This window comes from Streptomyces sp. NPDC001568 (genome assembly GCF_042893755.1).
Classification (GTDB): domain Bacteria; phylum Actinomycetota; class Actinomycetes; order Streptomycetales; family Streptomycetaceae; genus Streptomyces.
This window is the reverse complement of sequence record NZ_JBIAVF010000014.1, coordinates 1-57,671: the sequence shown is the minus strand read 5'-3', so window position 1 is coordinate 57,671 and position 57,671 is coordinate 1. Positions and strand designations below refer to the sequence as shown.

The following is a 57,671-nucleotide window of genomic DNA, read 5'->3' as shown; positions in this document are numbered from 1 at the left end:
TCGTCCGACTCGTCCGCCTTGTTCGTCGCATCCGTGTCGTTGGGTGTTTTGGTTGGGCGCCTGGTTTGTGTCGTCGAGTGGCAGACGCACTCCGTGGGCCACCACGGACGGTAGGGGCGGCTTATGTCCGGCCACGGACGGTCGTCGGACGCTTGACCGAGCGACGAGGCACGGCGAACCGGCGCGTATCCCCGCCTCCCTGCACTCCAGGTTGATGTCGTCGTCCTGACGGGCGGGTAGGGGGCCTTTGGTCGTCTGTCGGGTGTGGAGAGGGGCTGTGACGTGCCCGCATGCCCTGCCGGCCGACGCCCGTCCCCTCGTCTCGTCCCTGACGGACCCGCTCCTGCCTCTTGGTCCCCCATGCCGTTCCTCGGGGGCTTCCCGACAGTCTTTGGCATTTCGTTTCGGGCCGGTCGGTCAAGGGTGGCCGAAGGCCATCGCGAAGCGACGCGACCGCAGGGAGCGCCCTTGAGGGACCGGACCGAAACGGAAGGACAGTGGACTGGCGGGAAGCCCCCGGACCCATTCCGACCCCGACCCGGGGCGCACCGACCACCCCCGACCCCGACCCACCGCCGTCACCCCGACCCGCCCCAGGGTGCCCCGCCCACCCCCACGCCCGACCCGTCGTCGTCAGCCCTTCGCCGCCGCCCCCGCCACCCCCGCCACCCGCCTCCGGTGGCGGGCCACGCGTTCGCGGTTGCCGCACAGTTCGCTGGAGCACCAGCGGCGGCGGTGGCCCCGGGAGGTGTCCAGGTAGACCCGGGCGCAGCCGTCGCCCTCGCAGGCGCGGAGCAGGGCCATGTCGCCGGGGTCCGTGAGGAGTTCGACGGCGTCCCGGGCCACTGCGGCCAGCAGGCCGGCGCATTCGACGCCCCCGCACAGCTCCCGTACGAGGTGTCCCTCGCGGTCCCGGACGGCACACAGGCCCGGGGGTGGGCCGGCCGCCGCCGCGTTGACCCGGGCGAGGGCGTCCTCGGCGGGGCGTCGTCCGGCGAGTTCGGCGCGGACGAGGCGGTCGACGTCGTCGCGCAGCCCGCGGAACGCGGCGACCCAGTCGGGGCCCAGCCCTCCCAGCGGGGTCCGGTCGGGCACCAGGCCGGCGCCGACGAGCCACAGGCGCAGCTCGTCGCCGTCGCGGAGGCCTTCGGTGTCCCCGTGGGGGGTGAAGGTGGCCAGCAGGGCCAGACAGACCCGTCCGGAGTCGAACCACATGCCCGTCACCGCCTCGGTCGCCGGGAGCCGCCTCCCCAGAGTGCCGTCGGCGGGGGCGATGCGGAAGCCCCCGCGAGGGGGGCTACGGGGCGGGCGGGTCGTCGTGGAGCAGGCGTTGGAAGAGACGGTGGTCGCGCCAGGCGCCGTTGATGTGGAGGTAGCGGGGCGCGAGTCCGTACGCGGTGAAGCCTGCCTTGGCCAGGACCCGCTGGGAGGCGAGGTTGTCGACCAGGGTCCCGGCCTCGACGCGGTGCAGCCCGACCTCGTCGCGGGCGATCCGGCAGACCTCCTCGACGGCGGCGGTCGCGAGGCCCTTGCCGGCCCAGGCCTGGTCGATCCAGTAGCCGACGCCACCGCTGCACAGGGGTCCGCGTACGAGGCTGCCGAGGTTGATCGTCCCGATCGGGGCGCCGTCGGCGGTCAGGACGTACGGCAGGGCCCGCCCGGCGTCCCGGTCGTCGAGCAGGGTCCGGAGGCGGTCCCGCTGGCCCGCCTCGGTGTAGAACTCCGGGGCGCGATGGGGCTCGTAGGGCGCCATGTACGCGCGGTTGCGGGCCAGTACGTCGGCCAACCCGGCGGCGTCGTCGAGCGCGACGCCCCTCATCTCCACCCCGTCAACGATCATCCGAGCACGCTAACGGAACCACCTCGCCCTGCCCAGTCCCCCGCCCCGGCCGGCGGCAGGCGCCCCGACCTCAGCGCCACCCCCGCGCCGCGAAGCGGTCCTCGCCGCCGGCGTCCACGGACAGCCGGTACCCGCGTTTGACCACCGTCTGGATCAGCAGCGGCGCCCCGAGGGCGGCCCGCAGTCGGGCCATCGCCGTCTCGACGGCGTGCTCGTCGCTGCCCGCGCCCGGCAGGGCCCGCAGCAGGTCGGCCCGGGACACCACCCAACCGGGCCGCCGGGCCAGCGCCGCCAGCAGGGCCATCCCGGCCGGCGGTACCGCCCGCAGTTCGGCGTCGACGAGCACCGCGTGGCCGCGGATCTCCAGTCGGTGCCCGGCCACCGCGAGCACCCGGGCCCGCCCGGGCAGTTCCTGGCAGAGCAGTTGGACGAGCGGCCCGAGCCGGAAGCGTTCGGGCTGGACGGTGGGGACGTCCTGCGCCTGTAGCGGCAGCGCGGTGACCGGGCCGACGCACGCGGCCAGGACGGACCCGCGCAGCGCCTCCAGCACGGCCTCCCGCAGTCCGCGTTCCGCGGCCCGGGAGAGCAGGGAGGCGGCGGCGGGCGCGGAGGTGAAGCTGACGGCGTCGACGGCGCCCACGGCCACCGCGTCGAGCAGCCGGTCCAGCGGGGCGAGGTCCTCCGGCGGCATCCACCGGTAGACGGGTACGGGGACCACGTCGGCGCCACCGGCGCGCAGCGCCTCGACGAAGCCGGGCAGGGGTTCGCCGTGCAGTTGGAGGGCGATGCGCCGGCCGGCGACCCCGCCGTCGAGCAGTCGGTCCAGGACCTCGGCGAGCGATTCGGACGCCGGTGACCAGGCCTCCACGAGCCCGGCGGCCCGTACGGCGCCCTTCACCTTGGGCCCTCGGGCCAGGAGTTCGGTCTCCCGGAGCCGGGCCAGCAGGTCCTCGCCGATGCCCCATCCGTCGGCGGCTTCGATCCAGCCGCGGAAGCCGATGGCGGTGGTCGCGACGACGGCGTCCGGCGGGCTGTCGACGAGTTGCTTGGTCGCGGCCATCAGCTCGCTGTCGTCGGCCACCGGCACGATCCGCAGGGCGGGCGCGTGGATCACGGCCGCCCCGCGCCGCTTCAGCAGGGCGATGAGCTCGTCCGCCCGGCGGGCGGCGGTGACCCCGACGGTGAACCCGGCGAGCGGCCCGGTGGCCGCGGCCACTCCCCCGGCAGGTCGGGCCGCGCCGCCACCCGCGCTTCCGGCCCGTCCACCGCGCGTCGCGTCGTCGTGGTCGTCGTGGTCGTCCATCGTTGTGACCTGCCTCGGCTGCCTTGCCCGGTGCCCGACGGGCCTACCGGGTGGGGTGGGGTGTCTCGTCCACGGTGGGTCCCGCGTCCCCCGATGGGGTCGGAGTCCCGTCCCCCGATGGGGCCGGGTCTCCCGTCCCGATCGGATCAGGGTGTCCCGTCGCGCGCACCGAGCCTGCCAAGCCGGCGTGTCAGGCTCGGTTCCACCGCATTTCGGTGCCGTAACGCCGCGCGCCGCGCGGGTGCCGTCACACGGTGGTGAGCTGCGGTTTCGCCTCGGTTCCGGCGGTGGGGGCCGGCACCCGGGCGGGGCGGCGAAGGTATACCGCCCAGGTGACGGCGCAGCACGCCGCGTAGAAGCCGAGGAAGGTGACGAAGGCGGCGCTGCCGGATCCGGAGGAGGCGAACGCCTCCCGGAAGACGAGGTTGATGGCGAGTCCGCCGAGCGCGCCGACGGCCCCGATCAGTCCCATGGCGGCGCCGGAGAGCCGGCGGCCGTAGGCGGCGGCGTCCTCGCCGCTCATGCCGCGGGCGAGGGCCTTGGCCTGGAAGATCCCGGGGATCATCTTGTAGGTGGAGCCGTTGCCGACGCCGCTGAGCGCGAACAGGGCGACGAACCCGATGAGGAACACGGGCAGCGATTCCCGTACGGACGCCAGGAGGACCACAGCGGTCGCCGCCGCCATCGCCACGAAGCCGGCCAGGGTGATCCGCGCGCCGCCGAACCGGTCGGCGAGCGCTCCGCCCACGGGCCGCACCAGGGAGCCGAGCAGCGGTCCGATGAAGGTCAGCGACGCGGCCTGGAGCGGGGTCCGACCGAACTGGGTCTGGAGCACGAGGCCGAAGGCGAAGCTGTAGCCGATGAAGGAGCCGAAGGTGCCGACGTAGAGGAACGCCATGATCCAGGTGTGGGCGTCGCGGACCGCCTCCCGGACGGCGCCCGTGTCGTTGCGCACGGGGGCCAGGTTGTCCATGCGTACGAGGGCCAGGACGGCCGCGGCGACGATCAGCGGCAGGTAGGCGGCGAGCAGCAGCCTGGGCCGGTCGGCTCCGGCGGTCGCGATGACGAGGAGGGCGGCGAGCTGCACGACGGGGACGCCGATGTTGCCGCCGCCCGCGTTGAGGCCGAGGGCCCAGCCCTTCTTGCGGAGCGGGAAGAAGGCGTTGATGTTCGTCATCGAGGAGGCGAAGTTGCCGCCGCCCACCCCGGTCAGCGCGGCGACGACCACGAAGGTGGTGTACGAGGTGCCGGGCTCCATGACGACGAGCGCGGCCACGGTCGGCGCGAGGAGCAGCAGGGCGCTGACGACGGTCCAGTTGCGCCCGCCGAAGCGGGCGACGGCGAAGGTGTAGGGCACGCGCACCAAGGCCCCGACGAGGGTGGCGGTGGCGATGAGGAAGAACTTCCCGGCGGGGTCGATGCCGTAGTGGGGGCCCATGAAGAGGACCATCACGGACCACATGGACCAGATGGAGAAGCCGATGTGTTCGGACAGGACGGAGTAGAGGAGGTTGCGGCGGGCGGTCCTCTCCCCGGTCTCCTTCCAGAACGTCTCGTCCTCGGGGTCCCACCGCTCGATCCAGCGGCCCCCTTTGCGCGGTGCGGTCGTACCGGTCATCACACGCCTCCACAGCTCTCGCGTCCGTGGTCCGACCGTAGGAAGGGCGCGTTTCGGCCCCGGTCCCCGCCGGATGACCGGCGGGATACCTTGCACTCACCCGCCGCCGGGGCCCGGTGTGAGTGCGGCGGGGAGCCAGCTGCCCGGGGGGACGTCCAGCCAGCTCGCGGGGCCCTGGAGCTCCTCGACGGCCCGCAGCAGGGCGTCCAGGCCGGGGTGGCGCAGGCCGGTGCGCCACACCATGGACAGCGGGGACAGCGGGACGGGGTCGACGAGGGGCCGTTTGACGGCTCCGGGCATGTCGGGGAAGCCGACCGTGACCAGGACCGGGTTGCGGGTCTTGGCCATCACCCGGCCGAACTCCTCCTTGCCGACGGCCACGGGGGCGGGCGGCGCCGCGTGAATGCCCCGGCCGGCGAACAGTTCGCCGGCCAGCCGCGTCCACTCCGAAGTCCGCGGGTTCCCGGCCCCCGTGTACACGGTTTCCCCGGCCAGGGCGGCCAGTGGTACGTCGTCCCGCGCGGCCAGTGCGTGCCCGGCGGGCAGCAGCACGGCGAGGGGTTCGTACCGTACGGGCCGGTGCGCGAGCCGGGCGCGCAGCGCCGGGTCGAGGCCGGCGGCGTAGCCGAAGGAGACGTCGAGCCGGCCGGCGACGATCTCCCCGGCGGCGTGGGTGAGGCCGCTCTCGAAGCGGGCCATCAGCTCGCAGCCGGGGGCGAGCTCGCGGGCGCGTTCCAGGACGCTGCGGCCGGTGCCGGGGCCGTCGGTGTTGACGTCGACGAGGAGGGCGCGCGGCGGGCCGGTGAAGGCGGCGGCGAGCTCCTCGTGCGCGCGCAGCACCTCGCGGGCGTACGGGAGCAGCCGCTCGCCCTCGGGGGTGAGTTCCACGGCCCGGGTGGTGCGGGCGAACAGCGGCGCCCGTACGAGGAGTTCGAGGCGGCGCACGTCGCGGCTGAGCGCCTGCTGGGCTACGTGGAGTCGGGCGGCGGCGCGGGAGAAGTGGAGGTCCTCGGCGACGGCGACGAAACCGCGCAGCAGCCGGGGGTCGACATCGCGGGTGGGCATCCCCGGACATTAACAACGCGGAGCGGTGAATGCCTCCCGAACAGGTGTTGGACCGGCGGGCGGTCCGGGCCGCAGGCTCGTGGCATGCCGCAGAAGACCCCGTTCATGGCCGTGACGGGCAGCACCCTGGTCCTGTCCCCCCGCCGCCCCGGCGCCCCCGCTCCCACCGCCCGTGGCACCCGCCCTCCGGGCCCGTACCGACGTCTGTTCGCCCTGCCGGGCGCCCGGGGATTCACCGCCGGGAACCTGATCGCCCGCCTGCCGATGGGCATGTTCGGGATCAGCGCGGTGCTGATGATCGCGGGCCAGCGCGGTTCGTACGCCCTCGCCGGCGCGGTCACCGCGACCGGGCTGGCGGCCACCGCGCTCGTCGCCCCGTGGACGGCCCGGCTGGTCGACCGGTACGGCCAGGCCCGGATCGCCCTGCCGGCCACCGCGGTCGCGGTCCTCGGCTCGCTGTCGCTGGTCCTGTGCGTCCGTACGCAGGCACCCGCCTGGACCCTGTTCGCCTCGTACGCGGCCACCGCCACCACCCCCAACATCGGCGGCATGTCCCGGGCCCGCTGGACCCACCTGCTGCCCCCGGCCTCGCACCACACGGCGATGTCCTTCGAACAGGCCGCCGACGAACTCTGCTACCTGCTCGGCCCGGTGGCGGCGGCGTTCCTGTGCACGGCGCTCTTCCCGGAGGCGGGCACCCTCGTCGCGGCGGTCCTGCTCCTGACCGGGATGACGGTGTTCACCGCGCACCGCGCCACGGAGCCCCCGCCCGCCGGCGCCCGGCCCGCCACCGGCACCGGCCCCTCCCTGCCGCGCCGGCTGCTGCCGCTGCTCGGCCTGTTCCTCGCCACCGGGGTCGTGTTCGGCTCGATGGAGGTCACCTCGATCGCCCACCTCGGCGCGCAGGGCCTCGGCGCCGCCACCGGACCGGTCCTCGCCCTCCAGGCGGCGGGCTCCTGCGCGGCCGGCCTGCTCTACGGCACCCGCCGACCGCGCGGCCTGCGGACGTGCCTGCTCGCCCTGGCCGCGGCGATGGCGCTGCCCTGGATCGCGGCCGGCGCCGGCTCCCTCGCCCTGCTGGGCTGCGCGCTGCTGCTGGCCGGCGCGGCGACGGCCCCGGCGATGGTCACCGCGACGGCCCTGGTCCAGCGGGCCACCCCCCGGGAGCGGCTGAACGAGGGGCTGACCCTGGCCGTCACCGCGATCCTCGGGGGCATCGCCGTCGGTTCGGCCACGGCGGGCCTGATCGTCGACCACCTCGGCACGACGACGGCGTACCTGCTGCCCGCGGCGGCCGCCCTGTCGGCCCTGTTCGGCGCCGTGGCGGGACGATTTGATCCGGCGCCCGAGTGATCACTCCCGCGTGGTACTCACCACCGCCGCGCGGGATCGGCCATAACAGGGAGGTCTTCCCCACGCCCTTCCCCCTGCGGAGGAACACCCCTTGCCTGCTTCCCGTTCCGTGCCCGCCGCCCTGTTCGTCGCCGCCGTCACCGCCGGCTGCCTGATGCCGGCCGCGCCGGCCCTGGCCGCCTCCTCGGACCTGCGCTTCACCCAGCCGTACGTCCCCTCGATCGCTCCCGGCACGACGGGGCGCGTGGTCATCTCGGCCGCCGGTGGAACGGACGCGACGCGCAGCAGCACCTTCCGCATCACCGCTCCGGAGCGCACGACGTTTCCCGAGGCCCGCATCTACTGGAACGGCGACCGCGCCGCCGGCTCCTGCGAGCGCTCGTCGGACGCCCGCCTGCTGACCTGCGACGCGGGAACCCGCGCGGGCTTCACCTTCCCGGCGAACACCCGGACCCGGCTCGCGGTGTCGCTGCACGTGGACGCCGACGCCCCCGAGGGCGCCACCCTGGACGGCGGCGAGTGGGCCGCCGGCTCCGAGGAGTCGGCCCTGTTCGCGGTGTCCACACCGGTGACGGGCCCCAAGGGCGACGACGGCCGGCCGGGCCACGACGGCAAGCCCGGCCACCACGGCAAGCCGGGCCGCCCCGGCCCGCAGGGCGAGAAGGGCGACAAGGGCGACCGCGGGGAAACCGGCCGCGACGGCCGTGACGGCCTCACCGGCCCCACCGGCCCGCAGGGCCCGAAGGGCGACCAGGGGCCGAAGGGCGACCAGGGGCCGAAGGGCGACCAGGGCCCGGCCAACGGACCGCAGGGCCCCAGGGGCGAACGCGGTGAGAAGGGCGCCAAGGGCGACAAGGGCCACCGCGGCCCGACGGGTCCCGCCGGCCGGAAGGGCGACAAGGGCCACCCGGGCCCGCAGGGCCCCAAGGGCTCCGACGGCAACCGCGGCCCGACCGGCCCCCAGGGCCCCCGGGGGCCGAAGGGCGACACCGGAAAGCCCGGCGCCTGCAAGAAGTGCGAGAACGGCCACGGCGGCCACGACAAGCACGACGACCACGGCAAGAAGGCTCCGAAGGCCCGCATCGTGTCGCCCGGCAAGGGCCTCGGCATCCGCTCCGGCCCGGGCACCGGGTACGCCGAGAAGGGCAAGGCCGCGACCGGCACGGTCGTGGCCCTCCAGTGCAAGGTCAACGGCCAGAAGGTCGACGGCAATTCGATCTGGTACAAGCTCGCCGACGGCACCGGCTGGATCGCCGCCCGCTACGCCCAGAACCTCAACAAGGTCCCCTTCTGCTGACCTGAGCCCCGGACGGGGCTCCCACCCCGCCCGAACATGACGAAGGCCCCGCAGCCAGGAGCTGCGGGGCCTTCGTCCACATGGACGACCAGAAGCGGAGGAAGGGGGGAGACCTTCGACAGGTACGTACCACTTTTCGGTACCGATCCCGTACCGTAAACTTGTACAAGCGAGAAGGAGTGACCATGTCCATAAGCGCCAGCGAAGCACGGGCCAGCCTCTTCCCCCTCATCGAACGCGTCAACACCGACCACCACCCGGTGCGGATCACGTCGCGCGGCGGCGACGCCGTCCTCATGTCCGCCGACGACTACGACTCCTGGCAGGAGACCGTCTACCTGCTGCGCTCCCCGGCCAACGCCCAGCGGCTGATGGAGGCCGTCGCCCGCGACCGGGAGGGCGCGCCCACGACGGTCAAATCCCTCGATGAGCTTCGGGAGTTGGCCGGGGGCGAGGAGTGAGGAGCGTTCACTTCGACTCCGACGCCTGGGAGGACTTCCTCTTCTGGCTCGCCTCCGACCGAAAAATGGCTCGAAGGATCACCCGTCTGATCGGGGAAATCCAACGCGACCCGTTCAGTGGCATCGGCAAGCCCGAGCCGCTGAAGGGTGAGCTGTCCGGCTACTGGTCCCGTCGCATCGACGACGAGCACCGCCTCGTGTATCGGGCGGACGAGAAGGAAGTGAAAATCCTCAAGGCCCGGTATCACTACTGACCCGGCCTCGAACATGACGAAGGCCCCGCAGCCAGGAGCTGCGGGGCCTTCGTCTACATGGGGTGGTGGAGATGGCGGGAATCGAACCCGCGTCCAACGGTGCAGAAGTAGGGCTTCTCCGAGCGCATTCCGCTGCGCTTTTCTCGGCCCCGGAGATCACACGGACAAGTCTCCGACGGGCTCAGTCACTGTTTGGTTTCCCTCTATCCCCCGTGACCGGAGTTAGAGGTTTAGATCCCTAATTGACGCCAGGATCCGGACCGGGACCACTTCCGGGCTGACGCTCCTCACAGAGGCTTCAGCTCACTGTTATTAGGCAGCGAGGGTGAAGCGGGAGTTATCGCTCTTGGAGTTGGCGATTATTTTTTGCGACATATGGTTAACGAGATCATTGCCGCTTTCTCGGCTCGCTTCCCCTACATCGACAGCCGCTGTCGAAACCGATCATCCCCATGTTTCACGCTGTTCAGTTATTGAGACCCAGCGGGCGCTCTCCATGCGTCCCGCTCGACCGGCGCCACCCGCAAGCGCGTGGTGCTGACGCCATCGTACGCGAAGTGGACCACTAGGTGCCAGGACATTAGAGCTGGCCGCGCTCCTTGCGCTTGACGGCCGAGATCACCCGGTTCGTCTCGCGCGTGTCCTGCTTCTCGCGCAGCGACTGCCGCTTGTCGTACTCCTTCTTGCCCTTCGCCAGCGCGATCTCGATCTTCGCCCGGCCGTCCTTGAAGTACAGGGCGAGCGGCACGATCGTGTTGCCGGTCTCCCCCGTCTTCGAGTCCAGCTTGTCGATCTCCTCGCGGTGCAGGAGGAGCTTGCGCTTGCGCCGCGCGCTGTGGTTGGTCCAGGTGCCCTGGCTGTACTCCGGCACGTGCACGTTGTAGAGCCAGGCCTCGCCGCTCTCCACCGACACGAATCCGTCCACCAACGAGGCCCGGCCCTGGCGCAGGGACTTGACCTCGGTGCCCGTGAGCACGAGACCGCACTCGTAGGTGTCGAGGATCGCGTAGTCGTGCCGCGCCTTCTTGTTCTGGGCGATCATCTTGCGCCCTGTTTCCTTAGCCATAGTGCGGTCATTTTCGCACTACGGACCCACCCCGAGGCCACCCAATACCTTGCGCGCCCGCTCCTCGGCCCCCTCGCGTGCCGCGAGGTCCGGGGTGATCCCGCCGCCGTCGAGGCTGCGGCCCGCCGGTGTGCGGTACGTGCCGACGGTCAGCTCGGCCACCGAGCCGTCCGGGAGCTCCGTGGGCATCTGCACCGAGCCCTTGCCGAAGGTGCGGGTGCCGACGGTGACCGCACGGCCGCGGTCCTGGAGGGCGCCGGTGACGAGTTCGGCCGCGCTCATCGTGCCGCCGTCGACCAGGGCGACCAGGGGCCGCCCGGTGTCCCCGCCGGGGGCGGCGTACAGGGCGCGCTCGGAGCCCCGTACGTCGTACGTCGCCACCAGCCCGCCGTCCAGGAACGCGGAGGCCGCGGTCACCGCCTCGGCGACCAGCCCGCCCGGGTTGCCCCGCAGGTCCAGCAGGACGCCGGCGCCGGGCGGCGCCTCGCGGACGGCCGTGCGCACCCGCTCGCCCGAGCCGCGGGTGAAGGAGTCGACCTTGATGACGGTGACCCCGTCCGCGAGCCGGCGCACCGTCACCGGCTCGGCGCGCAGTTGCTCCCGGCGGACGGTCTCGGTCAGGTCCGCGCCGTCCCGGCTGAGGTGCAGCACCACCGGGGTGCCTGCCTCGCCGCGCAGCAGCGCCACCACGTCGACCACGGCGAGGCCGGTGACGCCCTGCCCGTCCACGCTCAGCAGCCGGTCGCCGGCGCGCAGGCCGGCCCGGGCGGCGGGGCCGGCGGCCTGGACGCGGTCGACGCGGATCCAGCCCTCGCGGGTGCGTTCGGCCCAGAGGCCGACTCCGGTCCAGTGGCCGTCGAGGTCCTCGGCGAAAGCCGCGTACTCGCCCCGGTCGTAGACGATGCCCCAGCGGTCCCCGCTGCGGCTGACCACCTCCTGGGCGGCCTTCTTGCCGGACTTGCCCTCCGCGACGGCCTCGGCGGCGGCCCGGGCGACGGCCTCGCGGTCGGCGGTTCCGGTCTCCCGGGGCGCGTCGGGGACGGCGGCGGGCGCGGGGGCGGGGGTCGGCCCGGAGGGGGCGACCTGCGCGGGAACACCCGTGCGGGCGAGGGCGTCGGCGTTCGCCGCGTCCCAGTGGCCGGTGCTCGCGGCGGCGACGACGGAGGTCACGAACACCAACGTCAGGACGGCCCCGCGACGCAGGTCGCGGGGCCGGAGACAGTGAGCGGGCAGACCCGGCATGGCGCCGAGTCTAGGACAAGCCCCGCCGCGGTACGGCGGGTTGGGCGTACCTCACAGGGGGCGCTCGTCACACCTTCAGGTACTTGCGCAACGCGATGAAGGCGGCCAGGGAGGGCATCAGCAGGCCGATGACCAGTACCAGCGGCAGCTTGGTGAGGACGGCGTCCCAGCCGATGAAGTTGATCAGTTCGAGCTTGTCCCGGAGCGCGGCGCCGTGGTCGATCACGAAGTACTGGCCGGTGCCCAGCATCAGGCAGGCCAGGATCGCGCCGATGAGGCCCGCGACGGCCGCCTCCATGATGAACGGGACCTGGATGTAGAAGCTGGAGGCGCCGACGAGCCGCATGATGCCCGTCTCCCGCCTTCGGCTGAAGGCCGAGACGCGCACGGTGTTGACGATCAGCAGCAGCGCCACGACCAGCATGATCAACATGATGCCCAGGGCCGCCCAGTTGAGGTAGCCGAGCAGCTTGAAGAGGTTGTCGAGCTGCGAGCTCTGGTCGGCGACCGACTGGACCCCGTCGCGGCCGGTGAAGGCGGAGGTGATGACCTCGTACTTCTCCGGGTTCTTCAGCTTCACGCGGAAGGAGTCGGGCATCTGGTCGGGGGTGACGACGGAGGCCAGTGCCGTGTGTCCGAAGCGTTCCTTGTAGTGCTTGTAGGCCTCGTCCGAGGACTCGTACGTGACGGTCTGGACGAGCTCCATCCGCTTGAGCTCGGTCTCGATCCCCTGCCGCTGCTCGGGCGTCACGGCCCCCTTGGCGCAGGCGCGCGGGGAGCCGAGCGCGTCGGACGCGCCGCCCGCGGCGGGCGCGCCGGCGGCCGCGGTCCCGGCGGCCTCCAGGGCGTCGTTCTTGGTGCAGAGGTAGACCGTGACGTTGACCTTGTCGTACCAGTACCCCTTCATCGCGCTCACCTGGTCGCGCATGAGCAGGGAGCCACCGAACAGGGCAAGCGACAGGGCCACGGAGATGATGACCGCGAAGGTCATGGTGAGATTGCGGCGGAGGCCGACGCCGATCTCCGACATGACGAACTGGGCGCGCATGACGTCTCAGGGGCCTTTCAGTGCTGGTAGCCGTAGACGCCGCGCGACTGGTCGCGCACGAGTCGGCCCTGTTCGAGTTCGATGACGCGCTTGCGCATCTGGTCCACGATCTGCTGGTCGTGCGTCGCCATGATGACGGTGGTGCCGGTCCGGTTGATCCGGTCCAGCAGTTTCATGATCCCGACGGAGGTCTGCGGGTCGAGGTTGCCCGTCGGCTCGTCCGCGATCAGCAGGGCCGGACGGTTGACGAAGGCGCGGGCGATGGCCACGCGCTGCTGCTCGCCGCCGGACAGCTCGCCGGGCATCCGGCCCTCCTTGCCGCCCAGGCCCACGAGTTCCAGTACCTGCGGGACGGCCTTGCGGATCTCGCCCCGCGGTTTGCCGATGACCTCCTGTGCGAAGGCGACGTTCTCGGCGACCGTCTTGTTGGGGAGCAGCCGGAAGTCCTGGAAGACGGTCCCCAGCTGGCGCCGCATGTGCGGGACCTTCCAGTTGGAGAGCTTGGCGAGGTCCTTGCCCAGGACGTGCACCTGGCCGTGACTGGCCCGTTCCTCGCGCAGGACGAGGCGCAGGAAGGTGGACTTGCCGGAGCCTGAGGAGCCGACCAGGAAGACGAACTCGCCCTTGGCGATGTCCAGGGAGACATCTCTGAGTGCGGGCCGGTTCTGCTTCGGGTAGGACTTGGAGACGTTGTCGAATCGGATCACGGGTGCACCACGGGGTCGCCGGGAGTAGGTGTGCGTGACCATACGCGAACGGACGGTGGGTGTGGACCCGCCCACCGCAGTTGCCCGAATAATCCTCGGGTGCCCGCGCAGCCCGATCGCGATGGCCCGGACGGGCCGCGCCGAATGCCGTCGGAGCCGGCACAGTGGTAGGGGGAACGGACTCGGTCCCCGTGCCGTTGTACGAGGGGACGAGAGGAGGAGCGCATGACATATGACCGGCTCGTGTGCGCGAACTGCGCCGCGCCCGTCAGCCAGGGTCGGTGCCCGGTGTGCCGGGCGAACCGGAAGCACCTCCAGCAGGAGGGCAATCCCTTCGCCGGGCTGAACCCGGTGACACTCATCGCGCTTCTGGTGGTGCTGGTCGCGGCGCTGGCGCTGGCGGCGCAGACCGCCTAGCCCGCGACACGTCCCGATCACACGGAATGGGGAAGGGCCCGGACACCCAAGGTGTCCGGGCCCTTCCTCGCGTCGTGGTGCGCTCCGCTTCGCGGGAGGTCCGTTACGCGGACTGCTCCTGCTGCTTGCGCCAGCGGATTCCGGCCTCCAGGAAGCCGTCGATCTCGCCGTCGAGGACCGCCTGCGGGTTGCCGACCTCGAACTCCGTCCGCAGGTCCTTGACCATCTGGTACGGGTGCAGGACGTAGGACCGCATCTGGTTGCCCCAGGAGCTGCCGCCGTCCTTGAGGGCGTCCATCTTGTCCTTCTCCTCCTGGCGGCGCCGCTCCAGCAGCTTGGCCTGGAGCACGTTCATCGCGCTGGCCTTGTTCTGGATCTGCGAGCGCTCGTTCTGACAGGAGACGACGATGCCGGTCGGCAGGTGCGTGATGCGCACCGCGGAGTCGGTGGTGTTGACGCCCTGGCCGCCGGGGCCGGAGGCGCGGTACACGTCCACGCGCAGCTCGGCCTCGTCGATCTCGACGTGGTCGCTGGTCTCGACGACCGGCAGCACCTCGACGCCCGCGAAGGAGGTCTGGCGGCGGCCCTGGTTGTCGAAGGGCGAGATCCGGACGAGCCGGTGGGTGCCCTGTTCGACGGAGAGGGTGCCGTAGGCGTAGGGGGCCTTGACGACGAAGGTGGTCGACTTGATGCCGGCCTCTTCCGCGTACGAGGTCTCGTACACCTCGGTCGAGTAACCGTGCCGCTCGGCCCAGCGCAGGTACATGCGCTGGAGGCGCTCGGCGAAGTCGGAGGCGTCGACGCCACCGGCCTCCGCACGGATGTTGACCAGGGCCTCGCGCTCGGCGTACTCGCCGGAGAGCAGGGTCCGGACCTCCATCTCGTCCAGCGCCTTGCGCACGGAGACCAGCTCGGTCTCGGCCTCGGCGAGGGTGTCCGCGTCGTCCATTTCCTGGGCGAGCTCGAACAGCACCGCGAGGTCGTCGATGCGCCCGCGCAGGTTCTCGGTCTTGCGGACCTCGGCCTGGAGGTGCGAAAGCTTGCTCGTGATCTTCTGGGCGGCTTCCGGGTCGTCCCACAGGGACGGCGCGGCGGCCTGCTCCTCAAGCACGGCGATATCGGCCCTCAGCTTGTCGAGGTCCAGGACGGCCTCGATCGACCCCATGGTCGAGGAGAGGGACTTCAGCTCTTCGGATACATCGACAACTGCCACGGGCCCAGCCTAGCCGGTCCCCGGACGGCACTCTCCGGTCAGGCCGGATCGGCACGTACGGACGGGGGTGGGTACGGGCGTACGCTCACCATATGACTGTCCTACTCGTGAAGCGCCGCCATGTGGACCACATGCGTGTCACGACGACGAGCTGTCTGCCGACGGACCTCGCACGAGCCTGATCCACCCCGATCCGACTTCGGTCCTGTACGCGGCGGCCACGCGGCCCCGGCGCCACCCCTGCCGACCTGCCGTTCCCTCCGCTGCCCCGCCATCTCCGGGGCGCAGGACCCCGTGACATCCGAAACGGAGCCGTCATGCCGTCCGCGCACCTCTCCTCCTCCGTGGCCTCCTCTCCCGTGGCCCCTTCCTCCCCGGCAGCCTCCTCCCTGGCTGTGATCGACCTCTCCCGGGCCGACGACCCCGCCCAGCGGGACGACTTCCTGCGGCAGCTGCACGCGGCGGCCCGGGACACCGGCTTCCTGTACCTGACCGGCCATGGGATCACCGAGCCGGAAACCGCCCGGATCCTGGAGCTGACCCGGGCCTTCTTCGCGCTGCCGGAGGCCGACAGGCTGGCCGTGAGCAATCTGAACTCCCCGCACTTCCGCGGCTACACCCGCATAGGCCACGAGCTGACGGGCGGCGCCTCCGACTGGCGCGACCAGCTGGACGTCGGCGCGGAACGGCCCGCGCCGCAGGTGGGGCCGGGAGATCCGGCGTACCTGTGGCTGGAGGGCCCCAACCAGTGGCCGGCGGCCCTGCCGGAGCTGCGGGAGGTGGTGCTGTCGTGGCAGTCCCGGCTGGCGGCGGTGGCCCACCGGCTGCTCCGGGAGCTGCTGGCCTCGATCGGCGCGGCCCCCGACTTCTTCGACGCGATCTTCGCGGACCGCCCCCACCTGCACACGAAGCTGATCCGCTACCCCGGATCGGCGCCGTCGGGCGCCGATCAGGGCGTCGGCGCGCACAAGGACTACGGGTTCCTGACCCTGCTGCTCCAGGACGGGGTGGGCGGGCTCCAGGTGGTCCGGGACGGCGGCTACGTCGACATCCCGCCGATGCCGGGGGCCTTCGTGGTCAACCTGGGCGAGCTGCTGGAGATCGCGACGGAGGGCTACCTGGTGGCGACCGACCACCGGGTGGTGAGCCCGCCGGGCGCGGTGGAGCGCTTCTCGGTGCCGTTCTTCTACAACCCGCGGCTGGACGCGGTGGTGGAGACGGTTCCCGGGGACCACCTGCGCACGGCCCCGGGCGTGGCCCACGACGCGTCGAACCCCTTGCACGCCGAGTACGGCCGCAACGAGCTGAAGGGCTGGGTGCGCGCCCACCCGACCGTGGCCCGCCGCTGGCACCCGGAACTGATCCCGGCCTGACGGCCGCCGGCCCGGACCCCGTACGGGATCCGGGCCGGCGCACGGGCCTGGCGTTCGACGACCGGACCTACGGCCGGGCGGGCGCCGAGCGCTTGCCGTCCTGCGGCGGGGCCTGGCCCTCGTCGCCGCCGGACAGGGCCAGCCAGCCGCCCAGCCCCACGGCGGCGGCCAGCGCCACCGCCGAGGCGGACATCACCAGCCTCCGCTTGCGCGCGGCCTCGGCGCGGTGCCGGGCGGACCCGGGCCGGTGCCCACCGGCGGGACGCGGGACGCGGGCGGTGCCCAGTGCCCCGCCGGCCAGCTCGTCCGGGCCGGGTACCCGCATGGAGGTGTGGGTGTCGCGGTTGGAGTCGGTGGCGGAGCCGGGGACCAGCGGGACCACGCCCCGGCGCCGGACCGGGTCGGCCGGCAGGTCCTCGGCCTCCGGTTCCTCCGGCTCGGCGTCGTCCGGTTCGTCCACGTCCAGCGGCGGCATGCCGGCCAGCAGCGGCAGCAGGTCCCGCAGCCGGACCGACAGCTCGGAAGCGCGGAGCCGGGACGCGGGGGCCTTGGCCAGGCACTGCACCATCAGCTGCCAGAGCTCGTCGGGGATCCCCGGCAGCGGGACCACGGTCTCCGTGACGTGCCGGCGCAGGACCGCGCCCGGGTGCCCGCCGCCGAAGGGGGTGAAGCCGGCCAGCAGCTCGTACAGCACCGTGGCCAGGGCGTATATGTCGACGGCGGCCCGCGGCGGCAGGCCCTCCACGATCTCGGGGGCCAGGTAGTCGGGGGTGCCGATGATCCGGGTCGGGGACGAGGCCCGCGTCCCGGGCGCCCCGGACGCCCGCCGCGGGGAGTCGATGAGCTTGGCCACGCCGAAGTCGGTGAGCAGCGCGGGATGTGCGCCGCCCGGTCCGAGGGGGCCCTGCATGTCGAGGAGGACGTTCTCCGGTTTGACGTCCCGGTGGACGACCCCCGCGGCGTGCGCGGCGGCGAGGGCGTCGGCGACGTCCGCGACGATGGCGACGGCCGCCTCGGGGGCGAGTCTGCGCTCGCGGTCGAGGCGCGTGCGCAGGTCGGTGCCCCGGACGAGGTCCATGACGAGGGCGAGGTCGTTGCCGTCGACGACGAGGTCGCGGACGGAGACGACGTGCGGATGGTCCAGGCCGAGCAGCGCGCTGCGCTCCTGTACGAACCGTCCGACGAGTTCCTGGTCGGACGCGAGGTCCTCGCGCAGCAGTTTGACGGCGACGGGCCCGTCCGGCCCCTCGCCCAGCCACACCGTGCCCGCGCTGCCGCGCCCCAGGATCTGGTGCGCGGTGTACCGGCTGCCGATCTTCCGTGCCAAGACTGCTCCCTCAGCGGCTGGCGTACGCACCAAAGCTACGCGGCCGAATGGGGGTTGGGCGCTCCGGATCGCGGCGACCTTCACTTCTGGGGGCGAAATCACGTCCCGGATGTCGACAAATCCACGAACTCGGCGCTACGGGCGTCCGTGACGCCGCTCCGCCGGGTCGCCGGAGCGGACCCGGCGGACCGGCGGAGGGCGCGTACGGACGGCCCCGGCGCGAACTCGGTCAGGGGGTGGCGGAGCCGCCGCCGTCGCCGACGGAGGTGACCCAGTCGACGGTGTCGGAGCCCCAGGTCCACACCTGGTCCCACCAGCCGCGGCCGGTGCCGACCCATTCCTGGAGCGGGGTCAGTTCCCAGACCAGCCAGCCCGCCACGAAGAACAGCAGGATCATGACGAGGCAGCCCTTGAGGCAGCCGAGGCCGGGGATCCGCACCGGGTTGGCGCTGCGGCGGCGCGGCTCGCGGGGTTCCCGCGGGGGCCGCGGGGCCCGCTGCTGCGGCGGCGGGGACTGCGGCGGCTGCTGCTGCGGCTGCTGCCGGTACTGGGGCTGGTGCTGCGGCTGCTGGTACTGCTGGGGCGGCGGCTGCGGCTGGTACTGCTGGGGCTGGTGCTGCGGCTGCTGGTGCTGCGGCGCCCGGTGCTGGGGTTGCTGCGGCTGCTGGTACTGCTGCGGCGGCTGCGACTGCTGCTGGTAGTGCTGCGGCGGCGGGGACTGCCGGTACTGGGGAGGCTGCTGCGGCTGCTGCGGCGGGCGGGGCTGATGCTGCGGGGGCGGCGGCGCCTGGCGCTGCGGGCGGCGGCGCAGCGGGTCCTCGCTCGGGTCGAGGTAGTGCATCTGCGTCTGCTCGTTGCGGTCGCGGACGGCCCGCATCTGCGACTGCCACGGGTGCGGGGCGTCCGGCTGCTGCACGGGCGGCATGACCGAGGTCGCCTCGGCGGGCGCCGCCCCGGTGGTGGGCAGCACGGTGGTGGCGTCGGCCCCGCCGATGGGCGGCATGACGCTGGTCATGGCGTTCGGGTCGTACGCGTCCTGCGGGCCGGCCGGGGCGTGCGTCGGGGCGATGACCCCGGGCGTCGCCGGGACCGGGGCGGGCGAGGGGTCGGGGGCGAGCAGCGCGCCGACCCCGAGGGCGGCCTCGACCTCGGCCGGCGAGGAGTGCACGCCGATGCCGGAGGCGACCACGCGCAGGCCGCGGGCCAGGCTCTGGGCGCTGGGGCGCTCGTCGGGCTCCTTGCGCAGGCAGCGCTCGATGACGATCCAGACCGGTTCGGGCAGGGTCGGGGGCCGCTGCGGCTCCTCGCTCAGGTGGCGGTGGAGCACTTCGAGCGCCGAGCCGCCGGCGAAGGGCGGCCGGCCGGTGACCAGCTCGTAGAGGAGGATGCCGGCGCCGTAGATGTCGACGGCGGAGGTCTGCGGGCGGCCTTCGGCGGACTCGGGGGCCACGTAGGCGGGGGTGCCGACGAACTCGTGGGTGCGGGTCAGGCCCGGGGAGTCGGCGAGGCGCGCGATGCCGAAGTCGGTGAGCATCGGCTTCATCTGGCCGTTGCTCTCGTCCAGCAGCACGTTGGCCGGCTTGAGGTCGCGGTGGACGACGCCGTCGGCGTGGCTGGCGGCGAGCGCGTCCGCGATCTGGGCGGTCAGCAGGCTCGCGGCGACCGGGCTGAAGGGTCCGTTCGCGCGGAGGTACTTGTGCAGGTCGGGACCGTCGACCAGGTCCATGACCAGCGCCAGCAGATCGCCCTCGACGACGAGGTCGCGGGTGCGCACGATGTTGGGGTGCGTCAGGCGCAGCAGGACGGAGCGTTCGCGCAGGAAGCGCATGACGATGTCCGCGTCCTGGGCCAGCTCCTCCTTGAGGACCTTGATGGCCACGGTCTCGCCGGGCTGCCCGGCGACGGCTGCCTCCGCACCGGCGGTCTCCCGCTGGCGGGCACGCCAGACAGTGCCCGTGGCGCCGCGTCCGAGCGGCTCCTCGAGCAGGTACTTGCTGCCGACTGGCCGCACGTCTCGCGCTCCCCTGCTGTCGTCTGTTCCGGTGTTCGGGTCTTCCGGTTCTCGGGTGGGACCGGCGTTCCCCGGCTGATTCCGCTGGATGGGTTTCGGCCCCCCAACTCTAGGGGGTGTCCTCGGGGAAGACGCGGGGCGACGGAGGTTGGTTGCCGCACATATGTACGAAGAGTGAGATTCACCGGGTATGCCGGGGGCGTTTTCGCTCGGATTTCATCCGACGGCCTGTCCGGATTTGTTCGGTCCGGGCGCCCCCGTCGACCGATCAAGATCATTTGTTGCCGGGTGCCGGGCGTGTTGTGTGTGACAGGTGCGAGGATGCACCCGTACGGAACGGCCGGGACGGGAGCCCTGCCCTTCCGGCGTACCTGACCGGACGACGCGTCCGCGCCGGGTGGGGGTGGTCGGGCAGGCATGCTCCACCGGTTCCCCGCCGGGCGCACGGACCGCGCACTGCGCTCCGCGCAGAAGGGACCGCTGACGGCGATGCAGATCCGGCTGACCGTCCTTGGGTCGCACCGCGGCCACCAGACCGCCGGCGCCCCGGCCAGTGGTGACGTACTCGTCACCGCGCCCGCCGGCACTCCGCTGGCCGCCGTGGCCTCCGGGCTCGCCGCGACCGCGGGCGGCCCCGACACCGGCGGCACCGTGGTGCTGTACGCCGGGTCGCAGCGCCTCGATCCGCAGCGCGCCGTCCTGGGCGAGCCCCCGCTGGTCGACGGGGCGGTGCTGGCCCTGCACACCCCGGTGCCGAACGCCGACGCGCTGCCCGACGAGGGCCCCGGCGCCCCGCAGCTGCACGTGGTGGCGGGCCCGGACGCGGGCGGGGTGCACCTGCTGCACCCCGGAGCGGTCCGGATCGGGCGCTCGGCGGACGCCGACGTACCGCTGGACGACCCGGACGTGTCACGGCTGCACTGCGCGGTGACCGTGATGGCGGACGGCCGGGTCGCCGTGGCCGACCTCGGCTCGACGAACGGCACCACCCTGGACGGGGCGCCCGTCGGACCCCGGCCGGTCGCGCTGGCCCCGGGAGCACTGCTGCGGATCGGCGAGTCGACGCTGCGACTGGCCCACGGGGGCCCGGTCCCCCTCGCCCTGGTCCCGGACCTGGAGGGCCACCTGTCCCTGGCGCGCCCCACCGACGGGCGCGAAGCGGAACCGGCCCCGGCCCCCGACCCGACCCCGGACCCCGGTACGGGCGCCGACCTCCGGGGCCGGACCCCGTACGCGGTCGCCGACCCCGGCGCCGACCCGGCCGGCCCCGCCGACCCGTACGCCGGCGCGACCCCCGACGCCGCCCCGCCCGGCGGCGCCCGGCCGCGCCGCGGGATCGGGGCCTGGGCCCGCAAGTGGGTCCGGGGCGACGAGGCCGAGCCGGAGGCCGTGGTGGAACCGGAGGCACCCCTCGCCGCGGCGCCCGACCCCGACGAACCCGCCTCGCTGCTGCTGGCCGCCCTCGGACCCACCGACCGGCTCTGGTCGCGCGGGGCAGGGCACCCCCGGCTCCTGGAGGTCGGGCTCGGCGCCGGCAGCCGGGTCCCGCTGCTCGGCACCGGCTCGCTCGGCATCGCCGGCCCGCGGGCCCGGCTGACCGGGGTGGCCCGCTCGGTGGTCGCCCAGCTGGCCGCGCTGCACGCGCCCGGACAGCTGGAGATCGTCCTGATCGCGGCCGACCGGGCCCGGCCCGTCCAGGAACGCCTGCGGGACTGGGGCTGGCTGGGCTGGCTGCCCCACGTACGCCCCGCGCACGGACAGGACTGCCGGCTGCTGCTGGCGTACGACCGCGACCAGGCCGCGGCCCGGGCCGGGGAGCTGACCCGACGGCTGGACGACAGCCCGCTCGGCACCAACTGGGCCGGCGCGGACCCGGTCGCCGTGCGGGAGGCGGCCCGCGGCTACGAGGGGCCGCGCACGGTCGTCGTCGTCGACGGCGATCCCGGCTCGGGGGCCCTGCGGGACCTGACCGGCCGGCTGGCCTCGCACGGGGCGGCCGCCGGGATCCACGTCGTGGCCCTCGCCGAGGCCTCGGCCGCCACGCCCGCCTCCCCCGTGGTCACCACGTACGAGAGCGCCTGCGCGGCCACACCCGCCTTCCGCGACTGCGCGACGGCCGCCCTGCTCAGCGGGGACGTCGCCACGGCCGTACGGACCTTCGCGGTCAGCGGCGGCAGACCCGTGGCGCCCGGCGGGACCGCCGTCGCCGACGGGGTCTCCGCCGCCTGGGCGGAGCGTTTCGCCCGGGCGCTGGCCCCGTTGCGCGCGGACGCGCCGACCGGCGACGGCGGGTACCGACCGGCCGCCGCGAACCTGCCCGCGACCTCGCGGCTGCTGGACGAGCTGGGGCTGGCCCGGGCCACCCCGGCCTCCCTGATGGCGCGTTGGGCCGCCGCGACCGAGCAGGGCCAGGGCGTCGGCGGCCTCGCGGAGATCGTCCTCGGCACCGGCAGGCGCGGCCCGGTCGGCGCCGAGCTGGCCCACGAGGGACCGCACCTGCTCGTCGAGGGACCGGCCGGGAGCGGCCGTACGGAGCTGCTGCGCTCCCTGGCCGCCTCGCTGGCGGCGGCGGCCCGCCCCGACCGTCTCGCCCTGGTCCTCCTCGACGGCGCCGGCGGGGAGCGCGGCGACGGCCTCCTGCCCTGTACGGAGCTGCCGCACGTCTCGGCGCACCTGGTGGCGTCCGACCCGGTGCGCATGCGGGAGTTCGCCCAGGCCCTCGGCGCCGAACTCAAGCGCCGACACGAGCTGTTGGACGGCATGCCCTTCGCGGAGTGGCACGCCCACCGGGCGCTGTCCGACCACATGGTGTCCCCGCGCCGACCCACCCCCGGCGAGCAGCACGGCGACCTGGATCCGCCGCGCAGCGGCACCCTGCGTCTGCGGGCCTCGACGCCGCGCACCGACCCGGCTGCGGGTCCCAGTCCCTTGCCCCGGCTGGTGGTGCTGGTCGACGACTTCGACGCGCTGGTGGCGCCCGCCCTGGGCAGTACGGGCCGACCCGCGGCCGGTTCGGTGGTGCGGGCGCTGGAGGCGGTGGCCCGTGAGGGGACCCGGCTCGGGGTGCACCTGATCGCGGCGACGGGCCGCCCGGAGCGCACGGCGGACTCCGAGCCGGCCCGGCGGGCGACGCTGCGGGTCGCGTTGGACTCCCCCGACCAACCGGGACCCGGGCGCGGTGTGCTGCGGTACGCCGACGGTCGCCTGGTGCCCTTCCAGGGCGGTCGGGTCACGGGCCGGATCCCGCGGACGGCGACGCTGAGGCCGACGGTCGTGCCGGTGGAGTGGGACCGGATGGGCGACCCGCCGGCCCGCCGGCCGGTGCGGGAGCTGGGCAACGGCCCGACCGACCTCGCCCTGCTGGCCAGCGCCCTCGACCGGGCCTCCCACCTGGTGTCGGCGGTGCCCGTGCTCTTCCCGCCGGCCCCCTGACGTCCGCCCCGGCTCCACCGGCGCCCCCGCGAGGCGGTATTGCGGGGGTGCGCGGGGCGGCGTAGACCTTGTGGCACGGGACACACCACCAAGGCCACACGGCATCGGGGGCACCACCATGCGACGCCAGCAGGAACACCGGGAACAGCCGGAACAGCGAAGTACGGGCCGTACGAGGGGCCTCGCCCACGTCGGGGCGTGGACGGCCCTGGCCGCGGCGGGGGCGCTGACCCTCGCGGGCTGCGGGGACGGCAAGGATCCGGAGCCCGGCCCCCCGCAGGGGGAGCGGCCCTCGGCCTCCCAGGTGCGGTTACCGCAGTTGCCCGGCGAGAAGCTCGAGGTCGCGGCGGTGTGGACGGGCCCCGAGCAGGCCAACTTCACCAAAGTGCTGAAGGAGTTCGAGAAGCGGACCGGGGCGAGCGTCACCTTCGTCCCGGCGCAGGACCCGATCGTCACGTTCCTCGGTACGAAGGTGGCGGGCGGCGCCCCGCCGGACGTGGCGCTGCTCCCGCAGGTGGGGGCGTTGCGGGCGGCGGTGCAGAACAAGTGGGCGCAGCCGGTGGGTCCGGAGGCGAAGGCCCAGTTGGACGCGAACTACTCGGCGGGCTGGAAGGACCTCGGCGCGGTCGACGGCACCCAGTACGGCGTGTACTACAAGGCGGCCAACAAGTCGCTGATCTGGTACAACGCCAAGGCCTTCGAGGCGGCGGGCGTGACGCCCCCGAAGACCTGGAAGGACCTCGTCGCCGCGGCCGACACGCTCTCGGCGTCCGGTACGCCGGCGGTTTCGGTGGCGGGGGCGGACGGCTGGACGCTGACGGACTGGTTCGAGAACGTCTACCTCTCCCAGGCGGGTCCGCAGAAGTACGACCAGTTGGCCAAGCACGAGCTGAAGTGGACGGACGACAGCGTCAAGCAGGCGCTGACGACGCTCGGCGAGCTGTTCGGGCGCAAGGACTTCCTGGCGGGCGGCCAGAGCGGGGCGCTGTCGACGGAGTTCCCGAAGTCGGTGACGCAGACGTTCACCGGTGGTGACCGGCCGGCGGCGGCGATGGTCTTCGAGGGCGACTTCGTGGCGGTGAACATCGCGCAGACCGAGGCGAAGGTGGGTGAGGACGCCCTGGTGTTCCCGTTCCCGGCGGTGGGCGCGAAGCCTCCGGTGGTGTCGGGCGGTGACGTGGCGGTGGCGTTGAAGCCGTCGAAGGGCGCGCAGGCGCTGCTGACGTTCCTGGCGTCGCCGGACGCGGCGGAGATCCAGGCCCGCCAGGGCGGTTTCGTCTCGCCGAACAAGGCCGTGGACCCGGCCGCCTATCCGAACGACATCCAGCGCGGGATCGCGAAGTCGCTGATCGCGGCGGGCGACGACTTCCGGTTCGACATGTCGGACCAGGCTCCGGCGGCGTTCGGCGGTACGCCGGGCTCGGGCGAGTGGAAGGCCCTCCAGGACTTCCTGGCGAACCCGGCGGACGTGGCGGGGGCGCAGGCGAAACTGGAGGCGGAAGCGGCCAAGGCCTACGGGGGCTGACCGGTGGCGGCCACGGCTTCACGGAAGCCGACCCCGGAGGAACCGGCCTCGGGCCGGCCGGCGTCGGGTGGACCGACCGTAGAGAAGTCGGGCTCGGGCAAGCCGGGCTCGCGCGGACCCACCGCGCGCAGGCCCACCTCGCGGAAGTCGGCCGAGGAGCGGCGCCGGCGCCTGATCGCGGCGGCGTTCCTCCTCCCGGCCCTCGTCCTGCTGGGCGCGCTCGTGGTGCACCCCATCGGCTACTCGGTGTACCGCAGCTTCTTCGACCGCTCCGGCGACGCATTCGTCGGCGGGGCCAACTACCGGGAGATCCTGGGCGACGACACGATCCGTACGGCCCTGACGAACACCGCGGTGTGGGTGGTGCTGGCGCCGACGACGGCGACCGCGCTCGGTCTGATCTTCGCGGTGCTGACCGAACGGGTGCGCTGGGGAACGGCGTTCAAGTTGATCGTCTTCATGCCGATGGCGATCTCCATGCTGGCGGCGGGCATCATTTTCCGGCTGGTCTACGACCACGACCCGGGCAAGGGCGTCGCCAACGCCGTCTGGGTGGGGGTGCACGACACCTTCGCGGAGTCCTCGGCCTTCCCCCGGGCCCGCCCGGGGCGGGACTCGCCGCTGGAGCCGGTCGCGGGCGGCGCGTTCGTGACGCGCGATCCGGTGCGGGCGGGCGTGCCGGTCCTGCTCCCGCTGGTCGGGGTGGCGCCGGAGGACCTGCCGGAGGGGACCCGTACGGCCGGGGCGGCGGGCTCGGATCCGCTGAAGGTCACCGGCACGGTCTGGCAGGACTTCACCCGGGGCGGCGGCGGTACGACGAACGGCGTGGACCCCACCGAGTCGGCCTTCGCCGGGATGCGGGTCGAGGCCGTGAAGGACGGCGAGGTGGTGGAGTCGGCGACGACCCGCGCCGACGGCGTGTTCCTGATGTCCGCGAAGGCGGACGGGGCGCGGCTGAGGCTGCCCGCCGAGAACTTCCGGGAGGCGTACGCGGGGGTGCGGTGGCTCGGCCCGACGTTGGTGACCCCGGCGGTGATCGGGGCGTACGTCTGGATGTGGGCCGGTTTCGCGATGGTGCTGATCGGGGCCGGGCTGGCATCGGTGCCGCGGGAGCTGTTGGAGGCGGCGCGGGTGGACGGGGCGAGCGAGTGGCAGGTGTTCCGCAGGATCACGGTGCCGCTGTTGGGGCCGGTCCTGGTGGTCGTGCTGGTGACGCTCGTCATCAACGTCATGAAGGTCTTCGACCTGGTCTTCGTGATCGCGCCGGGGGCGGTCCAGGACGATGCGAACGTGCTCGCGCTCCAGTTGTACCGGACGTCGTTCGGCACGGACGCCGATCCGGGGTTGGGCAGCGCCATCGCCGTACTGCTGCTGGTGCTGGTGGTGCCGGTGATGCTGGTGAACATCCGTAGGCTGCGCAAGGAGGGATCGCGATGAGCGCCGCTCCGGGCGGGACGAGCGCAGGTCCGGGCAGGACGAGTCCCGCTCCGGGCGGGACGAGCGCAGCTCCGGGCAGGCGGACCGCGTCGGCGGGTCGGGCGGTCGCCGCGCGGGTGGCGTCGGGGGCGGTCCGGGTGTTCCTGGTCGTCGTCGCCGTGTTCTGGCTGGTTCCCGCGCTCGGGCTGCTGCTGTCCTCCTTCCTGGCTCCCGACGATCTGAACCGGGGCGGCTGGTGGCAGGTGCTGACCGCCCCGTCGCGGCTGACGGCGTCGAACTACGGGCGGCTGCTGGAGAACGACACGATCACCGGTTCGCTGCTGAACACGGTGGCGATCGCCGTCCCGGCGACGCTGCTGGTCCTGGTCCTGGGCGCGTTCGCCGGATACGCCTTCGCCTGGATGGAGTTCCCGGGCCGCGACTGGCTGTTCCTGCTCGTCGTCGGGCTGTTGGTGGTCCCGGTGCAGGTCGCGCTGATCCCGGTCTCCGAACTCTTCGGCTCGATCGGCCTGTTCGAGACGACGGCGGGCGTGGTGTTGTTCCACACGGCGTTCGGGCTGCCCTTCGCGGTCTTCCTGCTGCGCAACTTCTTCGCGGAGATCCCGCGCGAGCTGCTGGAGGCCGCCCGCCTCGACGGCGCCGGCGAACTGCGCCTGTTCGCGAAGGTGGTGCTGCCGCTCGGCGGTCCGGCCCTCGCCTCGCTGGGCATCTTCCAGTTCCTGTGGGTGTGGAACGACATGCTGGTGGCGCTGGTCTTCGCCGACTCGGCGCACCCGCCGGTGACAGTGGCGCTCCAGCAGCAGGTACGGCAGTTCGGGAACAACATCGACGTCCTGGCCCCCGGCGCGTTCCTGTCGATGGTGGTGCCGCTCGTCGTGTTCTTCGCGTTCCAACGGCAGTTCGTGACGGGGGTGATGGCCGGAGCGGTCAAGTGAGTTCCGTTGATCACGGCGTTGACGTGGGACGTTGACGCCCGGTAACCCGAATGCCGCACCCGGCGTAACCCGATCACCACACCCGGGGTTCCTGGGCCATATGCCCGCGCCGACCCCTGGATGTGCCGTGCCCCGGTTCAGCGTCATCGTGCCCGCGTACAAGGTTCAGGCGTACCTCCAGGAGAGTCTGGATTCGGTCCTGTCCCAGTCGTACCCGGATCTGGAGCTGATCGCGGTCGACGACGCCTCCCCGGACGCCTGCGGTTCGATCATCGACGAGTACGCGGCCCGCGACCCCCGCGTCACCGCCGTGCACCTGGCGCACAACCTGGGCCTGGGCCCGGCCCGCAACGCGGGTCTGGCCCGGGCCGGCGGCGACTACCTGGTCTTCCTCGACGGTGACGACACCCTCGCCCCGGGCGCCCTCCAGGCCATCACCGACCGGCTCAAGGCCACCGGATCGCCCGACGTCCTCGTCTACGACTACGCGCGCACCTTCTGGACCGGCGAGGTGGTGCGCAACCGGCTCGCGCACCGCCTGAGCGAGGAGGGCGCGGCCAGCTTCCGGCTCGCGGACCGCCCGGAGCTGCTCGGCATGCTGATGGTGGTGTGGAACAAGGCGTACCGCCGCGAGTACGTGGAGCGCGAGGGCCTCACCTTCCCGCCCGGCTTCTACGAGGACACCCCCTGGACCTATCCGGCGCTGCTGGCCGCCGAGTCCGTGGCCGTCCTGGACCGGGTCTGCGTCCACTACCGCCAGCGCCGCACCGGCTCGATCCTGACCACCTCCAGCCGCCGCCACCTCGACATCCTCGACCAGTACGAGCGGGTCTTCGGCTTCCTCGGCACCCGCCCCGAGCTGGAGCGTTGGCGGCCGACGGTGCACCGGCGGATGGCCGAGCACTTCTGCGCCCTGTACGCCGACCCGCGCCGTCTCCCGCGCGCCGGGCGCGCCGAGTTCTTCGCCCGGGCCTCCACCCTGCTGCGCCGCCACCGGCCCCCGGTCGGCCCGACCGGCCGGCCGCTGTCGGCGTCCGGGACGGATCGGCTGCGGCACACCCTGATGCGGCTCGGGACCCGGCGCGCGTACCGGGTCCTGTCGTCGGCCCGGCGGGCCGCCCTGGCCGGCGCCGGCGGGGCCCGGGTGCTGGGCCGGGGCCTGCGCGAGACGCTGCTGCGGCTGCACTACCGGATCCAGCGGTGGCTGCCGCTGCGGCCGGAGCTGGCGGTCTTCTCCGCGTACTGGCACGGCGGTTACGCCTGCAACCCGGCGGCGATCGAGGCGAAGCTGCGCGAACTGGCCCCGCGGATGCGGACGGCGTGGATCTGCGACCCGGAGCACGCGGCGACGCTGCCGGCGGCGACGACCGCGCTGCGTCCCGGTTCCGCCGCGTACTGGACGGCCCTCGCCCGGGCCACCTACCTGACCACGAACGTCAACTTCGACCGTGCGCTGGTCAAGCGGCCCGGTCAGATCCTGGTGCAGACCCAGCACGGCACCCCGCTCAAGCGGGTGGGCCTGGACCTCCAGGACCGGCCGGCGGCGACCCCGACGACGGACTTCGCGGGGCTGCTGCGCGGCGCCGACCAGTGGGACTACCTGCTCTCCGCGAACCGGCACTCCACCCTCGTCTGGGAGCGCGCGCTGCCGTCCTCGTACACCACGCTGGAGTACGGCTACCCGCGCAACGACGCCTTCCACCGGGCCGGCCGCTCCGAGGTGCTGGAGCTGCGCGAGCGCCTGGGCATCGCGCCGGGTTCCACCGCGATCCTGTACGCCCCGACGCACCGGGACTACCGGCGCAGCCGCCCCGACCACCTGGACTTCGAGCGGGTGCTGCGCGATCTGGGCCCGCGCTTCACCGTGCTGGCCCGTACGCACCTGACGTACGCGGGCACCACCGCGCCGTGGGAGCCGCACCCGCGGCTGATCGACGTCTCGGCGCACCCCTCGGTGGAGGAGTTGTGCCTCGCCTCGGACGCGCTGGTCACCGACTACTCGTCCCTGATGTTCGACTACGCGGCCCTGGACCGGCCGATCGTGATCCACGCGGACGACTGGGAGGCGTACGAGGCGGCCCGCGGCACCTACTTCGACCTGCGGGCGTGCCCGCCGGGGGCGGTCGCCCGCACCGAGGACGAGCTGGTGGACATCTTCGCCACCGGACACTGGCAGGGCTCCCGCTCGGCCCAGCTGCGGGCCTCGTTCCGCTCGCGGTTCTGTTCCCACGACGACGGCCACGCCGCCGAGCGCGTCGTGCGGCGGGTCTTCCTGGGGCAGGCCGTTCCGCTCCCGGCGACCGTCCCGCTGGAGGAACGCCGGCCCGCGCCCGCGGCGCCCGCCCCCGCGCCGGAGCCGACGATGGCCAACCTCGGCTCGGGCGGCTTCGGCTTCTGAGCGCTCCCCCGGCCCGCCGGCTCCGGCCGGGTGGACGGGTCGGGGATCAGCCGGCCCGCAGGCCGGCGACGACCGAGCGGGCCAGCTCGTCCAGGTAGCCGGCCGGCACCGGCTCCCGTACGACCACCTGCCGCCAGTACAGCGGGCCGATCGCCAGGTCCAGGGCCCGGTCGGGGCTCGTGGACTCCGGCAGTTCGCCGCGCGCGACCGCCTCGGACACGATTCCCTCGGCGAGCCGGCGCTGACCGTCCAGGATCGCGCCGCGCACCGCGTCCGCGATCTCCGGGTTGCGCGCCGCCTCGACCAGCAGGTCGGGGATGACCGCCGAGGCCACGGGGTGGCGCAGCACGTGTGACATCACCTCCAGCAGGGCCCGTACGTCCCCGTGGAGCGAGCCGGTGGCCGGTACCGGGAGGCCGTCGACGGCGAAGGCGCCGACGAGGTCCAGGACCAGGTGCAGCTTCGACTTCCAGCGGCGGTAGACGGCGGTCTTGCCGACCCCGGCGCGCCGGGCGATGCCCTCGATCGACATCCGCGCGAAGCCCACCGCGGCCAGTTCGTCGACCACGGCCGCCCGGATCGCCTCGGTGACGTCCTCGCGCAGGACGGCGGCCCCGGCGGGGGTTCGGCGGGCAGGGCTGGCTGCGGGCTCGGAAGTCATGCACCGAGCATAGCCGCGCACGCCGCCACCCATCCGTCACGACGATACGGTTGCGTTCCGACGCCGACCGGCCTAGTCTCCACGTAACGACGATACGGACCCGTTCCATCGCCTCCTGACGCCATGCCCCCGTCGAAAGCGACTCCTGTGACCGCGACCCACGTGACCACCGTGACCGCCCCGGCGGAGCACGCGCCGCCACCCACCCCGGCCGAGCTGGCCGCGGCCCACGGCCTGACCGTCAGCGGCGCCCGCCCCACGCTTCCCCAGTACGTCGCACAGCTCTGGGACCGGCGCCACTTCGTGACGGCGTACGCCACAGCCCGCATGCACGCCACGTACAGCACGGCCAAGCTCGGGCAGGTCTGGCACCTGGTGACCCCGCTGCTCAACGCGGCCGTCTACTACTTCATCTTCGGCCTCGTCATGCGGGCCAGCCACGACGTGCCCGACTACGTGCCGTTCCTGATCACCGGCGTCTTCGTGTGGGACTTCATCGGCAGTTCCATCAACACCGGCACCCGCGCCGTCCACGGCAACCTGGGCCTGGTGCGCGCCCTGCACTTCCCACGCGCCAGCCTGCCCCTGTCCTCCGTCGTCCAGCTCTTCCAACAGCTGCTCGTCACGATGGGCGCGCTGGTCGTCCTGCTCCTGGCCTTCGGCCAGACCCCGTCCTGGTCCTGGTTCCTCGCCGTCCCGACGCTCTTCCTGATGGCGGTCTTCTGCGCCGGTTGCGCCATGATCATGGCCCGCATCGGCAGCAAGAACCCCGACGTCAGCCAGCTGATGCCGTTCGTACTGCGGACCTGGATGTACTCCTCGGGCGTCATGTGGTCGATCGACAGCTTCCTGCGGGCCGACGACCTGCCGCACTGGGTGCTGCTGGCCCTCAAGGTCAACCCGGCCGCCGTGTACATCGACCTGATGCGCTTCTCCCTGATCGACAGCTTCGGGACAGGTTCGCTGCCCCACCACGTCTGGCCGATCGCCATCGGCTGGGCCCTGCTCGCCGGCGTCGGCGGGTTCGTCTACTTCTGGAAGGCAGAGGAGGAGTACGGCCGTGGCTGACACGTCGACCCGCACCGCACCCGCACCCGCACGGACCGCCGCGCCGGTCCCCGGGACCCGCGTCCCGACCGTCATCGCCGACGAGGTCCACGTCGTCTACAAGGTCCACGGATCCGGCGCCCGCAAGGGCGGCGCCACCGCGGCCCTCAGCCGCGTCTTCTCCCGCCGACCGGCCCCCGGCGTCCGTGAGGTGCACGCCGTCAAGGGCGTCAGCTTCACCGCGTACAAGGGCGAGGCCATCGGCCTCATCGGCTCCAACGGCTCGGGCAAGTCCACCCTCCTGAAGGCCATCGCCGGACTCCAGCCGGTGGCCTCGGGCACCGTCTACTCGCACGGCCAGCCCTCGCTCCTCGGGGTGAACGCCGCCCTGATGAACGACCTGACCGGCGAACGCAACGTGGTCCTCGGCGGCCTCGCGATGGGCATGACCCGGGAACAGGTGCGCGAGCGCTACCAGGGCATCGTCGACTTCTCCGGCATCAACGAGAAGGGCGACTTCATCTCGCTGCCCATGCGCACCTACTCCTCCGGCATGGGCGCCCGGCTGCGTTTCTCCATCGCCGCCGCCAAGGACCACGACGTCCTGATGATCGACGAGGCCCTCGCCACCGGCGACGCCGCCTTCCAGCGCCGCAGCCAGGCCCGCATCGAGGAACTCCGCGAGCGTGCCGGCACCGTCTTCCTCGTCAGCCACGGCATCAACACGGTCCGCGAGACCTGCGACCGGGCGATCTGGCTGGAAGCGGGCGTCCTGCGCATGGACGGCCCGTCCGCCGAGGTCTGCGACGCCTACGAGGCGTTCACCCGCGGCTAGGCGGCCCAGGTCCGGTCGTCACACTCCCGTCGGACCCGCACGCACCACGGCGAAGGCCCCGGTTCCCGGACATCGTCCGGGAACCGGGGCCTTCGCCCGTTCGGGGTGTCAGCTGTGCGTGCGCAGCAGGCTGCGCATCGTCCGCATCGCCACCGACAGGTTCGCCAGGTCGAAGTCGTCCGACCCCTGGATCTCCTCCAGCGTGGAGCGGGCGCGCCCGATGATCGCGGCGTTCTTGTCCTCCCACGCCTTGAAGCGCTCCTCGGGCGTCGAGGTGCCGTTGCCCACCGCCAGGACGTCGGCGGTCAGCGCGGCGTGCGCGGCGAACAGGTCCTCGCGGATGGAGGCCCTCGCCATCGACTGCCAGCGGTCGGCCCGCGGCAGTTCGATGATGCGGTCCATCAGCTGGGTGATGTCCAGCCGGTCGGCGAGGTCGTAGTAGACCTCGGCGACGTCCAGCGGGTCCACGCCCGTGCGGTCCGCGATGGCGACGATGTCCAGCGTCGGGAAGGCCGAGGAGAACCCGGCGACCTTGGCCGCGAGCTCCTCCGGCACGCCCTCGCCGGTCAGCTCGTCCATGATCGACCGGTACCAGTCCAGGTCGGCGCCGCGCACCAGCTTGGGCAGCTCCGACCAGACCTCGGAGACCCGGCGGCCGAAGACCTCGATGGTCTCGGTGATCTGGAGCGGCTGCGGCCGATTGTTCAGCAGCCAGCGCGTACCGCGCTCGACCAGGCGCCGCGAGTGCAGCCGCACCCGGGTCTGGACACTGGCCTCGACCTCGTTGTCCAGCGCCTCGACGTCGTCCCACACATCGGCCAGGCCGAAGATCTCGCGGGCCGCGAGCTGCGCCCGCACGATCTCCTCCAGGGAGGCCCCGGTCTCCTCGCGCAGCCGGTGCAGGAACGTCGAACCACCGGTGTTGACGGTGTCGTTGACCAGCAGGGTCGTGATGATCTCCCGGCGCAGGGCGTGGCCCTCGATCTGCTCGGGGAACTTCGCCCGCAGCGCGCCCGGGAAGTAGGCGTGCAGCAGCCGGCGCAGGTACGGGTCGTCCGGCAGCCCGGTGGCGATGAGCTCGTCCGCCACCGTGATCTTGGTGTAGGCGAACAGGACGGCCAGCTCCGGCTGGGTCAGACCCTTGCCGTTGCTCAGGAGCTCGCGGATCTGCCGGTCGGTGGGCAGGAACTCCAGCCCCCGGTTGAGCAGCCCGTCGCGCTCCAGGCGGCGCATGAAGCGCTGCTGGGCGTGCAGCAGGCTCGGGGCCTGCGCGGCGCCGTTGGCCAGCGCCACGTTCTGCGCGTAGTTGTTGCGCAGCACCAGGTGGCCGACCTCGTCGGTCATCTCGGCGAGGAGCGCGTTGCGCTGCTTGACGGTCAGGTCGCCGTCGGCGACGACCGCGTTGAGCAGGATCTTGATGTTCACCTCGTGGTCGGAGGTGTCCACGCCCGCGCTGTTGTCGATGGCGTCGGTGTTGATCTTCCCGCCCTCGCCACCGGCTCCGGTGCGGGCGAACTCGATCCGGCCGAGCTGGGTCAGACCCAGGTTGCCGCCCTCGCCGATGACCTTGGCGCGGACGTCGGAACCGTTGACGCGGATGGCGTCGTTGGCCTTGTCGCCGACGTCGGCGTGCGTCTCGGCCGTCGACTTGACGTAGGTGCCGATGCCGCCGTTCCACAGCAGGTCCACCGGGGACCGCAGGATGGCCTGCATCAGCTCGGCCGGGGTCATCTTGGTGACGCCCGCCTCGATGCCGAGGGCCTCGCGGACCTGCGCGTTGAGCGGGATGGCCTTGGCGCTGCGCGGGTGGACGCCGCCGCCCGCCGACAGCAGCGCGGTGTCGTAGTCGGCCCACGAGGAGCGCGGCAGGTCGAACAGGCGCCTGCGCTCGGCGTACGAGGTGGCCGCGTCCGGGTTGGGGTCGATGAAGATGTGCCGGTGGTCGAAGGCCGCGACCAGGCGGATGTGCTCCGAGAGCAGCATGCCGTTGCCGAACACGTCGCCGGACATGTCGCCGACGCCGACGACGGTGAAGTCCTGGGTCTGGGTGTCGTGCCCGAGCTCGCGGAAGTGCCGCTTGACGGACTCCCAGGCGCCGCGGGCCGTGATGCCCATGCCCTTGTGGTCGTAGCCGGCCGAACCGCCGGAGGCGAAGGCGTCGCCCAGCCAGAAGCCGTAGGACTCGGCGACCCCGTTGGCGATGTCGGAGAAGGTCGCGGTGCCCTTGTCGGCGGCGACGACGAGGTAGGTGTCGTCCTCGTCGTGGCGGACCACGCCGGTCGGGGGCACGACCTCGCCCGCGACCATGTTGTCGGTGATGTCGAGCAGCGCCGAGATGAAGATCTTGTACGAGGCGATGCCCTCGGCGAGCCAGGCGTCGCGGTCCACCGACGGGTCGGGCAGGTTCTTCGCGACGAAGCCGCCCTTGGCGCCGACCGGGACGATGACGGTGTTCTTCACCATCTGCGCCTTGACCAGGCCGAGGATCTCCGTACGGAAGTCCTCGCGGCGGTCGGACCAGCGCAGCCCGCCGCGGGCGACCTTGCCGAAGCGCAGGTGGACGCCCTCGACGCGCGGGGAGTACACCCAGATCTCGTAGGCGGGACGCGGGGCCGGCAGGTCCGGGATGGCCTGCGGGTCGAACTTCACCGACACGTAGGAGTGCTGCTCACCGGCGCTGGTCAGCTGGAAGAAGTTCGTGCGCAGGGTCGCCTTGATGAGGGTGAGGAAGGCGCGCAGGATGCGGTCCTCGTCGAGCGAGGCGACCTGGTCCAGGGCCCCGTCGAGCTCCTCCAGCATGGCGTCGACGAGTTCGCTGCCGGCGGCCTGGCGGACCGGCGACATCCGTGCCTCGAAGAGCGAGACCAGCAGCCGGGTGGTGTGGACGTTGTTGCGGAGGGTGTCCTCCATGTAGTCCTGGCTGAAGGTGGAGCCGGCCTGGCGCAGGTACTTGGCGTACGCGCGCAGCACCACGGCCTGGCGCCAGGTGAGCCCGGCGCCCAGCACGAGGGTGTTGAAGTTGTCGTTCTCCGCCTCGCCCTGCCAGACCGCCGCGAAGGCTTCCTGGAAGCGTTCGCGGGCGTCGTCCCCGAGGTAGGAGTCGTCGTTGCCGGTCGACAGCGGCATCCGCAGGCCGAAGTCGTAGATCCAGGCGCTGACCCGGTCGGTGCGGCGCAGCTCGTACGGCCGCTCGTCGGTGACCTCGACGCCCAGTCGCTGCAGGACGGGCAGGACGGCGGACAGGGAGACCTGATCGCCGGTCCGGTAGATCTTGAAGCGGCGCTCGCCGGGGCCCGCGCCCACGGGCTCGTACAGCGAGAGCGCGAACTCGCGGTCGCTGGCGGAGAGCCGCTCCAGGTGGCACAGGTCGGCGACGGCCGCGCGCGGCGAGTGGTCGGCCTTGTAGCCCTCGGGGAAGGAGGTGCCGTACTTGCGCAGCAGCTCGGCGGCGCGCTCCTCGCCCAGCTCCGCGACGAGGGCCTCGCCGAAGCCGTCGGCCCAGGACCGGGCGGCCTCGACGAGCCGGGCCTCGATGCGCTCGACGTCGCCGTCGGTCAGGACGGGCAGTTCCTTGCCCTGCGGGACGCGGACGACGAAGTGGATGCGGGAGAGGATCGACTCGGTGTTCCAGGCGGTGAAGTCGACGCTGATGCCGTCGAGCTCCTCCTTCAGGATGTCGATCAGGCGCAGCCGCACGCCCGTGGTGTAGCGGTCGCGCGGCAGGTAGACCAGCGCGGAGTAGTAGCGGCCGTACTCGTCCTGGCGCAGGTACAGCCGCAGTCGGCGGCGTTCCTGGAGGTACAGGACGGAGGTGGCGATGGACTGGAGCTGGTCGACGGGGGTCTGGAACAGCTCGTCGCGCGGGTAGGTCTCCAGGATCTGGAGCAGGTCGCGGCCGTCGTGGCTGCTGGGCGAGAACCCGGCGCCGTCCAGTACCTCGGCGACCTTGCGGCGGATCACCGGGACGCGGCGCACCGACTCGGTGTACGCGGCGGAGGAGAACAGGCCGAGGAAACGGCGCTCGCCGATGACGTTGCCGTCGGCGTCGAACTTCTTGACGCCGACGTAGTCGAGGTACGAGGGGCGGTGCACGGTGGAGCGGCTGTTGGCCTTGGTCAGCACCAGCAGGCGGTGCTCGCGGGCCTTGGCGCGGGCGTCGGCGGGCAGCCGGTTGAAGGACGGCGAGACCGGGTGGCCGTCGTCCTTGCCGCTGTGGTGCGGGTCGGAGCGCAGGATGCCCAGGCCGGTGCCGGGAACGGCGGAGAGGGCGTCGCCGTCGACCAGGTTGTACTCGCGGTAGCCGAGGAAGGTGAAGTGGTCGTCGGCGAGCCAGCGCAGCAGCTCGCGGGCCTCTTCGAGCTCGTACTCGCGCAGGTCCGGGGCGGTCGGCTCGGCGGGGAGCTCCTCGGCGATGCGCAGCGCGGCGTCGCGCATCTTCTCCCAGTCCTCGACGGACTCGCGGACGTCGGACAGGACGCGCAGCAGGTCGACGGTGATCTGCTTGAGGTCGGCCTTGTCGGTCTCGCGGTCGATCTCGACGTGGATCCAGGACTCCACGAGGGAGTCGTGGGGGCGCGCGGTGCGGGGACCGTGGGCGTCGCAGTCGGGGCCGAGGATCTCGATGAGCTTGCCGGTGACGTCACGGCGCACGACGACCTGCGGGTGGATCACGACGTGGATGCCGCGGCCCTGGCGGGACAGCTCGTTGGTGACGGAGTCGACCAGGAACGGCATGTCGTCGGTGACGACCTCGACGACCGAGTGGCTGGAGGTCCAGCCGTTCTCCTCGACCGTGGGGGTGTGCACGCGTACGTTCGCGGTGCCCTGCGGTCGCTTCTCGGCCAGCCGGTAGTGCGAGAGCGCTCCCCCGAACACGTCGACGGGGTCCCGGTCCAGCAGGTCCTCGGGTGCGGTGTGCAGGTAGTAGCGCTGGAGGTAGGACAGCGTGGTTCCCCGGTCGGGGCGCTCCCGTGGCTCGGACCCAGTCGGAAGTAGCCCCCCGGCCGGGCTGTTCTCAGCTACCCGTGCCGCCCGCGCGAGCAGCTCGGCCTTTGCTTCGTCCAGCTTGGTCTGCATGTCCTCTGGCTCCTGTCGCGCGCCATTGCGTGACGTAGGTGGTGAAGGAAGGAATGACAAGGCGCCGCCACGAGGCGGGATGTCCGTCAGGAATCGTTGCCGACGCTATGTCGTCGAATGGGCCGACCGGGAGGGATTCGGCCAAGATCGGCTCGGTGTCCCGGCAGCGGAGACCAGCGAAGGCCCGGGCACGGTCGTGCGCCGGGCGCGGGCCGGGGGCTTCAGTGCCCCCGATGACTATCGCGCTGATCACGGGTACCAGGCTATCCCGATCCACCCCCGGCACGTCATGAGCTGTATGTGTACAAATCCGGGGGTGGAACTTTGACACTCTGGACAGCGACCCGGCGGCCCTGTTCGTGCCGGGTGGCTATCCGGCCTGTTCGCGAGCTGCGGCTACGGCTTCGGCCAGGGTGTCCACGACGAGCACTCCGGCCGATTCCAGACTTGCGCGACTGTGCGAACCCCCTGTGTAGAGCACCGCGCGGGCGCCCACGTGGGCCGCGGCGAGCGCGTCGTCCACGGCGTCCCCGATGAGGACCGTACGGGTGGCACTCACCCCCGCCGCCTCCATGGCCGCCAAATGGCGTACGAGATGTCCTGCCTTGGTCGTGTGCGAGGGCCCGGTGCGCCCGTCGACGCGCAGGAAGTGCCGGTCGATGCCGTGCGTCCGCACCAGGGGCACCAGCTTGTCGTGGGGTGCCAGGGACAGCAGGGACTGGGTCAGTCCGTCGGCCTGCCAGCCGCGCAGCAGCTCCAGCGCGCCCTCGGCCAGCCCGGCCCCGTCGGCCGCCGCCCAGTAGTGCCGGTGGAAGGCCTCGTCCATGACGAGCCACTCGGCGTCGGTGGGCAGCCGTCCCATGAGGCGCTCGTAGAACTTCGGGACGGGGACGACGTACAGGTCGCGGTAGGTCTCCAAGGTGATCGGGGCGAAGCCCAGCTCGGCGAAGGAGGCGTTGGTCGCGGCCATGACGGCGTCGATGTCGTGCAGCAGCGTGCCGTTCCAGTCCCACACGAGGTGGGGGTTCGAGCCGGTCACTTGAGCAGCCCCGGGATCTCCTGGACGCCGAACCACAGCAGCTCGTGGTCCTCGGCGGCGTCCACGACGTAGCGGGCGGCGCCGTCCCCGCCCTCGGCGGCGTCCACGGCCGCGGCGGCGGCCGTGACGTCCTCGCGGGCGTCGTCGGCGTCCAGGTGGACGGCGGCTGCCACGGCGAGGCGTACGGGGGCGGCCAGGGCCACCCGACCGAGGGCGGCCTCGTCGGACCCGGGGTCGGCGGCGGCGGCCTTGTCCTCGACATCGACGGCGACGACGACCCGCGTACGGGGCGCGGCCGGATCGGCGGACAGCAGCCGCAGCGAGGCGACGGCGGCCCGGTTCAGGGCCGCGTACTCCAGTTCCTCGATGTCGTCGGACACGTACCACTCCCGCAGCTCCGGGGTCACCGCGTAGGCGCGGAGCGGGGCGGGCCCCAGCTCGCCCGCCTCGTGCGCCTCGGCGAGGGCCGGGAGTGTCAGGGGGACGTAGACGCGCATGGCCGGCTGCTTTCGATAGTCGGAAACGCCCTCAGGATACGACCGCCCGCCCCGTTCCCGGAGGTGCGTCCGGCAGAGTGACGGGCCCGTACCCTTTCGGGCCCGCCCGGCCGCCCCGGGGCGCGTCCACCGGCGTCCCACCGGGCGGTGCCCGGTGGGCGGGGGCGGGGTCGCGGCCACCCGGATAAGTGAACCGGGCCGCCCTCCGGCCCTGCCCGGCGCCCCGGTTGCGGAGCGTGTTCGGCGGCCGTAGACATCCCCCCACCGAGTTACCGCCCGGTACGACCGCCGGGCCCGGCCCGCACGGGGGAGACGCCATGGACACCACCACGCGCAGCACGGCCGGCGGCGAGGGGAGCCGCAGCAGGCCCGCCTCCGCCCCGCCCGCCGGCCGCACCCGCCCCGCCGCCCGGCGCGACCAGCGGCGCCCGCAGGCCGGCCCCCGCCCGGTCCCCCGGGCCGCCCAGCGGCCCGTCCGGCGCCCCGGCGGCCCGCACGACTGGTTCGCCGAACGCCTCCTGGCGGTGCTCAGCGGGCAGCGGCCCGTGCACTCCCTGCTCGGCCACACCGTCGGCGGGGCGTACGAGCAGCTGGTCGTCCTGGCCCCCACGGGTCCCCTGCGCGAGCGGCTGCGCCCCGTGCTGCGGCACTGCGGCCGCTTCCACCCCGGCCCCGGGGTCATCGAGGCGTTCGCCCGCATCACGACGGGCGACCGGGTCTCGGCGATGGCCTTCCGCTTGGAGCAGGGCTCCGACCTGCGCTGGCGCTGCGCGGCGGTCGAGGTCGGCGCCCCGCGCCCCTGACGGGCACCGGGGCCGCCGCGGTCCCCGTACCCGCCCCCGTGGAACGGGAACGGGAACGGCCGGGGCCGGGCACCCTCAGGTGCCCGGCCCCGGCCGTCGTACGCGGCGGGGGAACCCCTACGCGGTCACTTCTTGCGGCGCCGCCCGCCGGAGGCCTTCTGCGCCTTGCGGCGCTCGGCGCGGGTCATGCCGTCGCCGCCGTCGACGGAGCCGTCCGCGTCGAACTCGCCCTCGATGACACCGCCCTCGCCGTCCACGGACGGGGCCGAGAAGTGCAGCCGGTCCGGACGCTGCGGGGCGTCCAGGCCCTTGGCCCGGATCTCCGGGCGGGCCGCCGGCTCCTTCGTCAGGGACGGGGAGTCCTGCACCGGAAGCTCCTCGACCTGCTGCTCGACCTGGACCTCCAGGTTGAACAGGTAGCCGACGGACTCCTCCTTGATGCCCTCCATCATGGCGTTGAACATGTCGAAGCCCTCGCGCTGGTACTCGACCAGCGGGTCCTTCTGGGCCATCGCGCGCAGGCCGATGCCCTCCTGGAGGTAGTCCATCTCGTAGAGGTGCTCGCGCCACTTGCGGTCCAGCACCGACAGCACCACACGACGCTCCAGCTCGCGCATGATGTCGGAGCCGAGCGCCTTCTCCCGGCCCTCGTACTGCTCGTGGATGTCGTCCTTGACGGACTCCGCGATGAACTCGGCGGTGATCCCGACGCGGTCGCCCGCGGCCTCCTCCAGCTCCTCGACCGTGGTCTTGATCGGGTAGAGCTGCTTGAAGGCGCTCCACAGCCGGTCCAGGTCCCACTCCTCGGCGAAGCCCTCCACCGTCTCGGCCGCGATGTACGCGTCGATGGTGTCGTCCATGAAGAAGCGCACCTGCTCGTGCAGGTCCTCGCCCTCCAGGACGCGGCGGCGCTCGCCGTAGATGACCTCGCGCTGGCTGTTGAGGACCTCGTCGTACTTCAGGACGTTCTTGCGCGTCTCGAAGTTCTGGGTCTCGACCTGCGACTGGGCCGACGCGATCGCGCGCGTCACCATCTTGTTCTCGATCGGGACGTCGTCGGGGACGTTGGCCATGGCCATGACCCGCTCGACCATCTGCGCCTTGAACAGGCGCATCAGGTCATCGCCGAGCGAGAGGTAGAAGCGGGACTCGCCCGGGTCGCCCTGACGGCCGGAACGACCGCGCAGCTGGTTGTCGATGCGGCGCGACTCGTGCCGCTCGGTGCCCAGGACGTAGAGCCCGCCCAGGGACTTGACCTCCTCGAACTCGGCCTTCACGGCCGCCTCCGCGCGGTGCAGCGCCTCGGGCAGGGCGTGCGCCCACTCCTCGATGTGCTCCTCCGGGTCGAGGCCGCGCTGGCGCAGCTCCGCCTCGGCGAGGTCGTCCGGGTTGCCGCCGAGCTTGATGTCGGTACCGCGACCGGCCATGTTCGTGGCGACCGTGACGGCGCCGCGGCGACCGGCCTGGGCGACGATCGAGGCCTCGCGCTCGTGCTGCTTCGCGTTGAGCACCTCGTGCGGGACGCCGCGCTTGGAGAGCTGCTGCGAGAGGTACTCGGACTTCTCGACCGAGGTGGTGCCGACCAGGATCGGCTGGCCCTTCTCGTGCTTCTCCGCGATGTCGTCGACGACCGCCGCGAACTTGGCGACCTCGGTGCGGTAGATGAGGTCGGGCTGGTCCTTGCGCTGCATCGAGCGGTTCGTCGGGATCGGGACGACGCCGAGCTTGTAGATCTGGTGGAACTCGGCGGCCTCGGTCATGGCCGTACCGGTCATGCCGGACAGCTTCGAGTAGAGGCGGAAGAAGTTCTGCAGGGTGATCGTGGCGAGGGTCTGGTTCTCGTCCTTGATGTCCACCCCTTCCTTCGCCTCGATCGCCTGGTGCATGCCCTCGTTGTAACGGCGACCGGCCAGGATGCGGCCGGTGTGCTCGTCGACGATCATGACCTCGCCGTCGATGACGACGTAGTCCTTGTCGGCCTTGAAGAGTTCCTTGGCCTTGATCGCGTTGTTGAGGTAACCGACGAGGGGGGTGTTCACCGACTCGTACAGGTTCTCGATGCCGAGCCAGTCCTCGACCTTCGCGACACCGGCCTCGTGGATGCCGACGGTGCGCTTCTTCTCGTCGACCTCGTAGTCGCCGGTCTCCTCGATGCCCTTCAGCGGCTGGCCCGCCTCGCCCTTGGTCAGGCGGGTGACGAGCTTGGCGAAGTCGGCGTACCACTTGGTGGCCTGGTCGGCCGGGCCGGAGATGATCAGCGGGGTACGGGCCTCGTCGACGAGGATCGAGTCGACCTCGTCGACCACGGCGAAGTTGTGGCCGCGCTGGACGAGCTCCTCCTGCGACCAGGCCATGTTGTCGCGGAGGTAGTCGAAGCCGAACTCGTTGTTCGTTCCGTACGTGATGTCGAAGCCGTACTGCTCGCGGCGCTGCGCCGGCGTCATGTTCGCCAGGATGCAGCCGACGTTCAGGCCGAGGAACTTGTGGACGCGGCCCATCATCTCGGAGTCGCGCTCGGCGAGGTAGTCGTTCACCGTGATCAGGTGGACGCCCTTGCCGGACAGCGCGTTCAGGTACGCGGGCAGCGTGCCGACGAGGGTCTTGCCCTCACCGGTCTTCATCTCGGCCACGTACCCGAGGTGCAGCGCCGCGCCACCCATGATCTGGACGTCGTAGTGACGCTGGCCGAGGACGCGCTTCGCGGCCTCGCGGACCGTCGCGAAGGCCTCGGGCAGCAGGTCGTCCAGGCTCTCGCCGTCCTGGAAGCGCTGCTTGTACTCGTCCGTGAGCGCACGCAACTCGGCGTCGGAGAGGTTGACGAAGTCCTCTTCGATGGAGTTGACCTGGTCCGCGATGCGGTGCAGTTTGCGCAGGATCTTGCCTTCGCCTGCACGCATGAGCTTGTTGAAGACGGACACCGAGGTTTGTCTCCTTGCCGGTCGGGCCTGGGCACTGTACGTACACGGGCACGGCAGGTGGGCCCCACCGCAACGGCCATCGTAAGCGAGGACGTGGTCGCGTCGGGAGGTCCGCCGGGTCCGCAGGGCGCGGACGCCCGGAATGAGAACGTACGGGGGCGGCCGAAGGTGCCGCACTTCACGGCGGGGCTTTGCGAAATCTGTTCGCGGTAGCCCCTCCCGCACCCACAGAATCCGCCCATGAAGCCGATCACGCTGACCACCGGCCGCCTCGCCCTGGCGCCCTTCACCCCCGCCGCCGAGGACGAGGTGTACGCCGCCGCGCAGGACCCGGACGTCCAGCGCTGGACGATGGTCCCCTCCCCCTACGAACGCGCCCACGCCCACCACTTCGTGAACGAGGTGGTCCCCACCGGATGGCGCGAGGACACCGCCTACTCCTTCGCCGTACGGATCGCGCCCGACGGCCCCCTGGTCGCGGCCCTGGGCATCCACCGGCGCGACCCGGACGTCTTCGAGATCGGCTACTGGGCGGTCAAGGAGCACCGGGGCCGGGGCTTCATGACCGAGGCCGTCACGGCCGTCGCCCGCTGGGCCTTCACCGAGCTGGGCGCCGTACGACTGGAATGGCGCGCGGAGGTCGGCAACGCGGGCTCCCGCGCCGTCGCGCGGAAGGCCGGCTTCACGATGGAGGGCCTGCTGCGCGGCGCCCTGCGCAAGGACGACACCACCCGTGACTGCTGGATCGGCTCGCTGCTGCCCTCCGACCTCGGCCTGACCCCCGCGCTCGCCCACCTCCCCGCTGTCGGTGGCCCGGCCTAGGCTGCGGATCATGACGAGCCTGCCGCAGCCGACCCTGTCCCTGTCCGCCGACGAGGCCCGCCGCATCGCCCTGCGCGCGCAGGGCTTCCTCGGGGCGCCCGACCGCAAGGGCGGGGTCCGCGGGGTGCTGCGCCACCTCGGCGCCGTACAGCTGGACACGATCTCGGTCCTGGCCCGCTCGCACGAGCTGATCCCGTACGCCCGCCTGGGCGCCGTCGGCCGGAGCACCGTCGAGCAGGCCTACTGGTCGCAGAGCCACGCCTTCGAGTACTGGTCGCACGCCGCCTGCATCCTGCCGATCGAGGAGTGGCCGCACTTCGCCTTCCGGCGGCGCGCGCGCCGGGCGCGCGGCCACCGCTGGCACGTCCTCCAGGACAAGGAACGTTCGACGGCGGCGGTCCTGGACCGGCTGCGCGCGGACGGCCCGCTGACCTCCACCGAGCTCGGCGGCGCCAAGAACGGCGGCGAGTGGTTCGAATGGTCCGAGACCAAGATCGCGGTGGAGTGGCTGCTCGACACCGGCGAGGTGGTCTGCGCCGAGCGGCGCGGCTGGAAGCGGGTCTACGACCTGCCCGAGCGGGCCGTCCCGGACGCCCTGCTCCACGACGACCTCGACGACCACGAGTGCCTGCGCCGCCTGGTGGCCCTGGCCGGCCGTTCGCTGGGCGTCGGCACCCGCGCCGACATCGCGGACTACCACCGCCTCAAGGGCGAGGAGTTCGACGCGGTCGTCGCGCGATCCGGTCTGGTCCCGGTGACGGTGGAGGGATGGGGCAAGCCCGCCTGGGCCGACCCCGAGGCCCTGGCCTCCGTACCGCGCGGTCGCCACCGCACCACCCTGTTGTCCCCGTTCGACTCGCTGGTCTGGGACCGGCCCAGGACCGAGCGGATCTTCGGGTTCACCCACCGGCTGGAGGCGTACGTCCCCAAACCGCAGCGGATCCACGGGTACTTCGCGATGCCGCTGCTGTCCGGCGGCCGGCTCCGGGGGCGCGTCGACCCCGGCCGCGAGGGCGCCACCCTGGTGGCCCGCCAGTTGTCGCTGACGTCCCCGAAGGCGGCCGGCGCGATGGCCGAGGCCCTGTGGGAGGCGGCCCGGTGGGTGGGCTGCGAGGAGGTCCGCGTCGACCGGGCGAGCAGCGCGCGGGAGGCGGAGGCGGTGACGGCGGAACTCCGCGCGCGTGGCGCGCTCGGCACGTGAGGAGCGCCGGCGCGTGAGGAGCGTCCGCGTCAGCGGATCTCCAGGATCTTCTCCCGCATCGCGTAGACGACGGCTTCCATCCGGGAGTGCAGCTGGAGCTTCTCCAGGATGTTGCGGACGTGGTTCTTCACCGTGTTCTCGGAGATGAACAACTGCTTCGCGATGTCACGGTTGTTCATGCCGGTGGCCACCAACTTGAGGACCTCCAGCTCCCGGTCCGTGAGCCGGGGGGCCGGAACCAGCCGGCGCTCGTCGGTGCGCTGGATCATCGACTTGAACTCGGTGAGCAGCTTCGACGCCATCGAGGGGCTGATCTGCGACTGGCCGTCCGCCACCGCGCGGATCGCCGTCGCGACCTCGTCGGTGGAGATCTCCTTGAGCAGGTATCCCGTCGCGCCCGCCTTGATCGCGTCGTAGAGGTCCGCCTCCTCATCGCTGATCGTCAGCATGATGATCTTCGCGGAGGGCGCCACCTCCTTGATCGAGGTGCAGGCCTCGATGCCGCCGCGCCGGGGCATCCGTACGTCCATCAGGATGATGTCCGGCAGCAGGTCGGCGGCCTTGTCCACGGCCTCCGCGCCGTCGCCGGCCTCGCCGACGACCTGGATGTCCTCCTCCTGCGCGAGGACGATCTCCAGGCCGCGCCGGAAGAGGGCGTGGTCGTCCACCACGAGCACCCGGATGGGCTCGCCGGCCGGGTCCGCGTCCCGACAGCCCGCGCCGTCGTCACCGCGCACCGGCCCGAAGCTGTCCGCCATCGTTCCTCCCCCTGCATGTGCTGAGCTGCTGGGCCGAACCGGCGGGATGGAGCGCCGGCTGACTGCCCGCCATGATTCCACGTCCGCACCGCCGGGCGGGGATCCGGCGAAATCCGACTGGCTCATACACGTCCATGCAGGTGCCCCCGCGGAACGCGCCGTGCGTTCCGCGGGGGCGACAGGATGGGTCAGCCGCCGAGCGCACCGCCCGCGCCGGCCGCTCCCTCGTCGGAGCTGGAGGCACCGTCCGCGTTCAGGTGGACGACGCCGTAGTCGTAGGCGTGGCGGCGGTAGACGACGCTGGGCATTTTGGTTTCGGAGTCAACGAACAGATAGAAGTCGTGGCCGACCAGTTCCATTTCGTACAGGGCCTGGTCGAGCGACATGGGTCCGGCGGAGTGGGTCTTCTCCCGGACGATGAGCGGGCCTTCGCCCTGGACCTCCAGCGGTCCGATCCGGGTGGTCGGGATCCCGTCCGTCGTGTCCTCCCCGACGGGCTCGCCGTTGCCGTTGAGCGACGCGACCCCCGGCACCACATCGGCGACCTCCGCCGCCGGGATCCGGCCGTTGCCGCGGCGCGTGTAGCGCTTGTCGTGCTGCTTGCGCAGCCGGGCCTCCAGCTTGTCCTGAGCCAGGTCGAGCGCCGCGTACGGGTCGGCTGCGGCGGCCTCGGCACGGATCACCGGGCCCCGCGAACGCAGGGTGATCTCCACGCGGTCGGAACGGTCGGCCTGACGCGGGTTGTGCTCCTTGGACACCTCGACGTCCAAGCTGATCACCTTGGCGTCGAGCTTCTGGATCCGCTCGGGATTCAGCTTCTCGGCCACGTGCTTGCGGAACCGCTCGGGCACCTCGGTCTTGCGGCCCTTGACGACGATGTCCACGCAGAACTCCGTTCCCGGAGAGCCTCACCTCGTGCGGCGAAGCGTCTCCCTTTCGCACCAGACTCCGGTGAACACCGGAGCCTCGGACTTGGCGACTTTCACCTCCTCCTCCCCCATCGGCAAGATCTACATCCCACCGACTTCGGAGTAGAGGGCACAGCCTCTTCACGAAGATTCCAAACGGGCGGACTGGTGCTCCGATACCTGGGGCCCAAGGATCGCCAGTTCCTCACAACCGAACATATCTCTCAATGCCGGTTGTCGGCACCCGCTACCGGAACGTACCTCCGTTCAGGTGGCTGTTCCCTCTTACTACCTGCAACGTTGCGCATTCCCCAGCAGTTCCAAATCTATTCACAGGATTTTGGGTCTGTACGGGTACCCGACCGGTTCCGGACGAAGGAGTCCCCCGGCGCCGCCACCACGGCCGCGCCCTCGACCCGCAGCCCGGCCTCCCGCAGTGCCCGGGCGGCCTCCGCCAGCGTGGCCCCGGTGGTGATCACGTCGTCCACCAGCACGATCCGGGCCCCGGCCGTCAGCCCCGCGCCGCCGCGGCGGACCTCCAGGGCCCCCGAGAGGTTCTCCAGCCGCTGCCGGGCCCCGAGGCCCGCCTGGTCCTCCACGCGCCTGCGCTGGCGCAGTACGGGCGCCACGCGCGCGGCCGTACCGGTCCGCCGCAGCCGCGCCGAGGCGGCCAGCGCGACCCTGCGCGCCGGGTCGTGGCCGCGCGCCCGGACGGCCCGCCCGGCCGAGGGCGCCGGGACCAGGACCAACTCCCCCGGCCGGCCGCGGCCGGAGCGGCGCACAGCGGCGGCCAGGGCGCCGCCCAGCGGCCCGGCCAACGGGAGCGCCCCGCGCTCCTTGTGAGCCAGTACGACGGCCCGTACGGCCCCTTCGTAGGGCGCGGCGGCGTACACCGCCGGCAGCCCCGCGGGGGCCGTGGGCCATCCGGCCCCCGGACGTCTCGCCGCGGGACGCACCGGGCCGGCCCCGGACCCGTCCAGCACGCCCCGACAGTCCGCGCACAGCACCGCCCGCGCCGCGCCGCAGCCCGCGCAGTCGGCCGGGAGCACCAGCCCGGAGATCTCCCGCCACCAACCCCGCACGGCCTCACCCCCCGCGTTCCACTGTGGCGGGCCCGCACCGAGCCCGCCACCCCTGTGGAAAACCCCGGGACCGCGGCCCGGACGAACGGCCGACCGGGACGCAGCACGGGCCGGGCCCAGCACAGGCCGGGCGCACCGCCGGGTCCGGACGAGCCGCGGCCGGCACGTACCGCGGGCCGGGCGCCGCCGTCCGCCCCGGACGGACCGCCGATACCGACGCCCCGCAGGCCCGGCGCCCCGCAGAGCCGGGCCGAAGCCGTGGGCGTCAGCCCGGGTACACCGGGGCCTGGCCGCCCGCCGCCACCGTGCGCCACTGCGCACCCGGCGGCAGCCACACGATGCCGTCCTCGCCCGAGTAGGCCACCACCGGCCGGGACTCGTCCTCGGCCGCCGCGATCGCGCTCAGCCCGGTCGCCCCGGGCAGGCTCGCCGCGATCATCGAGCCGTCCGCCAGCATGTAGCGGGCCTGGTCGACCCCGCCGCTCTCCCGGCCCACCACCAGCAGCCGGCCGCGCGGCGCCCAGCTCATCGCCGTCACCTCGGCCATCTGCGGGGCCGCCGGTCGCAGCTCGCGCACCGAGACCCGCGAGGCGTCGCCCTGGCCCTCGGGGCGCTCGATCCGGCCGGTGAACAGGTTCTTGCGGCCGCCCTCCTTCTCGACGAGCAGCGCGAGGCGTACCCCGTCCGCGGAGGCCTTCAGCCCGGTGATCCGCCCGTCCAGTCCGGCGACGTCCACCTTCTGCGGAGTGCCCGTCCCGCCGGGGATCCGCCACAGGCCCTGGGTCTGCGGGTCGAGGTCGGCGACCCACAGGTCGCCGTGGGCGTCCCAACTCGGCGCGGTCAGCTTGCCGTTCTTGCTGGTCAGCAGGGGCTGCGGCATCGGGCCGGCCGTGGTCAGCGTGACCACGTACAGCTCGCGACCGTCGATGGAGACGACCGCGGCGCGCTTCTCGTCGTAGGTGACGGCCGCCGAGCCCACCTTGAAACCGGCGGCGGTGGCCAGCGGCCCGGGCGCCGGCTCCGCCTTGTCCTGCTGTTCCTCGGCGTTGACGCTGAGGAACATCCGGACGAGCCTGAAGTCCTTGTCCACGTAGTACTGGTGCTCGGGGGACGGCGTCGGGCTGACGAACGCGGCGGCGGACGCCGCGGTCACCGAGCACAGCAGCGACTTGCCGTCCGGGCGCAGCAGTTCGACCCGGTCGAGCCGGGAGCCCGTCAGGTCCCGCACGGTGTAGAGGAGTTGGGTCGCCATCTTCTGGCACTGCGGCTGCGCGACGTTGGAGCCGTTGCGGTTGAGCGGGACGCGCAGGGTGTTCTGACCGTCGTACGAGAGGGACTTGGTGCCCTCGCGCAGTTCGGTGCCGGTGGGGAAGCTGGTGGCGACGACCGGACCGAGCCACTTGGAGGGCCCGGCGAGCAGTGACTGGACGGTCTGCGTGGTCGGGTCCATGCGGGATTCGGGGTCGCTGCGCTGGCGGACGTACACCGGGTCGGCGACGAGCGAGTTGCCCGCGAAGTAGTACTTGTTGACCGGCTTGTAGATGCGCTGGAAGTCGGACTCGCTGAGCACGAGGCTGCTGGGCGGGGTCGCGATCCGCCACTGCTTGTCGACCTGGACGAGCTGGAGGTACTCCTCGTAGCGGCCGCCGCCGGTCTCCGGCTGGTAGGCGCTGCGCTCGTCGACGGTCGCGAGCTTCTTGCCGGTGACCTTCCAGCGGGGTCCGTCGGGGTCCTTCTCGCCCTGGACGGGGAGCCGGTCGAGGCCCGCGGACAGGACGGTGACGGCCGAGCCGGGCTTCCAGTCCTTGGCCGCTTCCGCGGTGAGGTACTTGCGGGCGGTCTCCAGCTGCGGGTCGTCGCTGGTCATGGCTTCGAGGAAGCCTTCGACGATGTCGGCGGGGCTCGCCTTGTCGGCGGGCGGTACGCCGAACACCCGGACCTGGGAGTCGACACCCTGCGAGGCCTCGACGGGACGGATCTCGCCGCGGGTCGGCATGGACGCGCAGCCCGACACCAGTACCGCGGTCGCGCCGAGGGCGAGGAGCGCCGTCGCGGCCTTCGACCGCCCGACCTCCGCGCTTCGCGGCCCGCGCTCAGCGTCCACCGGTTCCGTCCTCCTGTGCTGTCGACTGGTCGGCCGGCCTGGCGACGACGCGGGAGCCGCTGCCCGGCAGCGCCGTGGGGTCGGTGGGGACCGGCGGGGCCGTGGCGACGGCCGGGCGCGGCGGTATCGGCGAGCGGTCCTGGCGCTCGGAGCGTTCGGCGGGGCGTCCGGCGGCGCCGGGGCCGCGGCCGGCGGCCTCGGCGGCGGCGCGGGCCCGGTTGCCGCGCGAGTCCTCGGGCTCCAGCGGGATCGGGGATCCGCGCAGGGGCTCGTCGGCGGTCCGGGGCAGGGTGAGCCGGAACTGGGAGCCGCCGCCGGGTTCGCCCCAGGCCTGGAGCCAGCCGCCGTGCAGCCGGGCGTCCTCGACGGCGATGGACAGGCCGAGGCCCGTTCCACCGGTCGTACGGGCCCGCGCGGGGTCGGCGCGCCAGAAGCGGTTGAAGACCCGGGTGGCCTCGCCGGGCTTGAGACCGACCCCGTAGTCGCGTACGGCGACGGCGACGGCCCCGCCCGCGGAGGCGAGCCGGACCACGACGTCGCGGCCCTCGCCGTGCTCCACCGCGTTGACGACGAGGTTGCGCAGCACCCGCTCGACGCGCCGGGCGTCGGCCTCGGCGATGACGGGCTGGGTGTCGCCGAGGACCCGGATCCGGGTGCGCTTGTGCTCGGCGAGGGGTTCGGCCCCGTCGATGACGCGGCGCACGACGTCCCGCAGGTCGATGGGCTCGGCCTCCAGGGCGGCCGCGCCCGCGTCGAAGCGGCTGATCTCCAGCAGGTCGGCGAGCAGCGACTCGAAGCGGTCGAGCTGCCCGGCGAGCAGTTCGGCGGACCGGGCGGTGACGGGGTCGAAGTCGACCCGGGCGTCGTGGATGACGTCGGCGGCCATCCGGACGGTGGTGAGCGGGGTGCGCAGCTCGTGCGAGACGTCCGAGACGAAGCGGCGCTGCATCCGCGAGAGGTCCTCCAGCTGCTGGATCTTGTTCTGGAGGTTCTGGGCCATCTTGTTGAAGGCCTCGCCGAGGCGGGCGATGTCGTCCTCGCCGGTGACCTTCATCCGTTCCTGGAGCCGCCCGGCGGACAGCCGCTCGGCGATCCCGGCGGCCATCCGCACGGGGGTGACGACCTGGCGCACGACGAGCCAGGCGATGGCGCTGAGCAGGACGACGACGAACAGGCCGGCGGTCGCGATGGTGCTCTTGACCAGGTTGAGGGACTCCTCCTCCTGGGTCAGCGGGAAGAGGTAGTACAGGTCGTACGGGGAGCCGTTGATGTCGGTGAGCTGCTTGCCGACCACCAGCGCGGGCTCGGGCGCCTTGTCGCCGACCCCGGCGGTGTACCGAATCTCGGAGAAGGTCTTGAAGGTGCCGGTGGCGTTGTTGACGGCCCTGCGCAGCTCGATGGGGACGCTGGCGGTCGGGTCGACGTTGCCGGAGGCGCGGGCGCCCTTGACGCCCTGGGATCCGGACGCCTGCTCCCCGGAGCCGAGCGCGGCGACCTCGAAGGCGGTCTGGCCACCACTGGCGAGCTGTTTGACGAGGGAGTTCATCCAGGTGCTGGCGTCCCGGCCGACCTTGTTGTCGGTGGCGTCGGGCCCGTCCACCGACAGCGGGGTGTTCGCCTTCTCCTGTGCGACCGCGAACCCGCCCGCGGCCTGGCTCTGCGCGGCCTCCTCCTTGGCGTCGAGGAGGCCCTTGCTGACCTGCGCGACGACGACGAAGCCGAGGGCGAGGACCACGGCGAGCGACATGAGCAGCGTCGCGACGACCACCCGGAGCTGGATGTTGCGCCGCCACAGCCGGACAGCCGGAAGCACCGGCCGGCGTACGAGGCGTACGCAGAGCCGGAGCACGGGGCCGCCGGCCACTCCGTCCGTCACCTGGCGGAGCTGCCGGCCGCCCCACGGGGCTCCCCATCGGGAGCCGCCCCGGGGCTTGCCGGGCTGCACGTCAGCTCGGTCCGGCCTTGTAGCCGACACCGCGCACCGTCACGACGATCTCGGGGCGCTCGGGGTCCTTCTCGACCTTGGAGCGCAGGCGCTGTACGTGCACGTTGACCAGGCGGGTGTCCGCGGCGTGCCGGTAGCCCCAGACCTGCTCCAGCAGCACCTCGCGGGTGAACACCTGCCAGGGCTTGCGGGCGAGGGCGACCAGCAGGTCGAACTCCAGCGGGGTCAGTGCGATGGAGGCGCCGTCGCGCTTGACCGAGTGCCCGGCCACGTCGATGACGAGGTCACCGATGACCAGCTGCTCGGGTGCGGGCTCCTCCGACCGGCGCAGACGTGCCCGGATGCGGGCGACCAGCTCCTTCGGTTTGAACGGCTTGACGATGTAGTCGTCGGCCCCGGACTCCAGGCCCACGACCACGTCAACCGTGTCACTTTTGGCGGTGAGCATGACAATAGGCACGCCCGACTCGGCCCGGATCAGCCTGCACACCTCTATGCCGTCCCGTCCGGGCAGCATGAGGTCGAGCAGCACGAGGTCCGGCTTGGCCTCCCTGAAGGCAGCCAATGCCTTGTCACCGTCCGCTACGAACGACGGCTCAAAACCTTCTCCACGCAACACGATGCCGAGCATCTCGGCCAGTGCGGTGTCGTCGTCGACGACAAGGACGCGTCCCTTCATGCTTGACATCATCCCATTAGCTAATCGTTACCCGGCGGTGAGCTGTCCCACAGCCAAAAGGGCTGGAAATCGCCCCTCGGACCTGCGTGGTGATCAGGACGTCCAGTCTGCCCCGGATCGGCGCGACAATTGAAGGGACGAGCTGCCCGAGATCTTGGAGGGGGAGGGCCGGTCCGTCCGGCGTTCCCCCATGGCACGATGGCAGCCGACCAGCGCGCCCGCCACGGCAGGTGCACGTGAAGGAGCGACGATGAACGACTCGCCGGGCTGGGCCACACCCGGATCCCCGTCCGACGGCCAGGGCTCCGACGGCAACCGGCCGCCCGCCCAGCCCGCCGACGCCCCCAAGTGGTCGGACTCCCAGCCCCCGCCCGGACAGTGGTCGAGCCCCGGGGCGGGGCAGGTCCCGCCCCAGCAGGGCGCCGGCTGGGGCCCGCACGCCCCCCAGCCGGGCGGGCAGCCCGGACAGCAGCCCGGCGCACCGTACGGAAGCCCCTACGGCACCCCGTACGGCCATTCGGGTGGCCCCGGCAGCTGGGGCGGTCCCCCGGCCGCCGCCAAGCCCGGAGTGATCCCCCTGCGGCCCCTGGGCCTGGGCGAGATCCTGGACGGCGCCGTCAGCACCCTGCGCGCCCACTGGAAGACGGTCCTGTCCGTCAGCCTGGTCGTCGCCGCCCTGGTCCAGCTCGGCCTGCTCGCCACCGAGCGCCTGCTGCGCGACAGCCTCGTCGTGTCGACCGAGGAGCCCGCGACCCCCGACGAGCTCGTGGGCCTCATGGGCGACACCATGGTGGCCGGCTACGCCAGCTACTACCTCCAGCTCCTCGGCCTGCTCCTGGTCACCGGCCTGCTCGCCGGCGTCGTCAGCCAGGCGGTCCTCGGCCGGAGCTCCACCGTCGCCGCCCACCTGCGCGGCGTCCGCCCCATGGCCCCGCGCATGCTCGGCCTCACCGCCGTGGTGTTCCTCGGCGCGCTCGCCGCAGGCCTCCTGCCCGCGCTCCCCGGCCTGCTGACCGGCAACGCGGTCCTGACCGTCCTCGGCGCCCCCGTCGGCCTCGTCCTGCTGGCCTGGTTCTTCGTCACCTTCGTCCTCGCGCCGCCCGCCCTGATGATGGAACGCGGCAAGGTCACCGACGCGCTGAAGCGTTCCGCCAAGCTGGTCAAGGGCTCGTGGTGGCGCATCTTCGGCATCAGCGCCCTCACCTGGGTCATCACCTGGATCGTCTCCATGATCATCGCGGTGCCCTTCGCGGTGATCGCCATGATCGTGTCCCCCGACGGTTTCGACGGCCTGTTCGACGGCACCGCCGCGCAGTCCTGGTCCTTCCTGCTCATCACCGCCATCGGCGGGCTCATCTCCCTCACCGTCACGGTGCCCATGCAGACGGGCGTCACCAGCCTCCTGTACATCGACCAGCGCATCCGCCGCGAGGCCCTCGACCTGGAACTCGCCCGCGCCGCCGGCGTCCCCGCCCACGAGGACCACGGCGCGGCCGGCCCGCGGCCCGGCGGCGCCGGACCGGCCTCGGGAGGCTGACGGACGATGGGAACGGGGGGACTCATCGTCACCGGCGCCGCGGCCCTGCTGCCCGGCGCCGAAACACCACCGCTGACGACACCGCGCGAAGCCGCCCGCGAGGCGGCCGAACGCGAACTCGCCAAGCGCGCCTACCACCAGGACGACCCGAGCCTCTTCGAGCGCGGCCTGGAGCGCCTCTGGGACTGGATCGACGGCCTCTTCGAGGGCGCCGCCTCCGTCACCCCCGGCGGCGGCTTCGGGCTCCTCGTCGTCGCCGTCCTGGTCGTCCTGGCCGTGGCCGCCCTCTGGTGGCGCCTCGGTACCCCCCAACGGACGGCCGGCGGCGCGGGCGCCCTCTTCGACGACGGCCCCCGCAGCGCGGCCGACCACCGCACCACGGCCGACGCGCACGCAGCCGCCGGCCGCTGGACCGAAGCCGTCCAGGAACGCATGCGCGCCCTCGTCCGGTCCCTGGAGGAACGCACCCTCCTCGACCCCCGCCCCGGCCGCACCGCCGACGAGGCCGCCGCCGAAGCCGCCGTGTCCCTGCCCGGCCACGCGGGCGATCTGCGCGCAGCCGCCCGCACCTTCGACGACGTCACCTACGGCGGCCGCAGCGCCGACGCCGACGCCTACGCCCGCCTGCGCACCCTCGACCTCACCCTGGAGCGCACCAAGCCGCTCCTGACGGGACCCGCCGCATGACCGGCCCCACCGAGCCCGCGGCCACCTCCGCCCGGCCCGCCGAGCCCGCGACGCCGCCCGCCCGGGGCGACCGGCCCGCCCGCCCGGGAACCCGCGCCGACACCTCCACCGCCCTCACCCGCGCCCAGATCTGGATCCGCGGCCGTGGCTTCCTCCTCGCCCTCGGCATCCTGGTGGCCGCCGCCGTCCTGCTGGCCGGCCTCCGAACAGGGGACCACCACGGGCGCCTCGACCCCCGCTCCGCCGACCCCTCGGGCAGCCGGGCCCTCGCCCAACTCCTCCAGGAACGCGGCGTCACCACCCGCGTCGTCACCAACGCCGCAGACGCCGCCGCAGCGACCGGCCCCGGCACCACCCTGCTGATCACCGACCCGGACCGGCTCGGCCCGTCCCAGCGACGCACGATCCGCTCCGCCATCGACCTCTCCGGCGGCCGCACCGTCCTGATCGCCCCCGACGACGCCCTCCCCGACCTGGCCCCCGCCACCCGCACCGCGGGCCGCGCCCACCGGGACGAACTCGACGCCGCCTGCACCCTTCCCGCAGCCGTCACCGCGGGCCGCGCCGGCACCGGCGGCGACCTCGCCTACACCGCGGCGGCCGGAGCCACCGCCTGCTACCCCAGCGACGGCCATCCCACCCTCCTCGTCCAACCCGGCAGCACCAGGGGCGGCGACACCGTCCTCCTCGGCTCCGACGCGATCCTGCGCAACGAACGCCTCGCCGAACAGGGCAACGCCTCCCTCGCCCTGCAACTGCTCGGCTCCCGCCCGGACCTCGTCTGGTACCTGCCCACCCTCTCGGACATGACCGGCGCCGACGACACCGAGGACAAGAGCCTCCTCGACCTCGTCCCGGCCGGCTGGCACTGGGCCCTGCTCCAGCTGTTCCTCGCCGCCGTCGTCACCGCCCTCTGGCGCGCCCGCCGGCTCGGCCCCCTCGTCACCGAGCAGCTGCCCGTAGCCATCCGCGCCTCCGAGTCCACCGAGGGCCTCGCCCGTCTGTACCGCAAGACCGACGCCCGCGACCGCGCCGCCACCGTGCTGCGCGCCGCCGCCCGCGAACGCCTCGCCGCCCTGGTCGGCGTACCGCCCTCCCAGGCCCACGACCCGCTCTCCCTGGTCCCCGCCGTGCCCGCCCGCCTCGGCGACGGCACCCGCGACGTGACCAGCCTCCTCTTCGGCACCATCCCCGCCGACGACGCGGCACTCGTCGCGCTCGCCGACCACCTCGACGCCCTCGAAAGAGAGGTCCGCACTTCATGACGGCCACCACGGACAGCGCCCGCACCTCCCTGGAAGCGCTCCGCACCGAGATCGCCAAGGCCGTGGTCGGCCAGGACTCCGCCGTCACCGGTCTCGTCGTCGCACTCCTGTGCCGCGGCCACGTCCTGCTCGAAGGCGTCCCCGGCGTCGCGAAGACCCTCCTCGTGCGCGCCCTCGCCGCCTCCCTCGAACTCGACACCAAGCGGGTCCAGTTCACCCCGGACCTGATGCCGAGCGACGTCACCGGCTCCCTCGTCTACGACGCCCGCACCGCCGAGTTCTCCTTCCAGGACGGCCCGGTCTTCACCAACCTCCTGCTCGCCGACGAGATCAACCGCACGCCCCCCAAGACCCAGTCCTCGCTCCTGGAAGCGATGGAGGAACGCCAGGTCACCGTCGACGGCACCCCCCGCAAGCTCCCCGAACCCTTCCTCGTCGCCGCCACCATGAACCCCGTCGAGTACGAGGGCACCTACCCCCTCCCCGAAGCCCAACTCGACCGCTTCCTCCTCAAGCTCACCGTCCCGCTGCCCTCCCGCGAGGACGAGATCGGCGTCCTGACCCGGCACGCCGCCGGCTTCGACCCGCGCGACCTCGCCGCCGCCGGCATCCGCCCCGTCGCCGGCCTGAAGGAACTCGAAGCAGCCCGCGAAGCCGTCACCCACGTCACCGTCACCCCCGAGATCACCGGCTACGTCGTCGACATCTGCCGCGCCACCCGCGAATCGCCGTCCCTGACCCTCGGCGTCTCCCCGCGCGGCGCGACCGCCCTGCTGGCCACCGCCCGCGCCTGGGCCTGGCTCGTCGGCCGCGACTACGTCACCCCCGACGACGTGAAGGCCCTCGCCCTGCCGACCCTGCGCCACCGCGTCCAACTCCGCCCGGAAGCCGAGATGGAGGGCGTCAAGGCCGACGCCGTCATCACCGCGATCCTCTCCCACGTCCCCGTCCCGCGCTGATGGCCCTCACCGGCCGCGCCGCCCTGCTGGCAGCCCTCGGCACCCTCCCCGTAGGCATCCTCGAACCGAGCTGGACGGGCATCCTCGCCGTCAACGGCGGCATCGCCCTGGCCTGCGCCGTCGACTGCGCCCTCGCGGCGCCCGTCCGCAGCCTGCGCCTGACCCGCTCCGGCGACACCTCGGTCCGCCTCGGCGAGAGCGCCGACGTCCACCTCACCCTCACCAACCCGGGCAACCGCACGCTCCGCGCCCGCATCCGCGACGCCTGGCCGCCCAGCAGCTGGCAACCCGGCACCGAGGGCCCCGCCTCCCGTCACGACCTGACCGTCCCCGCCGGGGAACGCCGCCGGCTGACCACCCGCCTGCTGCCCACCCGCCGCGGTGACCGCCGGGCGGACCGCGTCACCATCCGCTCGTACGGTCCGCTCGGCCTGATGTCCCGCCAGGGCACCCACACCGTCCCCTGGACGGTCCGCGTCCTGCCGCCCTTCGCGAGCCGCAAACACCTCCCGTCCCGCCTGGCCCGCCTGCGCGAACTGGACGGCCGTACGAGCGTCCTGACGCGCGGCGAGGGCACCGAGTTCGACAGCCTCCGCGACTACGTGCCCGGCGACGACACCCGCTCCATCGACTGGCGCGCCACCGCCCGCCATCACAAGGTCGCCGTACGCACCTGGCGCCCCGAACGCGATCGGCACATCCTGATCTGCCTCGACACCGGCCGCACCGCCGCGGGCCGCGTCGGCGACGCCCCCCGACTGGACTCGGCGATGGACGCGGCCCTGCTCCTCACCGCCCTGGCCATCCGCGCCGGCGACCGCGTGGACCTGCTGGCCCACGACCGCCGCGTCCGCGCCCAGGTCCAGGGCCGCTCCGCCGCCGACACCCTGCCCGCCTTCGTCAACGCCATGGCGCCCCTCGAAGCGGAACTCGTCGAAACCGACGCACGCTCGCTGGTCTCCACGATCCTGCGCAGCGCCCCGCGCCGCTCCCTGGTCGTCCTCCTCACCAGCCTGGACACCGCCCCGATCGAAGAGGGCCTGCTCCCCCTCCTCCCGAGCCTGACGCAGCGCCACACGGTCGTCCTGGCCTCGGTCGCCGACCCGCACGTGGCGGGCATGACCCGCGCCCGCGGCACCGTCGACGCCGTCTACGAAGCCGCGGCGGGCACCCAGTCCCAGGCCCAACGCCGCCGCACGGCCGACCAACTGACCCGGCACGGAGTTCACGTCGTGGACGCCACCCCGGAAACCCTGGCCCCGGCCCTGGCCGACGCCTACCTCTCCCTCAAGGCCGCCGGCCGCCTCTGACACCCCGGACCAACCACGCAGGTCGGACCCCACCAGGAGGACAGTGGGAGTCCTCCTCCATGTCGTCGTCCACACCCGCAAGGACAGGAAAACCGCCACGGTGCACGGCGGCCCGGCGGTGAACAACCTGGCCGTAAACGCAGAAAAGCCCCGCACCAGTTACCTGGTGCGGGGCTTTCCCACAATGATTGTTCGGCGGCGTCCTACTCTCCCACA

General features: G+C 72.8%; 44 protein-coding genes and 1 other RNA gene. 21 read left to right on the top strand and 24 right to left on the bottom strand.

The window, feature by feature from the left end:
• Positions 1 to 633: 633 nt before the first annotated feature.
• The 5 genes from ACFY0I_RS25315 to ACFY0I_RS25295 all read right to left on the bottom strand — a co-directional run bounded on the left by ACFY0I_RS25315 (position 634) and on the right by ACFY0I_RS25295 (position 5,826).
• Complete coding sequence (locus ACFY0I_RS25315) at positions 634 to 1,215, bottom strand: CGNR zinc finger domain-containing protein (RefSeq protein WP_388900018.1); 582 nt, start codon at positions 1,213 to 1,215, stop codon at positions 634 to 636.
• Positions 1,216 to 1,297: 82 nt separating this feature from the next.
• Positions 1,298 to 1,840 carry a GNAT family N-acetyltransferase gene (locus ACFY0I_RS25310; RefSeq protein ID WP_388900015.1) on the bottom strand — a complete coding sequence of 181 codons (543 nt, stop codon included), beginning with the start codon at positions 1,838 to 1,840 and terminating at the stop codon, positions 1,298 to 1,300.
• A 70-nt stretch (positions 1,841 to 1,910) separates the two neighbouring features.
• Complete coding sequence (locus ACFY0I_RS25305) at positions 1,911 to 3,143, bottom strand: uroporphyrinogen-III synthase (RefSeq protein ID WP_388900012.1); 1,233 nt, start codon at positions 3,141 to 3,143, stop codon at positions 1,911 to 1,913.
• A gap of 247 nt (positions 3,144 to 3,390) precedes the next feature.
• On the bottom strand, positions 3,391 to 4,761 hold the full coding sequence (locus ACFY0I_RS25300) for a nitrate/nitrite transporter (RefSeq protein WP_388900010.1): 1,371 nt from the start codon (positions 4,759 to 4,761) through the stop codon (positions 3,391 to 3,393).
• 96 nt (positions 4,762 to 4,857) lie between these two features.
• Positions 4,858 to 5,826, bottom strand: a complete 969-nt coding sequence (locus ACFY0I_RS25295; protein ID WP_388900007.1) for a LysR family transcriptional regulator — start codon at positions 5,824 to 5,826, stop codon at positions 4,858 to 4,860.
• Positions 5,827 to 5,910: 84 nt separating this feature from the next.
• Here ACFY0I_RS25295 and ACFY0I_RS25290 point away from each other — a divergent pair, with 84 nt between their 5' ends.
• The 4 genes from ACFY0I_RS25290 to ACFY0I_RS25275 all read left to right on the top strand — a co-directional run bounded on the left by ACFY0I_RS25290 (position 5,911) and on the right by ACFY0I_RS25275 (position 9,191).
• Positions 5,911 to 7,179: an MFS transporter gene (locus tag ACFY0I_RS25290; RefSeq protein WP_388900004.1), complete on the top strand. Its 1,269-nt coding sequence runs from the start codon at positions 5,911 to 5,913 to the stop codon at positions 7,177 to 7,179.
• Positions 7,180 to 7,270: 91 nt separating this feature from the next.
• The gene (locus tag ACFY0I_RS25285) at positions 7,271 to 8,476 is read left to right on the top strand and encodes an SH3 domain-containing protein (protein ID WP_388900001.1); all 1,206 of its coding nucleotides are present in this window, start codon (positions 7,271 to 7,273) and stop codon (positions 8,474 to 8,476) included.
• 185 nt (positions 8,477 to 8,661) lie between these two features.
• Positions 8,662 to 8,937, top strand: coding sequence for a type II toxin-antitoxin system Phd/YefM family antitoxin (locus tag ACFY0I_RS25280; RefSeq protein WP_281208850.1), 276 nt, complete (start codon positions 8,662 to 8,664; stop codon positions 8,935 to 8,937).
• Positions 8,934 to 9,191, top strand: coding sequence for a Txe/YoeB family addiction module toxin (locus tag ACFY0I_RS25275; protein WP_385690805.1), 258 nt, complete (start codon positions 8,934 to 8,936; stop codon positions 9,189 to 9,191). The genes ACFY0I_RS25280 and ACFY0I_RS25275 overlap by 4 nt, the downstream gene beginning before the upstream one ends.
• 63 nt (positions 9,192 to 9,254) lie before the next feature.
• Here the strand turns inward: ACFY0I_RS25275 and ssrA are convergent.
• From ssrA to ftsE, 5 genes are all read right to left on the bottom strand, one after another.
• Positions 9,255 to 9,643: a transfer-messenger RNA gene (gene ssrA / locus ACFY0I_RS25270) on the bottom strand.
• A gap of 128 nt (positions 9,644 to 9,771) precedes the next feature.
• Positions 9,772 to 10,257, bottom strand: coding sequence for an SsrA-binding protein SmpB (gene smpB, locus ACFY0I_RS25265; protein ID WP_388899997.1), 486 nt, complete (start codon positions 10,255 to 10,257; stop codon positions 9,772 to 9,774).
• Positions 10,258 to 10,275: 18 nt separating this feature from the next.
• Positions 10,276 to 11,499 (bottom strand): S41 family peptidase, encoded by a 1,224-nt coding sequence (locus ACFY0I_RS25260; RefSeq protein WP_388899994.1) that lies wholly within the window; start codon positions 11,497 to 11,499, stop codon positions 10,276 to 10,278.
• 67 nt (positions 11,500 to 11,566) lie between these two features.
• Positions 11,567 to 12,547 carry a permease-like cell division protein FtsX gene (ftsX, locus tag ACFY0I_RS25255; protein WP_388899991.1) on the bottom strand — a complete coding sequence of 327 codons (981 nt, stop codon included), beginning with the start codon at positions 12,545 to 12,547 and terminating at the stop codon, positions 11,567 to 11,569.
• A 17-nt stretch (positions 12,548 to 12,564) separates the two neighbouring features.
• Positions 12,565 to 13,254 carry a cell division ATP-binding protein FtsE gene (ftsE, locus tag ACFY0I_RS25250; RefSeq protein ID WP_030240478.1) on the bottom strand — a complete coding sequence of 230 codons (690 nt, stop codon included), beginning with the start codon at positions 13,252 to 13,254 and terminating at the stop codon, positions 12,565 to 12,567.
• Between the two features lie 225 nt (positions 13,255 to 13,479).
• Here ftsE and ACFY0I_RS25245 point away from each other — a divergent pair, with 225 nt between their 5' ends.
• Positions 13,480 to 13,671, top strand: coding sequence for a hypothetical protein (locus tag ACFY0I_RS25245; protein WP_362881663.1), 192 nt, complete (start codon positions 13,480 to 13,482; stop codon positions 13,669 to 13,671).
• Positions 13,672 to 13,774: 103 nt separating this feature from the next.
• On the opposite strand, the gene prfB is transcribed toward ACFY0I_RS25245, so the two are convergent.
• Positions 13,775 to 14,884, bottom strand: coding sequence for a peptide chain release factor 2 (gene prfB / locus ACFY0I_RS25240; protein ID WP_388899988.1), 1,110 nt, complete (start codon positions 14,882 to 14,884; stop codon positions 13,775 to 13,777).
• A gap of 317 nt (positions 14,885 to 15,201) precedes the next feature.
• On the opposite strand from prfB, the gene ACFY0I_RS25235 reads away from it, so the two are divergent.
• Positions 15,202 to 16,257 (top strand): isopenicillin N synthase family dioxygenase, encoded by a 1,056-nt coding sequence (locus ACFY0I_RS25235; RefSeq protein ID WP_388899986.1) that lies wholly within the window; start codon positions 15,202 to 15,204, stop codon positions 16,255 to 16,257.
• A 67-nt stretch (positions 16,258 to 16,324) separates the two neighbouring features.
• On the opposite strand, the gene ACFY0I_RS25230 is transcribed toward ACFY0I_RS25235, so the two are convergent.
• Positions 16,325 to 17,584, bottom strand: a complete 1,260-nt coding sequence (locus ACFY0I_RS25230) for a serine/threonine-protein kinase (RefSeq protein WP_388899983.1) — start codon at positions 17,582 to 17,584, stop codon at positions 16,325 to 16,327.
• 229 nt (positions 17,585 to 17,813) lie between these two features.
• Positions 17,814 to 19,595 (bottom strand): protein kinase, encoded by a 1,782-nt coding sequence (locus ACFY0I_RS25225; protein WP_388899980.1) that lies wholly within the window; start codon positions 19,593 to 19,595, stop codon positions 17,814 to 17,816.
• Between the two features lie 489 nt (positions 19,596 to 20,084).
• Between ACFY0I_RS25225 and ACFY0I_RS25220 the strand changes: the two genes are divergently transcribed.
• From ACFY0I_RS25220 to ACFY0I_RS25200, 5 genes are all read left to right on the top strand, one after another.
• Complete coding sequence (locus tag ACFY0I_RS25220) at positions 20,085 to 23,027, top strand: FtsK/SpoIIIE domain-containing protein (protein WP_388900411.1); 2,943 nt, start codon at positions 20,085 to 20,087, stop codon at positions 23,025 to 23,027.
• A gap of 118 nt (positions 23,028 to 23,145) precedes the next feature.
• Positions 23,146 to 24,552, top strand: a complete 1,407-nt coding sequence (locus ACFY0I_RS25215) for an ABC transporter substrate-binding protein (RefSeq protein ID WP_388899977.1) — start codon at positions 23,146 to 23,148, stop codon at positions 24,550 to 24,552.
• Positions 24,553 to 24,723: 171 nt separating this feature from the next.
• Positions 24,724 to 25,989 carry a carbohydrate ABC transporter permease gene (locus ACFY0I_RS25210; RefSeq protein ID WP_388900408.1) on the top strand — a complete coding sequence of 422 codons (1,266 nt, stop codon included), beginning with the start codon at positions 24,724 to 24,726 and terminating at the stop codon, positions 25,987 to 25,989.
• Positions 25,986 to 26,924: a carbohydrate ABC transporter permease gene (locus ACFY0I_RS25205; protein WP_388899974.1), complete on the top strand. Its 939-nt coding sequence runs from the start codon at positions 25,986 to 25,988 to the stop codon at positions 26,922 to 26,924. The genes ACFY0I_RS25210 and ACFY0I_RS25205 overlap by 4 nt, the downstream gene beginning before the upstream one ends.
• A gap of 127 nt (positions 26,925 to 27,051) precedes the next feature.
• Positions 27,052 to 29,322: a CDP-glycerol glycerophosphotransferase family protein gene (locus tag ACFY0I_RS25200; RefSeq protein ID WP_388899972.1), complete on the top strand. Its 2,271-nt coding sequence runs from the start codon at positions 27,052 to 27,054 to the stop codon at positions 29,320 to 29,322.
• A gap of 46 nt (positions 29,323 to 29,368) precedes the next feature.
• Here the strand turns inward: ACFY0I_RS25200 and ACFY0I_RS25195 are convergent, their stop codons facing one another.
• Positions 29,369 to 29,983: a TetR/AcrR family transcriptional regulator gene (locus ACFY0I_RS25195; protein ID WP_388899969.1), complete on the bottom strand. Its 615-nt coding sequence runs from the start codon at positions 29,981 to 29,983 to the stop codon at positions 29,369 to 29,371.
• Positions 29,984 to 30,106: 123 nt separating this feature from the next.
• Here ACFY0I_RS25195 and ACFY0I_RS25190 point away from each other — a divergent pair, with 123 nt between their 5' ends.
• Together ACFY0I_RS25190 and ACFY0I_RS25185 are read left to right on the top strand one after the other, a co-directional pair.
• Positions 30,107 to 31,051, top strand: a complete 945-nt coding sequence (locus tag ACFY0I_RS25190) for an ABC transporter permease (protein ID WP_388899966.1) — start codon at positions 30,107 to 30,109, stop codon at positions 31,049 to 31,051.
• Positions 31,044 to 31,865 (top strand): ABC transporter ATP-binding protein, encoded by an 822-nt coding sequence (locus ACFY0I_RS25185; protein WP_388899963.1) that lies wholly within the window; start codon positions 31,044 to 31,046, stop codon positions 31,863 to 31,865. Before ACFY0I_RS25190 ends, ACFY0I_RS25185 begins: the two co-directional genes overlap by 8 nt.
• Positions 31,866 to 31,973: 108 nt before the next feature.
• On the opposite strand, the gene ACFY0I_RS25180 is transcribed toward ACFY0I_RS25185, so the two are convergent.
• The 3 genes from ACFY0I_RS25180 to ACFY0I_RS25170 form a co-directional block, all read right to left on the bottom strand.
• Positions 31,974 to 36,941, bottom strand: coding sequence for an NAD-glutamate dehydrogenase (locus ACFY0I_RS25180; RefSeq protein WP_388899960.1), 4,968 nt, complete (start codon positions 36,939 to 36,941; stop codon positions 31,974 to 31,976).
• Between the two features lie 370 nt (positions 36,942 to 37,311).
• Positions 37,312 to 37,980, bottom strand: coding sequence for an HAD family hydrolase (locus tag ACFY0I_RS25175; protein WP_388899957.1), 669 nt, complete (start codon positions 37,978 to 37,980; stop codon positions 37,312 to 37,314).
• Entirely contained in the window at positions 37,977 to 38,477 is a 501-nt protein-coding gene (locus ACFY0I_RS25170; protein ID WP_388899954.1) for a DUF6912 family protein, read from the bottom strand. Before ACFY0I_RS25170 ends, ACFY0I_RS25175 begins: the two co-directional genes overlap by 4 nt.
• A gap of 317 nt (positions 38,478 to 38,794) precedes the next feature.
• On the opposite strand from ACFY0I_RS25170, the gene ACFY0I_RS25165 reads away from it, so the two are divergent.
• Positions 38,795 to 39,280: an Rv3235 family protein gene (locus ACFY0I_RS25165; RefSeq protein ID WP_388899952.1), complete on the top strand. Its 486-nt coding sequence runs from the start codon at positions 38,795 to 38,797 to the stop codon at positions 39,278 to 39,280.
• Positions 39,281 to 39,405: 125 nt separating this feature from the next.
• Here the strand turns inward: ACFY0I_RS25165 and secA are convergent, their stop codons facing one another.
• Positions 39,406 to 42,198, bottom strand: a complete 2,793-nt coding sequence (secA, locus tag ACFY0I_RS25160; protein WP_388899949.1) for a preprotein translocase subunit SecA — start codon at positions 42,196 to 42,198, stop codon at positions 39,406 to 39,408.
• 240 nt (positions 42,199 to 42,438) lie between these two features.
• Here secA and ACFY0I_RS25155 point away from each other — a divergent pair, with 240 nt between their 5' ends.
• Both ACFY0I_RS25155 and ACFY0I_RS25150 read left to right on the top strand, forming a co-directional pair.
• Positions 42,439 to 43,020, top strand: coding sequence for a GNAT family N-acetyltransferase (locus ACFY0I_RS25155; RefSeq protein WP_388899947.1), 582 nt, complete (start codon positions 42,439 to 42,441; stop codon positions 43,018 to 43,020).
• A gap of 10 nt (positions 43,021 to 43,030) precedes the next feature.
• Entirely contained in the window at positions 43,031 to 44,221 is a 1,191-nt protein-coding gene (locus ACFY0I_RS25150) for a winged helix-turn-helix domain-containing protein (protein ID WP_388899944.1), read from the top strand.
• A 29-nt stretch (positions 44,222 to 44,250) separates the two neighbouring features.
• Here the strand turns inward: ACFY0I_RS25150 and ACFY0I_RS25145 are convergent, their stop codons facing one another.
• The 6 genes from ACFY0I_RS25145 to mtrA all read right to left on the bottom strand — a co-directional run bounded on the left by ACFY0I_RS25145 (position 44,251) and on the right by mtrA (position 51,709).
• Positions 44,251 to 44,979, bottom strand: a complete 729-nt coding sequence (locus ACFY0I_RS25145; RefSeq protein WP_388899941.1) for a response regulator — start codon at positions 44,977 to 44,979, stop codon at positions 44,251 to 44,253.
• A 188-nt stretch (positions 44,980 to 45,167) separates the two neighbouring features.
• Positions 45,168 to 45,863 carry a ribosome hibernation-promoting factor, HPF/YfiA family gene (gene hpf, locus ACFY0I_RS25140; RefSeq protein ID WP_388899938.1) on the bottom strand — a complete coding sequence of 232 codons (696 nt, stop codon included), beginning with the start codon at positions 45,861 to 45,863 and terminating at the stop codon, positions 45,168 to 45,170.
• A 350-nt stretch (positions 45,864 to 46,213) separates the two neighbouring features.
• Positions 46,214 to 46,969: a phosphoribosyltransferase family protein gene (locus ACFY0I_RS25135; RefSeq protein ID WP_388899935.1), complete on the bottom strand. Its 756-nt coding sequence runs from the start codon at positions 46,967 to 46,969 to the stop codon at positions 46,214 to 46,216.
• 265 nt (positions 46,970 to 47,234) lie between these two features.
• Positions 47,235 to 49,073: an LpqB family beta-propeller domain-containing protein gene (locus ACFY0I_RS25130; protein ID WP_388899932.1), complete on the bottom strand. Its 1,839-nt coding sequence runs from the start codon at positions 49,071 to 49,073 to the stop codon at positions 47,235 to 47,237.
• A complete protein-coding gene (gene mtrB / locus ACFY0I_RS25125) occupies positions 49,063 to 51,048 on the bottom strand; it encodes an MtrAB system histidine kinase MtrB (protein WP_388899929.1) in 1,986 nt (661 codons plus the stop codon). The genes ACFY0I_RS25130 and mtrB overlap by 11 nt, the downstream gene beginning before the upstream one ends.
• Positions 51,020 to 51,709 carry a two-component system response regulator MtrA gene (gene mtrA / locus ACFY0I_RS25120; RefSeq protein WP_323188307.1) on the bottom strand — a complete coding sequence of 230 codons (690 nt, stop codon included), beginning with the start codon at positions 51,707 to 51,709 and terminating at the stop codon, positions 51,020 to 51,022. The genes mtrB and mtrA overlap by 29 nt, the downstream gene beginning before the upstream one ends.
• A 238-nt stretch (positions 51,710 to 51,947) precedes the next feature.
• Here mtrA and ACFY0I_RS25115 point away from each other — a divergent pair, with 238 nt between their 5' ends.
• Genes ACFY0I_RS25115 through ACFY0I_RS25095 form a run of 5 tightly spaced genes read left to right on the top strand, consistent with a single transcriptional unit; the run spans position 51,948 to position 57,455 of the window.
• On the top strand, positions 51,948 to 53,234 hold the full coding sequence (locus tag ACFY0I_RS25115; RefSeq protein ID WP_388899925.1) for a hypothetical protein: 1,287 nt from the start codon (positions 51,948 to 51,950) through the stop codon (positions 53,232 to 53,234).
• A 6-nt stretch (positions 53,235 to 53,240) separates the two neighbouring features.
• Entirely contained in the window at positions 53,241 to 53,921 is a 681-nt protein-coding gene (locus tag ACFY0I_RS25110; protein WP_388899923.1) for a DUF4129 domain-containing protein, read from the top strand.
• A complete protein-coding gene (locus ACFY0I_RS25105) occupies positions 53,918 to 55,186 on the top strand; it encodes a DUF4350 domain-containing protein (protein WP_388899920.1) in 1,269 nt (422 codons plus the stop codon). Before ACFY0I_RS25110 ends, ACFY0I_RS25105 begins: the two co-directional genes overlap by 4 nt.
• A complete protein-coding gene (locus ACFY0I_RS25100) occupies positions 55,183 to 56,145 on the top strand; it encodes an AAA family ATPase (protein WP_388899918.1) in 963 nt (320 codons plus the stop codon). The genes ACFY0I_RS25105 and ACFY0I_RS25100 overlap by 4 nt, the downstream gene beginning before the upstream one ends.
• Positions 56,145 to 57,455 (top strand): DUF58 domain-containing protein, encoded by a 1,311-nt coding sequence (locus ACFY0I_RS25095; RefSeq protein ID WP_388899915.1) that lies wholly within the window; start codon positions 56,145 to 56,147, stop codon positions 57,453 to 57,455. The genes ACFY0I_RS25100 and ACFY0I_RS25095 overlap by 1 nt, the downstream gene beginning before the upstream one ends.
• Positions 57,456 to 57,671 lie beyond the last annotated feature (216 nt).

Excerpts from the sequence above, each read along its gene's own strand:
- ACFY0I_RS25150 (WP_388899944.1), top strand. The coding sequence starts at position 43,031 with ATGACGAGCCTGCCGCAGCCGACCCTGTCCCTGTCCGCCGACGAGGCC.
- ACFY0I_RS25315 (WP_388900018.1), bottom strand. The coding sequence starts at position 1,215 with ATGTGGTTCGACTCCGGACGGGTCTGTCTGGCCCTGCTGGCCACCTTC.
- ACFY0I_RS25155 (WP_388899947.1), top strand. The coding sequence starts at position 42,439 with ATGAAGCCGATCACGCTGACCACCGGCCGCCTCGCCCTGGCGCCCTTC.
- ACFY0I_RS25310 (WP_388900015.1), bottom strand. The coding sequence starts at position 1,840 with ATGATCGTTGACGGGGTGGAGATGAGGGGCGTCGCGCTCGACGACGCC.
- ACFY0I_RS25295 (WP_388900007.1), bottom strand. The coding sequence starts at position 5,826 with ATGCCCACCCGCGATGTCGACCCCCGGCTGCTGCGCGGTTTCGTCGCC.
- ACFY0I_RS25245 (WP_362881663.1), top strand. The coding sequence starts at position 13,480 with ATGACATATGACCGGCTCGTGTGCGCGAACTGCGCCGCGCCCGTCAGC.
- ACFY0I_RS25190 (WP_388899966.1), top strand. The coding sequence starts at position 30,107 with ATGCCCCCGTCGAAAGCGACTCCTGTGACCGCGACCCACGTGACCACC.
- mtrA (WP_323188307.1), bottom strand. The coding sequence starts at position 51,709 with ATGATGTCAAGCATGAAGGGACGCGTCCTTGTCGTCGACGACGACACC.
- ACFY0I_RS25100 (WP_388899918.1), top strand. The coding sequence starts at position 55,183 with ATGACGGCCACCACGGACAGCGCCCGCACCTCCCTGGAAGCGCTCCGC.
- ACFY0I_RS25165 (WP_388899952.1), top strand. The coding sequence starts at position 38,795 with ATGGACACCACCACGCGCAGCACGGCCGGCGGCGAGGGGAGCCGCAGC.
- ACFY0I_RS25170 (WP_388899954.1), bottom strand. The coding sequence starts at position 38,477 with ATGCGCGTCTACGTCCCCCTGACACTCCCGGCCCTCGCCGAGGCGCAC.
- ACFY0I_RS25215 (WP_388899977.1), top strand. The coding sequence starts at position 23,146 with ATGCGACGCCAGCAGGAACACCGGGAACAGCCGGAACAGCGAAGTACG.
- smpB (WP_388899997.1), bottom strand. The coding sequence starts at position 10,257 with ATGGCTAAGGAAACAGGGCGCAAGATGATCGCCCAGAACAAGAAGGCG.
- ACFY0I_RS25180 (WP_388899960.1), bottom strand. The coding sequence starts at position 36,941 with ATGCAGACCAAGCTGGACGAAGCAAAGGCCGAGCTGCTCGCGCGGGCG.
- ACFY0I_RS25290 (WP_388900004.1), top strand. The coding sequence starts at position 5,911 with ATGCCGCAGAAGACCCCGTTCATGGCCGTGACGGGCAGCACCCTGGTC.
- ACFY0I_RS25235 (WP_388899986.1), top strand. The coding sequence starts at position 15,202 with ATGCCGTCCGCGCACCTCTCCTCCTCCGTGGCCTCCTCTCCCGTGGCC.
- ftsX (WP_388899991.1), bottom strand. The coding sequence starts at position 12,547 with ATGCGCGCCCAGTTCGTCATGTCGGAGATCGGCGTCGGCCTCCGCCGC.
- ACFY0I_RS25145 (WP_388899941.1), bottom strand. The coding sequence starts at position 44,979 with ATGGCGGACAGCTTCGGGCCGGTGCGCGGTGACGACGGCGCGGGCTGT.
- ACFY0I_RS25095 (WP_388899915.1), top strand. The coding sequence starts at position 56,145 with ATGGCCCTCACCGGCCGCGCCGCCCTGCTGGCAGCCCTCGGCACCCTC.
- ACFY0I_RS25115 (WP_388899925.1), top strand. The coding sequence starts at position 51,948 with ATGAACGACTCGCCGGGCTGGGCCACACCCGGATCCCCGTCCGACGGC.
- ACFY0I_RS25110 (WP_388899923.1), top strand. The coding sequence starts at position 53,241 with ATGGGAACGGGGGGACTCATCGTCACCGGCGCCGCGGCCCTGCTGCCC.
- ACFY0I_RS25220 (WP_388900411.1), top strand. The coding sequence starts at position 20,085 with ATGCAGATCCGGCTGACCGTCCTTGGGTCGCACCGCGGCCACCAGACC.
- ACFY0I_RS25260 (WP_388899994.1), bottom strand. The coding sequence starts at position 11,499 with ATGCCGGGTCTGCCCGCTCACTGTCTCCGGCCCCGCGACCTGCGTCGC.
- ACFY0I_RS25195 (WP_388899969.1), bottom strand. The coding sequence starts at position 29,983 with ATGACTTCCGAGCCCGCAGCCAGCCCTGCCCGCCGAACCCCCGCCGGG.
- ACFY0I_RS25205 (WP_388899974.1), top strand. The coding sequence starts at position 25,986 with ATGAGCGCCGCTCCGGGCGGGACGAGCGCAGGTCCGGGCAGGACGAGT.
- ACFY0I_RS25280 (WP_281208850.1), top strand. The coding sequence starts at position 8,662 with ATGTCCATAAGCGCCAGCGAAGCACGGGCCAGCCTCTTCCCCCTCATC.
- ACFY0I_RS25300 (WP_388900010.1), bottom strand. The coding sequence starts at position 4,761 with ATGACCGGTACGACCGCACCGCGCAAAGGGGGCCGCTGGATCGAGCGG.
- ACFY0I_RS25105 (WP_388899920.1), top strand. The coding sequence starts at position 53,918 with ATGACCGGCCCCACCGAGCCCGCGGCCACCTCCGCCCGGCCCGCCGAG.
- ACFY0I_RS25305 (WP_388900012.1), bottom strand. The coding sequence starts at position 3,143 with ATGGACGACCACGACGACCACGACGACGCGACGCGCGGTGGACGGGCC.